Raw genomic sequence first — 56930 nt, forward strand, 5'->3', positions numbered from 1 at the left:
GGACTCCCAGTTCAGCACGACCTGGCCGATGGCCGAGGGCGCGCCGAGGTCGACCTGGATCCACTGCGGGTCGGTGTTGGCGCTCGACCACCGGGTGCCGGTGTTGCCGTCCACCGCGTTGGTGGCGGGCGTGCCGTAGTTCTCCTCCGAGGAAGCCGTCACCGGCTTGCCCTGGGACAGCAGAACGGGCGCGGCCTGGGCGCTGCTCGTCGGGACGAACAGCATCAGGGCCGCGACCAGGGCTGCCGCGAGGGTCGCGGCCACCGCTCGCCACCCGGGTGACGAACGTTCGGCGCCGACTGCTGACCGGGCGGGTGGTGCGAGCATGGGGGACTCTCCTGACGAGACGGTGGGGGGAGGACCGGAAACACCGGCCGTCGGCCTCAGCCGTTCCGGGAGGGGTGGTCGGAAGGCTGGGCCTGGGTCGGGCTCCCATCGCTGGGAGAGCGCTCTCGCAGTGGTTGAGATGGTTGCGCCCAGGTTTCGGTCATGTCAAGACCTGTGCGCGCATCGGAATGCAGCGCAGCCCTCGGGACAAAGGTGCAGCGTCCGGCCGGTGTTGAACGCGAACCCTTGACTTTGCCGATTCCAGGGGCCAGGCTCCAGCCCCATGGGAGAGCGCTCTCCGCTCTGCTCCACCCCCCACGGGCCTCCCCGCCCGGAACCACCCCGGACCGGAGCGCTCTCCCGCTCAGCCGCTCCCCCTCCGCCACCCGTCAGGCCCAGCGCCGTCCCCGCAAGGAGTCACCATGCCCACCACTCGTACCGGCCCGAGAACCCGGCTCCTCGGCACGGCCGCCGCCCTCACCGCGATCCTGGCCGTCGCCGGCTGTTCCAGCAGCGGCGGCGGCCAGGCGCAGGACGATCCCAACGAGAAGATCACCCTGACCGTCAACCTGTTCTCCGACTTCGGGTACGCGGACCTCTACAAGCAGTACGAGCAGCAGCACCCCAACATCACCATCAAGGAGAACCGCGCCGACATGGGCGCGCACCACCAGAACCTGCAGGCCCACCTGCTGGCCGGTTCCGGCACCGCCGACGTCGAGGCGATCGAGATCGGCCAGGTCGCCGGATTCCAGGCCCAGGCGGGCAAGTTCGTGAACTTCCTGGAGAACGGCGTGGACGCCGGCCAGTGGGTGCCGTCCAAGACCGCGCCCGCCTCCAGCGCCGACGGCAAGGTGCTGTTCGGTCTCGGCACCGACATGGGCGGCATGGCGCTCTGCTACCGCAGCGACCTCTTCAAGGCCGCCGGCCTGCCCACCGACCGCGACCAGGTCTCGGCACTGCTCGGCGACTGGAAGGCGTACACGACCGCCGGAAAGAAGTTCCTGACGGACAGCCCCAACAAGGACGTCCGCTGGTTCGACAGCGGCGGCAACCTGTTCAGCGCCATCATCGCGCAGGCCCCCACCGGCTTCTACGACGCCTCCGGCAAGACGGTGGTGACGGAGAACCCCGCCGTCCGGCAGTCCTTCGACCTGGTCGCCGGCGCGATCAAGGACGGCGAGTCGGCCGGCATCCAGGCCTTCACCCCGGCCTGGGACACCGGGTTCCAGAAGAGCCAGTTCGCCACCGTCGCCTGCCCGGCCTGGATGAGCTACGAGTTCAAGGCCAACCCGCCCACCGACGGCGGCACCTGGGACATGGCGCGGATCCCCGGCGGCGGCGGCAACTGGGGCGGCTCCTACCTGTCGGTGCCCAAGTCCGGCAAGCACACCAAGGCCGCCACCGAGCTGGCCAAGTGGCTCACCGCACCCGAGCAGGAGGCCAAGCTCTTCACCGAGAAGGGCTACTTCCCCTCCGACCAGGCCCTGTGGAGCCAGCCGGCCATCGCGAACCACACCGACCCGCTGTTCAACAACGCGCCCACCGGCAAGATCTTCTCCCAGTCCGCCAAGGACCTGAAGCCGCAGCCGCTCGGCGCGCACGGCGCCGAGATCGGCACCGCCCTCGGCAACGCGCTCACCTCGATCGAGCAGGGCAAGACGGACGCGGAGGGCGCCTGGAAGAAGGCCCTGGCCGACGTCGCCAACATCACCGGCTGAGCACCCGCCCCCGACCGCCGGCCCACCGGCCGGCGGTGAGGGGCGGCGCCGCCCCCGACCGGCACCGCCCCCGGGGGCGTGTCCGACGACCGCACCCGGCGGGAGTCGACGGACGCGCCCCGCCCGAACCCGCGGTACCGGCGCGGATCTGACACCGCGCCGGTACCGCGCCACCCTCCAAGGAGCTCACCCTCATGGCTGCGTCCGTCTCCGCCGACCGGCCCGCCCGGGCCGCCCGCGCGCCCGTGGCGGCCCCCCGTCGGCACCGGCTCGACCGCACCGTCTCGCCCTACCTCTACATCGCGCCGTTCTTCCTGGTCTTCGCGGTCTTCGGGCTGTTCCCGATGCTCTACACCGGGTACGTGTCGATGACCAACTGGCGGGTCGACGTGCCGGGCAGCCAGGGGCAGTGGGTCGGCCTGGAGAACTACCGGAAGCTGCTGGACGACCCGTTCTTCCTCAACGCGCTGAAGAACACCGTCGGGATCGGCGTGCTCTCCACCGTGCCGCAGCTGCTGATCGCGCTCGGCCTGGCCCACCTGCTGAACTACCGGATGCGCGGCCGGACGCTGCTGCGGCTCGGCGTGCTGCTGCCGAACGTCACCTCGGTCGCCGCCGTCACCCTGATCTTCGTCCAGCTCTTCGGCCGCGACTTCGGGCTGATCAACTGGACGCTCGGACTGTTCGGCGTCGACCACATCGACTGGCAGGCCGGCACGCTCTCCTCCTGGGCCGCCATCTCCGCCATCGTCACCTGGCGCTGGACGGGCTACAACGCGCTGATCTTCCTGGCCGCGATGCAGGCCGTCCCGTTCGAGCTCTACGAGGCGGCCGCCATCGACGGGGCCAGCCGCTGGCGGCAGTTCCGCTCCATCACCGTCCCGATGCTGCGCCCGACCATCCTGTTCTCGGTCATCGTCTCCACCATCGGAGCCCTCCAGCTGTTCGGCGAGCCGATGCTCTTCGGGCAGCAGCAGGACCCGACCACCGGCGGCTCCCAGCACCAGTTCCAGACGCTGGCGCTGTACTCGTACAACCAGTTCTGGGGCCGCTTCAAGTACGGCTACGGCGCGGCGGTCTCCTGGGCGATGTTCCTGCTGATCGTCCTGATCGTGGTCGCCAACCTGATCGCCGCCCGCCGTCTGAAGGGGCTGGACGCCTGATGAGCCGCAACCGCCAACTCGCCGCTGGGCGCGGCGTGTACATCGTCCTCGGGGTCGCCGTCCTGCTCTCGGTGTTCCCGCTCTACTGGACCCTGGTCGCCGCCTCGCGCACCAACACCGACATCCACAGCGTGCCGCCGATCCTGCTGCCCGGCGGCAACCTGTTCCACAACATCGGCCAGGCCTTCGCGCAGACCGACATGGGCCTGGCCCTGCTGAACTCGCTGATCGTCTCCTCGCTGGTCACCGCGAGCGTGGTGCTCACCTCGACGTTCGGCGGCTTCGCCTTCGCCAAGCTGCCGTTCCGCGGCAGCCGGCCGCTGCTGGCCGGCGTGGTGGCGACCATGATGGTCCCGACGCAGCTGGGCATCATCCCGCTCTACATCATGATGGCCAACTGGCTGCACTGGGCGGACCACCTGCAGGCCCTGATCGTGCCGGCCGCCGCCAACGCCTTCGGTCTGTTCTTCATGCGCCAGTACATCGTCAGCTCGCTGCCCGACGAACTCCTGGACGCCGGCCGGATCGACGGCTGCACCACCTGGGGCCTGGTCCGGCACATCGTGCTGCCCACCGCCCGCCCGGCGATGAGCGTGCTCGGCATGCTCACCTTCATGGCCACCTGGAACGACTTCTACTGGCCCAAGGTCGTGATGACCCAGCAGAACCCGACCATCCAGCTCACCCTCTCCGAACTGGCCAGCGGCTACATCAAGGACTACTCCCTCGTCCTCACCGGCGCGCTCGTCGCCAGCCTGCCCGTCATCGCGGTCTTCCTGCTGATGGGACGCCAGATCATCGACGGAATCATGCAGGGAGCAACCAAAGGATGACCGACATCCGCATCACCGCCGACACCACCGCCGCGCCCGCGCCGACGCGCCCGGCACCCGACCCGGCCCCCGGCCTGGACCTCGACCGCAAGGCCCGGCTCGTCTCCGGCGGCGGCGTCTTCCGCACCAGCGCCGAACCCGCCCTGGGGCTGCGGCCGATCATCACCTCCGACGGCCCGGTCGGCGTGCGCGGCGAGCGCTGGGACGAGTCCGACACCGCCCTGGCCCTGCCCTCGGTCACCGCGATGGCCGCCAGCTGGGACGAGGAGCTGGTCCGCGAACTCGGCGCCCTGCTCGCCTCCGAAGCCCGCCGCAAGGGCGTCGACATGCTGCTCGCCCCCACCCTCAACCTGCACCGGTCCCCGCTCGCCGGGCGGCACTTCGAGTGCTTCTCCGAGGACCCGCTGCTCACCGGCCGGGTCGGCGCCGCCTACATCGAGGGCGTGCAGAGCGGCGGCGTGGCGGCCACCGCCAAGCACTACGTCGCCAACGACTCCGAGACCGAACGCCTCACCCTGGACGCCCGGGTGGACGAGCGGACCCTGCGCGAGGTCTACCTGGCGCCCTTCGAGGCCGCCGTCCGGGCCGGGGTGTGGGCCGTGATGTCCGCCTACAACCGGGTCAACGGCGAAGCGATGAGCGAGAGTTCGCTGCTCGCCGAACCGCTGAAGGGCGAGTGGGGCTTCGACGGCCTGGTGGTCTCCGACTGGGGCGCCGTCCGCAACACCGCCCCCTCCGGGGCCGCCGCCCTCGACCTGGCCATGCCCGGCCCGAACGAGCACTGGGCCGCCGCCCTGGCCGAGGCCGTGCGGGCCGGGCAGGTCGACGGGGCCGCCCTCGACGACAAGGTGCGCCGGCTGCTCCGGCTGGCCGCCCGGGTGGGCGCGCTCGGCCACGGGCCCGAGCACCCCGTCGCACCGGCGCCCCCCGCGCCCACCCCGACCGACCCCGGCACCCGGGGGCTGCTGCGCCGGGCCGCCGCCGCGGGCGCCGTCCTGCTCAGCAACCGCGGCCGACTGCTGCCGCTGGACGCCGGCGCGCTGCGCCGGGTGGCGGTGATCGGCCCCAACGCGGCCGTCGCGCGCGTCCTGGGCGGCGGCAGCTCGGCGGTGTTCCCGGCGTCGGTGGTCTCGCCGCTGGACGGCATCCGCGCCGCGCTGCCGGCGGGCGTCCTGGTCGAGCACGCGGCCGGCGTCCGCACCGCGGTGCGTCCGACACCGCTGGAACGGGCCGACTGCCGGCACCCGGAGAGCGGTGAACCCGGGCTGCTGGCCCGGTACCTGGACGCCGAGGGCCGGGAGCTGCACGCCGAGCACCGGCCGAGCGGCCGGGTCCTCGAACCCTCGGAGGGCGCGGATCTCGACTCCTTCGCGGCGGTCGAGGTCGCCACCGTCTTCCGCGCACCCGGCGCCGGCCGCTGGCGGATCGGGGTCGTCGGGCTGGGCCGGATCCGGCTGGAGGCCGACGGCGCCGTCCTGCTCGACGAGTACGTGGCACCGGAGTCGGACGACCCGACGTACCTGCACGTGACGCCCTCGTTCCGGCAGGTCGAACTGGAGCTGGCGGCCGACCAGGAGGTCACGCTGCTGGCCCGCCGGACGGTCGAGGCCGAGCACGGCCGGGTGCTCGTGCTGGCGGCCGACCCGCCGCTGGCCACCGCGGCCGCCGAACTGGCCGAGGCGGTCGAACTCGCCCGCGGGGCCGACGCGGTGGTCGTGGTGGTCGGCACCACGGACGAGCACGAGAGCGAGGGCTTCGACCGCACCACGCTCCGGCTCCCCGGCGAGCAGGACGCCCTGGTCTCGGCGGTGGCCGCGGTCAACCCGGCCACGGTCGTGGTGGTCAACACCGGCGGCCCGGTGCTGATGCCCTGGCGAACGGAGGTGGCGGCGGTGCTGTTGGGCTGGTTCCCCGGCCAGGAGGGCGGCGACGGCCTGGCCGACGTCCTGTTCGGCCGGGCCGAGCCCGGCGGGCGGCTGCCCACCAGCTGGCCGGCCGAGGAGCGGGACGCGCCGGTGCTCGACACCCGGCCGCAGGACGGCGTGCTGGCCTACCGCGAGGGGCTGCACGTCGGCTACCGCGGCTGGCTGCGCGCCGGGGACCGTCCGGCGTTCTGGTTCGGGCACGGGCTCGGCTACGGCGCCTGGGAGTACCTCGCCCTGGAGGCGCCCGAACTCCTCCCGCGGGGCGCCGGGTTCGGCGTCCGGGTCACGCTGCGCAACACCGGCGAGCGGGCCTCGCGCGAGGTCGTGCAGGTCTACCTGGCCCGGCCCGACAGCGCGGTGGAGCGGCCGGTGCGCTGGCTGGCCGGCTTCGCCGCCGTCCACGCCGAGCCCGGGCAGCTGGTGGAGGTGGACGTGCCGGTGGACGTGCGGGCCCTGCAGCACTGGTCGGTGGCGGACGGCCGCTGGCTCGGCGAGCCCGGCGCCTTCACCGTCCTCGCGGGGCCGTCCTGCGGAGAGCTGCCGCTGACCGCCGCCGTCCGGGTGGCCGGGCCGGCCGACCGGTAGCGGCGGGCGGGACGGGTGGGGTGGGCCCCGCCAGGACGGCGGCCCACCCCATCCGCGTCCGGACGCCAGAACCCCGGTGCCCGAACAGCCCGGCGCCCGACCGTCCGCCGCCGGACGGTCGGGCGCCGCGTCAGTCGCGGGCCTGGTCCGCCGCGCGCTCGACCAGCTCCCGCCCGGGGCGGACCCCGGTGTAGCGGACGAACTGCTCCAGCCCCTGCCGGACCAGCACCTCGTGCCCGCTGACCACCTCGCGGCCGAGCTCGCGGGCGAGGCGCAGCAGCGGCGTCTCGACCGGCAGCGCGACCACGTCGAAGACCGTCCGGGCGGCCGCCACGGTGGCGGCGTCGAAGGCGAGTCCGGCCGCCTCCGGACCACCCGCCATGCCGATCGGCGTGGCGTTGACGACCAGGTCCGCGCGCAGGCCGCCCGGGTCCGACCGCCAGGAGTAGCCGTACTCCCCGGCCAGGGCGCGCCCGGCGGCCTCGTTGCGCGCGACCACCGTGCCCGAGCCGTACCCTGCGTCGCCGAGCGCGCCGACCACCGCCCTGGCCATCCCGCCGCTGCCGCGGACCGCGACCGTGGCGTCCGTCGGCACCCGGTGGGCGGCCAGCAGCTGGGCGACGGCCAGGTAGTCGGTGTTGTACGCGCGCAGGAACCCGTCGTCGTTGACGACGGTGTTGACGGACCGGAGGGCGGCCGCCGAGGCGTCGAGCTCGTCCACCAGGGCGATCACCTCCTCCTTGAACGGCATCGAGATCGCGCAGCCCCTGATGCCCAGCGCCCGCACTCCCCCGATGGCGGCGGGCAGGTCGGTGGTGGTGAAGGCCTTGTAGACGTAGTCGAGGCCGAGCTCCGCGAAGAGGAAGTTGTGGAACCTGGTGCCGAAGTCGCCCGGCCGGGCGGCCAGCGACATGCACAGCCGGGTGTCCTTGCCGATCCGGCCCCGCGGGTCGCCCCCGGGTCGCGTGGTCATCGTCCGCCGCCCTCCTCCCGTCGCCGCGCCGGGCCGGTCGCGGCCGTCCGCGCTCACCGCCCACCCTGCCCGAGCGGAGCGGGCACCGGCAACCCGCGCGCGGCGCCGGGGGGAGCGGCGGCTGCCGGCTCAGGGCCTGCGCAGCAGCCAGGGCAGCAGGAACCACAGCCCCGCGAACAGCAGGAGGGTGGCCGCGGTGATCGCGGCCGCCGGCCCGTGGCCGAGCACCAGGTCGGTGACGAGCAGGACGGCGCCGCTGAGCGCCAGCGCCAGGAAGAACAGGCCGCCCACCGCCACCCGGGAGGACAGCGCGACGATCCGGCGCTTGGCGCCCCGGTGGAACAGCCCGCGGTGCAGGGCGACCGGGGTCGCGAGCAGGGCCGAGGCGACCACCGTGAGCAGCAGGGTCGTGAGGTACACACCCGTCTGGTAGTCGCTGAGCTGCGGGAACCTGCTGGTGAACACCAGGCCGAGCAGGAAGGCGAAGACGATCTGCACGCCGGTCTGGACGACCCGCAGCTCCTGGAGGAGCTCGACCAGGTTCCGGTCGGCCCGCTCGTCGGCGGTCTCGTGGCGGTCCGCGGCGGGGCCCGGATCCCGGGCCGGGTCGGGGCCCGGCGCAGGGTCGGTCGTCATGGGGCCGGCTCCGTCGTCATGGGACGGGACCCTACCGGCCGGCGGGGGCCCTGACCGGGAGCGACGGCGGGAGCCGCGGTGACCGTCGCGGGAGCGGTCGTCGCGCGCCGCGCGGGCCGGGCGGGCCGGGCGGGCCGGGCGGGCCGGGGCAGCCACCGTCGCCCGAACGGCCCAGGGGCCGGCCGGCCCGACGGTACGGGCCGGACCGGGCCGGTGGCGAGGTGCCGGGGTGGCGAGGTGCCGGGGTGGCGAGGTGCCGGGGCTGCCGGTTCAGGGCGCGGTGGAGCGGCCCAGGTAGGTCAGCGGGCCCGGGTCGGGCACCGGGACGACGTGGAAGCCGAGGCGGTCGTAGAACGCCCGGGCGCCGGTGTTGACGCTGAGCATCCCGAGGTGGACCTGCCCGGCGCCGGCCCGATGCAGGGCGGCGAGCAGCCGGTCCATCAGCTGCCGGCCGAAGCCGCGCCCCTGGAACTCCGGCAGCAGGTCGATGTGCAGGTGCGCCGGGTACGCGGCGAGGGCGGGCACGATCATCCGCTCGGGGGTGTGCAGCAGCATCGCCATCAGCTCGTCGCCGTCCGCCGGCTCGCCCTCCGGCGCCGGGTAGCGGCGGCCGACCGCGGGCAGCCAGCGCTCGCGGAAGTCGGCGACGAAGCGGGACGTGTCGGAGGTGCCTATGACGTACCCGACGGCGGCGCCCCGGCCGTCGTCCAGGACGAAGGCGAGGTCGGGTTCGAGCTCCAGGTAGGGCCCGGCGAAGTTGTCCGGGAGCACCTGCTCGTCCCGGTACAGGCCGCGGGCGTCACCGCCGGCCTCGGCGGTGCGCACGCAGATGTCGTAGACCGCCGCGCGGTCGGTTGCGCGGTACGGGCGGATCGACGGTCTCGCGTGGTCCATCGGTCGTCCTCTCGATCGGTGCCTGGTCGTCCGTCGGTGCCGGTTCGTCCGTCGGTACCTGATTGTGCATCGGTGCCCGATCGACTGCGGCGGCGTCCGCCACCCGCCGGTGCCCGGGGGGCTGCACCGGCGGGTGGCGGACGCCGGAGAGCCGGACACGGCAGACCCTCGGCTGTCGTGCCCGGCCCGCGGCGGGAGCGGCGTCCCCAGCGCTCCCGCCGCCGTCCCGGTGGCGGCCCGTGTCAGGACAGGTCGTCCACCGGGGGGATCGAGTTGCTCCGCACGGACCGCGCGTACCAGCGGGCGCTGGCCTTGGGGATCCGGAGCTGGGTGGCGTAGTCGACGTAGACGGCGCCGAAGCGCCGGCTGTAGCCGTACGACCACTCGAAGTTGTCCAGCAGGGACCACAGGAAGTAGCCCCGGACGTCGGCGCCGTCGGCGATGGCCCGGTGCACGGCGGCCAGGTGGCGGTGGACGTAGTCGATCCGCCGGGGGTCGAGCACCTCGCCCTCGGGGGTGACGGTGTCCTCGAAGGCAGCGCCGTTCTCGGTGATCATCAGCGGCAGGCCGGGGTGGCGCCGGGAGACGTCGGTGATCAGGTCGTACAGCCCGCTCGGGTCGATCGCCCAGTTCATCGCGGTGAGCTCGCCGGGCGGCAGGTGGAAGACCACCTGCTCGGAGCCGGGCCAGGGCGAGTGGTCGCTGGCACCGTGGGCGTCGTTCTTCGCCGCCTCGCCGGGCGCGAGCTCCTCGCCCTCGGCCGGAGCCGAGACCAGCGTCGGGCTGTAGTAGTTGATGCCGAGGACGTCGATGGGCGCGGCGATCGCGGCCTCGTCGCCGGGGTGCACCAGGGTGTCCCAGTCGACCAGGTGGGCGGTGTCGGCGCGCAGGTCGGCCGGGTAACCGCCCTCCAGGATCGGGCCGGTGAAGACCCGGTTGCCGACGGCGTCGATCCGCCGGGCGGCGTCGACGTCCGCCGGGGAGCCGGTCAGGGCGCGGACCTGGTGCAGGTTCAGCGTGACGGACACCTTGGCGTCGGCGGGCAGCTCGGCGCGCAGGGCGGCCACCGCCCGGCCGTGGGCCAGGTTCAGGTGGTGGGCGGCGCGCAGGGCCTCGGCGGGGTCGGTCCGGCCGGGCGCGTGCACGCCGGAGCCGTAGCCGAGGAAGGCGCTGCACCAGGGCTCGTTGAGGGTGGTCCAGAACTTCACCTTGTCGCCCAGCGCGCGGGCGGCGATGGCGGCGTACTCGCCGAAGCGCTCGGCGGTCTCGCGGACCGTCCAGCCGCCCAGGTCCTCCAGGTCCTGCGGGAGGTCCCAGTGGTAGAGGGTGGCCACCGGCTCGATGCCGGCCGCCAGCAGCTCGTCCACCAGGGCGCGGTAGAAGTCCAGGCCGCGCTCCACCGCCGGGCCGCGGCCGGTCGGCTGCACCCGGGGCCAGGAGATCGAGAAGCGGTAGGCCTTGAGGCCCAACTCGGCCATCAGCGCGACGTCTTCACGGAACCGGTGGTAGTGGTCGGTGGCCACGTCGCCGGTGTCGCCCTGATGCGTCTTGCCGGGGGTGTGGCTGAAGGTGTCCCAGATGGACGGGGTGCGGCCATCCTCCGCGGCGGCGCCCTCGATCTGGTAGGCGGCCGTGGCGGAGCCCCACAGGAAGCCGCTGGGGAAGGTCAACCGGCTTTCCTGGGCCGGGGTTTCGATCGGGCGGTGCGGGGCGGATGAGGACACGGGGGTCATCGGGGGACGCTCCAGAGGTGCGAGGGAACAGACGGCGGGGAGGGTGGGACGGGCGGGCCGGTGGCGGAGGAGCCACCGGCCCCGCGCGGCCGCGGGCGCCGGGCTTCAGCCCTTGACGGCGCCCTGGGTGATCCCGCCGACGATGTGCTTGCCGAACAGGACGAAGACGAGGAGCAGGGGAAGCGTGCCGATGAGGGCGCCGGCCATGATGATCGACCAGTCGGTGGACCAGCCGGTGCCGAGGCCGGCGAGGGCTACCTGCACGGTCGGGTTGGAGGAGCCGTTCATCGCGATGATCGGCCACAGGAAGTCGTTCCAGGACTGGACGAACGTCAGCATACCGAGCACCGCCATCGCCGGGCGGGCGATCGGCACCACGACGTGCCACACCACCCGCAGCGAGTTGGCGCCGTCCATCCGGGCGGCCTCCAGCAGCTCCGAGGGGAGCGCCTGGACCAGGAACTGGCGCATGAAGAAGACACCGAAGGCGGTCACCAGCGAGGGCAGGATCAGCGCGCTCAGGTGGTTGCCCTGGCCCAGGTTCTTCATCAGGATGAACAGCGGCACCACGCTCAGCTGGGCCGGCACCGCGAGGGTGGCGATCACCAGGCCCATCATCGCGCCCCGGCCGGGGAACTGGAGCTTGGCGAAGGCGAAGCCGGCCAGCAGCGAGAAGCTGACCGTGCCGATCGTCACGGAGCCCGCCACCAGGGTGGAGTTGAGCAGCGCCACGCCCATGCCCCGGCCGCCGGCGTTGTGCCAGACGTAGGACAGGTTCTTGAACAGGTTGCCGCCCGGCACCAGCGGCGGCGGGGTGGAGACCACCGCGTGCGCGTCGGTGGAGGCCGCGACCAGCGTCCAGTACAGCGGGAACAGCGAGGCGAGCGCGACCAGGACGAGCACCGCGTAGGTGAGCGGGCCGGCGTGGTGCTGGCGGCCGGCGGCGGTCCGGATCGAGCGGAGGCGGCGCCGTGGCGCCTGGGCCTGGGCGTCCTTGTCCGCGGTGCGGACCGGAGCGGCCGGGTGTACGGCGGTCATGGTTCCTCCTCTCACTGCGACTTGCGCAGGCGGCGGGCGATCAGGGCGTTGACGAGGCCGATCAGCAGCAGCAGGGCGAACATCGTCCAGGCGATGGCGGAGGCCCGGCCGAGCATGCTGTTGCGGAATCCCTGGTCGTACATGAAGACCCCGAGGGTCTCGTACTGGTGCGCGGTGCCGCCCTGGTGGCCGCTCTGGCCGCCGAACAGGAAGGGCTCGCCGAAGAGTTGGGTGGCGCCGATGGTCGAGACGACCACCGTGAACAGGATGGTCGGCCGCAGCGCGGGCACCGTCACGTGCAGGAACTGCTTCCAGCGGCTGGCGCCGTCCAGCGCGGCGGCCTCGTACAGGTCGCCGGGGACCGCCTGCATGGCGGCGAGGTAGATCAGCGCGTTGTAGCCCGTCCAACGCCAGGTGACGATCAGTGAGATCGCGAGCTGGGAGGTCCAGTTGCCGGCCTCCCAGGCCACCGGGTCCATGCCGAACAGGCCGAGGAACCAGTTGGCCATCCCGCTCTCCGGGCTGAAGATCAGCGCGAACACCAGGGTGGCGGCGGCGACCGAGGTCGCGTAGGGCGCCAGCAGCGCGGTGCGGAAGAACGAGCTGCCGCGCAGCTTGTAGTTGAGCAGGTGGGCCAGGCCGATGGCGATCATCAGCTGCGGCACGGTCGACAGGACGCCGAGGGTGATCGTGTTGCCGAGCGCGTTCCAGAAGAAGTGGCTGGGCGGCCCGGTGAACAGGTCGGTGTAGTTCTTCAGCCCCACCCACTGCGCCTGGTCGACGTTGTAGAGGCTCACCTGGTGCAGCGACAGCCAGCCGGTGTAGAGCAGGGGGAAGAGCCCGAACGCCGCGAAGACCAGGAAGAACGGCGACACGAACGCGTAGGGCGAGCCCTTGGTGTCCCAGCGGTACAGGCGGCTGCGCCACACCTGGCGGCGATCGTCCTTCGGCGGTACGGGGTGGGGTCGGTCTGGCGTCGCGGAGCCCGGATCGCTCCCGCGGGCACTGATGGAGGTGGCCACGTGTGGCTTCCTTCCGTGGATTGCTGCCTTCGGCCCACTGGCGAGGGCCAGTGGGATTCCGCCGGTCTTCGGGGCCTCGGACGCCGTCACGGGTGTGCGGCGGCGCCGGCGCTCGGACGGGACGCCGATGGACGTCGGATGGGGCGGGCGGGGGCCGCCCGGTGCACTGACCGGGCGGCCCCCGCCGGCCGGCTACTGGATGGTGCTGTCGATCTGCTTGACGGTCTCGTTCCAGGCGTCGCCGGCGCTCTTGCCGTTCTGCTCGACCAGCAGGATGCCGTTGCTGAAGGCGTTCTGCAGGTCACCGGCCTTGACGCCGGTCTCGGCGGGCTTGATCGCCTTGGCCGCGGTGGAGAAGATCTGGCCGGTCGGCGCGTTCGGGCCGATGTAGGGGTTCTTGAAGTCGGTGACCCCGGGCAGGGAGTAGGCGTTCTGGTTGGACGGGATGTTGCCGACCTTCTGGAAGACCTTGGCCTGCTGCTCGGGGGCGCTCAGCCAGGCCACCAGGTCCTGGGCGGCGGCCACGTGCTTGCCGGAGCTCGGGACGGCCAGGAACGAGCCGCCCCAGTTGCCGGCGGCGGGCGCCTGGGCGACGTTCCACTTGCCGGCGTTGGCCGGGCCGGAGTACTTCTCGATGTTCGCCTGCTGCCAGGACGGGCAGATGGTGGTGGCGAAGGTGGACTGCGTGAACGCGGTCTGCCAGGTCGGGTCGAACTCCTTGAGGCCCTGCGAGGTGCCGGCGGCGTCGGCCTTCATGGCGAGGTCCCAGGCGGTCTTGACGCTCGCCGAGTCCTTGTAGTTGAGCTTGCCGTTCTTGTAGTACTGCTCGGTGCTGCTGGAGACCGTGGCGTTGAACAGGCCGGTGGCGGAGTCCATGAAGAAGGTGCCCTTGGCGGCCTTCGCCTGGAACTGCTTGCCGACCTCGACGTACTTCGCCCAGTCACCGGCCCACAGGGCGCTGACCGCGGCCGGGTCGGCGGGCAGGCCGGCGGCCTGGAAGAGGTCCTGGCGGTAGCAGACCGCCATCGGGCCGACGTCGGTGCCCAGGCCGATGGTCTTGCCGCTCGCGGTGGTGCCCTGCTGCCACTTCCAGGGGAGGTAGTCGTCCTTCTTGATCCCCGGCGCCTTGGAGAGGTCCTGGAAGGAGCCGCTCAGCGCGTCGGAGGTGGCCAGCGCGATGCGGCCGACCTCCAGCGCCTGGACGTCGTCGAGGCCGCTGCCCGCCGCGAGGTGGGTCTGGACGGCGGTCCAGTAGTCCGCCTCCTGGGTGGTGGTGTTCTCCTTGATGGTGATGTTCGGGTGCAGCGCGGTGTACGCGTCGAACAGGCCGGCCTCCTTGAAGCCGAACGTCCCGAAGTCGCCCACGGTGAGAGTGATCTTCTCGTTCGGGTCGGCAGCCTGGGAGCTGCTCGAACCGCTGCTGGAGCAGCCGGTGGCCAGCAGCGCCGTGGCACTCAGCACGGTGGTGACGAGCAGTGCGGCCCGACGCGAGCGGGTGGTGCGGGTGGCACGGGACGTGCGCATGTCCATCTCCTTGGTCCGAGAGGCGGCGGTGCGTCTCGGGAATGGGGCGGAAGCGATGTCGGGGGGAGCCGGGGACCGGCCGGGGAACAGCGACCTTGGGGTGGTACCGACGCCTGGCATTCGCTCCCTCGATGTGGGAGCGCTCCCATGCGTCTGCCGAAAGGTTGCTTCCCGTCCGGCAGGCGTGTCAAGACATGAAGTCCAACCCGTTACCGGAGCGTGTCCTGTCGATGTCCGGCCCGTCACCGGAGTCCGGCCGGCGGGGCGGACCGCACGGCGGATCGGGCTCCGGACATTCCCCCAGTTGGGAGCCGGTACGGGCGGCCGGGGCCGGCGTCCACCGGGCAACCGGGGCCGGGCCGGCGCACCCCGGCGCGGCCGGGTGGCGACAGCCGGGGCTCGACCCGACCGCGCGGCCCGGCCGACCGCCGGCGGGCAGCGGCCGGCAGCCGTGGGAGGACCGTGGGAGAGCGTGGGAGGCCCATGGGACGACCGTGGAACCTCCATGGGCGCCCGCCGGGCACCGATCCGGGCGGGCGGGGCGGACGGGCCCTCCGGCGGGCACCAGGGGGCCGCCGACCGGCCGCAGGCGGACCGCCGGACGTGACCGCGCACCGTCCGGGCGGGGCTCACGGCGACCGGTCGGCGAGCGGCGTCACCCGGGCGCCCATGACCGGGCCGGGCGGCGCCGGGCGCCCGAAAAGCGGGGTTCGGCCGGTCGCCGAACCCCGCCCGGGGCGCCGAATTGGCCTGCAACGGCTCCGACGACCCCGCCGAAGCGTCGAACTGTCGAACAATCCTTCAGAGATTTGAAACACTCGGGCCCTGGCGGCGCCTGGGCGGGCCTACCGGCCTGACGATGCTTCACAAGGTGAACCCGGTGAGAAGTCTTGACGCCCCCGGGGGGACTCTGACTTCATGTGTGGCGGTCCCCTGCCCCCACCCACCTCTGCGGGGACCGGCCGCCCCGGCATCTGGGAGCGCTCCCAGGCCGGGGCGATCCTCTCGTACGGCGCAGCAGTCACCGGCCGGCCACCCCGACCGGCAGGGCCTCTGAAGGCCCGCCCGACCCACCCGGGCCACCACGTGGCCCGGGCGCCGGCGGCACCGGATCGCGACCCCGCGTCCGCGGGCCCGGACCGGCACGGCCGCCCCCGGACCCGCCGTGCCCCGGGACCCGAGCCGGCACGGACCCGCCCCGGGCCGACCCACCCGACCAGAGGGAGTTCCCGCCATGCGCAACGCCCGCACCAGGCGAGCGGCACTCGCCGCGACCGCGACGCTCGCCGTGACCGCAACACTCGCGCTGTCCGCCGGGCCTTCGGTTGCGGCCCCCGCGCCGACCGCGACCCAGGCCGCCCCGGCCGGCGCCCGCACCCTCCCCGCCGACACGCACTTCTTCATCGAGCCGGCCAGCAAGGCCGCCCGCCAGGCGGTCACCGACCTCAAGGCCGGCGACGCCGCCGGGGCGGTGGCGATGGCGAAGCTGGCGAGCTGGCCGGTCGCCCAGTGGTTCACCGGCACCGCCGACCCCGCGCAGACCACCCGCGACATGGCCGCGCTCCAGGCGAAGGCCGCCCGGCAACGGCAGACCGCGGTGGCGGTGGCCTACAACGTCCCCGGCCGGGACTGCTCGCAGTACTCGGCCGGCGGCGCCGCCGACTCCGCCCAGTACGCGGCCTGGGTGGACGCCCTCGCCCGGGGCATCGGGCAGCGCCGGACGGTCGTCGTCCTGGAGCCCGACGGCCTCGCGCTGAGCCCCGCGTTCTGCGGCGGCACCGCGCAGCAGCAGGCCGACCGGCTGGCCGAGACCAACGCCGCGGTGGACCGGCTGGAGCAGCAGAGCGGAGCACTGGTCTACCTGGACGGTGGCCACAGCTCCTGGCAGAACGTCGGCACCATGGCCGAACTGCTCAACGCCGGCGGGGTCCAGCGGGCCCGGGGCTTCTTCCTGAACGTCTCCAACTACCAGCGGGACGCGGACCTGGTCCGGTACGGCAACCAGGTCGCCGGCTGCTCCTGGTACCTCGCCAACACGCCCGGCGCCGCCGCCGGCGACTGCGCCAACCAGTACTGGCCGCAGGCCGACGCGGACGCCTGGTACGCCGCGCACGTACCCGCCGGCGCGCGACTGCCGCACTTCGTCATCGACTCCAGCCGCAACGGCCAGGGCCCGTGGACGCCCACCGCCCAGTACCCGGACCCGCAGACCTGGTGCAACCCGCCCGCCCGCGGCCTCGGCACCCGCCCCACCGCCGACACCGGCGCGCCGCTGCTCGACGCCTACCTGTGGATCAAGGTGCCGGGCGAGTCCGACGGCAGTTGCACCCGCGGCACCGCGGGCGGCACCGACCCCGAGTACGGCGGCGTCGACCCGGCGGCCGGGGCCTGGTGGCCCGAGCAGGCCCACTCCCTGGCCGAGCAGGCCTCCCCCGCGCTCCGGTTCAACACCGACCCGTTCGCCCTCCGGGGCTGACCGGCACGGCGGCCCGCCGCACGACCCGTCCGTCCTGCCCCGCGCACACCACGCCCGCCACGCACCCCGCCCATCCGCACCACCGCGCGCTACCCGCAGCACTCGCCCCGCCCCGCGCCGGACACCCGGTGCGGGGCGGGGCGGCCAGACCGGCCCGGAGCCCCGGGCCGGTCTGGCTGCTTTCGAGCCATGATCGTCGCGTCCATGCCACTGACCTGCCCCGGGACGACGCTGCACCGACCGACCGGGCGGCCTGGATCCGACGCTATGGGAGCGCTCCCATGACTGTCCATGCCAAGCCGCCCCCTTCCCCTCAGGCCCCGCAGGCCCCACACCCCCACCCCACCCACCACCGACCCGACCCTCCCGGCCCGACGGCTTCCCCTGTCGGCCGCCGGCCCGCTCCCCTCCCCCGCCCGCGAGAGGCCCGCCACCCATGCCGCGTACGCCGCGCCACCCGTCCACGCCCCCGCTCCCGACCCCGGTGCTCCGCCCGGGCAGGGCACGGCCGCCCCGGGCCCACCGGCGGCGGCCGGCGGCCGCCCTCGCCGCCGGGGCGCTGCTGCTCACCGGCTGCGCCTTCGAAGGGGCCCCGACCGGCCCCGCGGCCGAGGCCGACCGGGCGACGGCGACCGCGGCCCAGGGGACGATCACTCTGACGGTCGGCGAGTTCGGCACCTTCGGCTACCACGAGGCCGGCCTCTACCACGAGTACATGGCGGCCCACCCGGAGATCAACATCCACACCCAGATCACCCAGGACGGACAGGCCTACTGGGACGCCCTCGCGCCCAAGCTCGCCCTGAGCACCGGTCTCGCGGACATCCAGGCCGTCGAGGTGGGCTACATCGCCCAGGCCACCAGTACCTACGCCGACGCGTTCACCGACCTCCTCGGCACGCCCGGGGTCGACCCGGCGGCCTGGCTGCCCTGGAAGGCGCAGCAGGGCACCACCGCCGACGGCAGGATGATCGGACTGGGCACCGACATCGGGCCGATGGCGGTCTGCTACCGCAAGGACCTCTTCCGCAAGGCCGGCCTGCCCACCGACCGGGAGGCGGTCGCCGACCTCTGGCGGGGCGACTGGAACCGGTTCGTCGACGTCGGACGGCGCTACCAGGCGGCCGCCCCCAAGGGGACGTTCTTCACCGACTCCGTCGGCGGGCTGTTCAACGCCGTCCTGTCCAGCGAGCCGCAGCAGTACTCGGACCCCTCGGGCCGGCTGGACCCGCAGGACAGCCCCGGGGTCAAGAAGGCCTGGGACGTCGCCGTGCGGGCCGCGCAGGGCGGGATGAGCGCCGGGCTCACCCAGTTCCAGGGCAGCTGGAACAGCGCCTTCTACCTGTCCAGGTTCGCCACCGTGGTCTGCCCGTCCTGGATGACCGGCCTGATCAGCAGCCAGTCCGACGACAGCGCCTCCGGGCAGTGGGACATCGCCCAGGCGCCGGTCGCCGGCAACTGGGGCGGCGCCTTCCTGACCGTCCCCAAGGCGGGCGGGCACCCGAAGGAGGCCGCGGCGCTGGCCGCCTGGCTGACCGCGCCCGAGCAGCAGGCCAAGGTCTTCGCCAAGGTCGGCAACCTGCCCTCCACCGTGGCCGCGCTCAAGCTGCCCGCCGTCCAGCAGACCAAGCTCGACTTCTTCGGCGACGCGCCGGTCGGCCGGACGTACGCCGCCGCCGCGCAGTACATCCGGCCGGCGCCGATCGGCAGGGACGACGGCACGGCGAAGACCGTGCTCACCGAGACCGGCCTGCAGGCCGTCGAGCGTGACGGCACCGACCCGAAGACGGCGTGGAACGACGCCCTGAAACTGATCCGGCAGAAGACCGGCGGCTGACCGACGGCCGGCGCGCCCGCCGGCTCAGGGCTCGTCCAGGGCCCGGCGGGCGCGCAGCAGGAACGCGCGCTCGGCGGCGTTCCCGGTGCCGGCGGCGGCCGCCTCGTACGCGACGGCCGCCTCGGCGGTGCGGCCCAGCCGGCGCAGCAGGTCCGCCCGGACGGCGTGGTAGACGTGGAAGCCGTCCAGCCCCAGCTCGTCGACCAGGGCCAGGGCCGCGCGCGGGCCCTCGACCTCGGCCACCGCGACCGCCCGGTTGAGGGCCGCGACCGGGGTCGGCTCCAGCGCCAGCAGCTGGTCGTAGAGCCGCAGGATCTGCGGCCAGTCGGTCGCCGCGGCGGTGGGCGCGTCGCTGTGCACGGCGTTGATCGCCGCCTGGATCTGGTAGGGACCGGGCCGGGCCCGCAGCAGGCACCGCCGCACCAGCGCCTGCCCCTCGGCGATCACGGCCCGGTCCCAGCGGCTCCGGTCCTGGTCGGCCAGCAGGACGAGGTCACCCGCCGCGGTGCTTCGGGCGGCCCGGCGTGAGTCGGTGAGCAGCATCAACGCCAGCAGGCCGGTGACCTCCGGCTCCTCGGGCATGAGCTCCGCCAGCAGCCGGCCCAGCCGGAGGGCCTCGGCACAGAGGTCCGCGCGGACCAGCCGGTCACCCGAGCTCGCCGTGTACCCCTCGTTGAAGACCAGGTAGACCACCGCGAGGACGGCGCGCAGCCGCTGCGGCAGCTCGGACCCGCCCGGGACGCGGTACGGGATCCCGGCGTCGCGGATCTTGGCCTTGGCGCGGACCAGCCGCTGCGCCATGGTCGGCTCGGGGACCAGGAAGGCGCGCGCGATCTCCGCCGTGCCGAGCCCGCCGAGCAGCCGCAGGGTCAGGGCGACCTGGGCGCCGGTGGCCAGCGCCGGGTGGCAGCAGGTGAAGATGAGGCGTAGCCGGTCGTCCCGCAGTCCGGCCGCCTCCGCGCCGGGATCCTCCGTGCCGGGATCCTGTCCCTCGGGCTGCTGTCCCGGGTCGCCGAGTGCCTCGCCGCTCGGGCCGGCGACGGGCGCGAGCAGCGCGGCACGCGCCTGGCGCTCGGCCCGGCCGGCCTCCCGGCGCAGGTGGTCGACGGCCCGGTTGCGGGCGGTGGTGATGATCCAGCCCGCCGGGCTCGGCGGTACCCCCTCGGTCGGCCAGCGCTCCACCGCCCGGGTGAAGGCGTGCTGGACCGCCTCCTCGGCGAGGTCGATGTCACCGAAGCGGCGGACCAGCACGGCCACCGCCCGGCCGTACTCCCGGCGGAAGACGCGCTCGACCTCGGCGACGGCGTCGGGGGCCGGGTCGGCGACGGCGTCGGCATCGGGGCCGGCGCCGGGCAGGCCGGGGCCGGGCGGTCGGGGACGGTCGGGGCCGGGCACGGCGGGGCTCAGGCCTCCGGCCCGTCCTGGAAGGGCCTGACCTCGATCGGGAGGGTGGTCGCGGTGGCCGCCTTCCGGGCCCAGGCGAGGGCCGCGTCGAGGTCGGGCGCCCGGATGACCCAGAACCCGCCGAGGTGCTCCTTGCCCTCGGCGTAGGGGCCGTCGGTGGTGAGCGTCGCGCCGTCCCGGACCCGTACGACGGTGGCCGTGTCGGCGGGGTGCAGTCCACCGGTGAAGACCCAGGACCCGGCGTCCTTGATCTCCTGGTTGAGGACGGCGAGGTCCCGCATCACCCGGTCGAGCAGTTCCGGCGCGGGCAGCTCGCCGTCGGGCTGGTAGATGCTGAGCAGGTACTGCTTCATGGCTCTTCCTCCTGGTGCTCGGAGCCCGGCGCCGTGCCGGTCCTCCACCCTCTACACGAACGGGCGCGGCCCGGATCGACATCCGCCGGGGGATCCCCCGGATCGACCCGGTCGGCCCAGCCCGCCGTGCGGTCCCGGCCCGCCCCGGCCGGCCCCGCACGGCGCCCCGGCGCCACTGGCCGGCCCCTGACGTCCCGGTGCCACCGGCCCGGGACGGGCCCCTGCGATCACCGGACCCCGCGCCTTCGCTACCTTGTTCGCTGCACCGGCCGCGAACGCGCCACCGGATCGAGCCCCCACCCGTACGGAGACCCGCGCTCTCATGGATGCCACGCACGTCACGGAGGGGTCGCAGACCCCCGAGACGCCGTCCGCCCCCACCTGCTACCGGCATCCCAAGCGGGAGTCGTACATCCGCTGCACCCGGTGCGAACGCTTCATCTGCCCGGACTGCATGCTGGACGCGCCGGTCGGCCACCAGTGCCCGGAGTGCGTGAAGGAGGGGCACCGGAGCGTCCGTCAGGCCCGCACGGTCTTCGGCGGGCAGCTGACCACCACACCGCTGCTGACGTACCTGCTGATCGCGGTCAACGCGCTGGTGTACCTGCTCGAACTCGTCCGGCCCGACACCGTCGACCGCTTCGACGGGCTCGGCCAGGGCGTGGTCGGGCCGGACGGGCTGCGGTACGTGGTGGAGGGCGACCTGCTGCCGCCGGGGTTCCACGAGGTCGGCGTCGCGTCCGGCGAGTGGTATCGGCTGATAACCTCCGCGTTCCTGCACCTGCCGCCCACCCAGGGGCAGTTCGGCGCGCTGCACATCCTGCTGAACATGTACGCGCTGTGGATGTTCGGGCGGGTGGTCGAGCAGCAGCTGGGCCGGGTCCGCTTCCTGGTGGTCTACCTGACGGCCGCGCTCGGCGGTGCGGTGCTCGGGTACCTGATCTCGCCGCAGGAGGAGGCCGTCGGCGCGTCGGGGGCGATCTTCGGGCTGGTGGCCACCTACTTCCTGATGAGCCGCCGGATGTGGCACGACCCGCTGGGCGGCGGGCGGCAGCTGGCGGCCTCGCTGGTCTGGCTGGTGGCCTCGGCCGGTTTCACCTTCTGGCAGGGCCACCTGGGCGGCCTGCTGGTGGGGGCGGCGGTCGGCGCGGCCTTCGTGTACGCCCCGCGCAAGGGCCGGCTCGCCGTGCAGGGCGCCGTGGTGGTGGCCACCCTCGCGGTCCTGGTGCTGCTGGTGCTGCTGAAGAGCACCGAGCTCGGCGCGGGCACTCCCCTGGGCTGACCGGCCGGTCGGCGGGCGTTGACATGAAGTCCGCTTGAAGTCCTACGGTCGGAGGGGTCGCCGCACGCGACCCGGCGATCCCGCCCCGCACCGAACGGAGCCCGACGGCATGACCTTCAAGGAATCGGAACTCGCCTACCTGGGTGGCCAGTCGCTCGGCCGACTCGCCACCATCGGCCCGACCGGCGTACCCCAGGTGCGGCCGGTCGGGTTCTGGCTCAACGAGGACGGCACCATCGACATCGGCGGCCCGGGTCTGAGCGCGAGCCAGAAGTACCGCAACCTCAAGGCGGACCCCCGGGTCGCCTTCGTCGTAGACGACATGACCCCCGACGAGCCGGGCGCGGTCAAGCCCGGCTGGGGCCGGGGCGTGGAGATCCGGGGCCGCGCCGAGCTGTTCACCGACCGGCGGCCGGCGGGCGCGCCGCCCTTCTTCAGCGAGGAGCTGATCCGGATCCACCCGGAGAAGGTCAACAGCTGGCACCTGGAACCGTAGCCGTACCCGGCCCGGACGGCGGGCGCCCGGCGGACGTCCAGCCCTGTCGCCGGAGCCGCTCGAAGCCGTCCAGCAGGACGTCCAGCGCGAACTCGAACTCGAACTGGTCGTCGCACCCCCGGCCCACGACGGAGTCCCCGTCGTGGGCCGCCGCCGTCGCCAGCTCCGCGACGTGGGGGTACCGGGCCGCCATCGCGGCCACGGCCTCCGCCCCCGGCTGCGGGCCGGGTGCGGGCGGGTCGTCGAACAGCTCCTGGGTGAAGCCCAGCACCCGGCTGCCCAGGGCGTGCATCGCGTGGTGGGTGAGGTCGACCGAGAAGCCGCCGGTCCGGAACATGCCGATCACCGAGTCCAGGTACGCCAGCACGGCCGGGGTCGGCCCGCTCCGGGAGCGGATCACCCGGGCCGCCCAGGGGTGCCCCAGCAGGGCGCGGCGCGCGGAGAGGATCCGCCCGCGGACGGCGCCGTGCCAGTCGGCGCCCGGGGCGGGACGGTCGATCGCGCCGACCACGGCGTCGACCATGCCGTCGAGCAGTTCCTCCTTGTTGGCGACGTGCTTGTAGAGCGCCATCGGCACCACGCCGAGCTCCTGGGCGAGCCGGCGCATGCTGAGCGCCTCGATCCCGGTCTCGTCGGCCAGTGCGACCGCGGCGCGCAGCACCCTGTCCCTGCTCAGCGGCGCCCGGCGGGCCGCCTCCGCCTGCTGCACCATCTCGACCAGCTCCCTCGCGATCACCCGGGGACCGGCGTCCCGCCTTGACGAGTGTACGGCGTACGCCTATGGTGACCCGCAGGTGTACGCCGTACACCTTTCGAGGGGAGTGCCGATGCGCCCGACCAGAGGGACCGCGACCGTCGCGGGAGTCTTCTTCCTTGTCACCGAGATCGCCGCGATCGGCGGGCTCGCGCTCTACCGGCCCGCGCTGCGGGACGCCGGCTACGTGCTCGGCGCCGGCGCCGACACCCGGGTGGCCCTGGGCGCGCTGTGCGAGATCGTGCTCGCCGCGGCGGTCGTCGGCACCGGGGTCACGCTGTTCCCGGTGCTCAGGCGCCGCAACGAGGCGGCCGCGCTCGGCTACGCCTGCGCCCGCCTGCTGGAGGCCGCCGTCATCCTGGTCGGACTGGTCAGCGTGCTGGCGGTCCTGACGCTGCGCCGGGACTTCGCGTCCGGCGCGGACACCGACGCCGGATCCCTCGCCACCGCGGCCCGGGCCCTGGTCGCCGTCCACGACTGGACGTTCCTGCTGGGCCCCAACATCGTGCTGGGGGCGAACACGCTCGTGCTGGCCTGCCTGCTGTACCGCGCGGGGCTGGTCCCGCGGTCCGTCGCCGTCCTGGGGCTGGTCGGCGGTCCGCTGATCTGCGCCTCGGCCGTCGCGGTGCTGTTCGGGCTCTACGAGCAGGTGTCGGTGGCCGGGTCGCTCGCGGCGCTCCCGGTGTTCGCCTGGGAGGTGTCGCTCGCCGTCCGGCTCATCGCCCGGGGGTTCGGCTCCGGCTCCGCCGCGACCGCCCGGGCCGCCGCTCCGCTGCCGGCCTGAGCAGTGTCGGCCGCCCGCGGCACCGCGCGGCACGCCACGGCACGGCGCCGCGCCGCGCCGCGCGCCCCGGGGAACGGTACGGGGGCGTGGGCAGCGGGCAGGGTACGGACCCCGCGCGGGCCGGCGCGCCGCTCAGCCCGCGTCGGCCACCGGCGTCCGGAAGCCCGCCAGCAGCTGCTCGGCGGCCAGCGTGGCGGTCAGCCTGCCCTCCCGGACCTGCTGCTCCAGCCCGGGGGTGAGGCGGCGGACCTCGGGGTGTTCGCGGAGCTGGGAGAGCAGCTGGTCGCGGACCATGGACCAGGTCCAGTCGACCTGCTGGTCGCGCCGCTTGGCCTCCAGCGAGCCGGTGGCACCGAGGATCTCGCGGTGCTGCCGCAGCCGCTCCCAGAGCTCGTCCAGCCCGGCGCCGTCGCGGCCGGAGCAGGTGAGCACCGGCGGGTTCCAGGCCGCGTCCGGGGCCTGGAGCAGCCGCAGCGCGCCGGCCAGCTCCCGGGCCGCGGCCTTGGCGTCGAGCTCGTGCGGGCCGTCCGCCTTGTTGACGGCGACGATGTCGGCGAGCTCCAGCACGCCCTTCTTGATGCCCTGGAGCTGGTCGCCGGTGCGGGCCAGGGTGAGCAGCAGGAAGGTGTCGACCATGCCGGCGACCGTGGTCTCGGACTGGCCGACGCCGACGGTCTCCACCAGCACGACGTCGTAGCCGGCCGCCTCCATCACGACCATGCTCTCGCGGGTCGCCCGGGCCACCCCGCCCAGGGTGCCCGAGGTGGGCGAGGGCCGGACGAACGCGGCCGGGTCCACCGCGAGCTTCTCCATCCTGGTCTTGTCGCCCAGGATGGAGCCGCCGGTCAGGCTGGAGGAGGGGTCGACGGCGAGCACCGCGACCCGGTGGCCGAGGCCGGTGAGCATGGTGCCCAGCGCCTCGATGAAGGTCGACTTGCCGACTCCGGGCACGCCGGTGATGCCGACCCGGACGGCCTTGCCCGAGTGCGGGAGCAGCTCGACCAGCAGGCGCTGCGCGAGCGCCCGGTGGTCGGGCCGGGTGGACTCCACCAGGGTGATGGCCCGCGCGATGTACGCGCGCGAGCCGTCCCGCACACCCTGGACGTAACTGTCGAGGTCGATCGCCCTGGCCATCGGCGTCAGCGGCCTACAGCTCGTGGCCGAGTTCGGCGGCCAGCGACTTCAGCAGGTCGTACGCGGCGTCGGGGATCACCGTGCCCGGCGGGAAGACGGCGGCGGCGCCGGCCTCGTACAGGGCCTCGAAGTCCTGCGGGGGGATGACCCCGCCGACCACGATGGTGATGTCGCCGCGTCCGGCCTCGGCCAGGGCGGCGCGCAGCGCGGGCACCAGGGTGAGGTGGCCGGCGGCCAGCGAGGAGACGCCGACGATGTGGACGTCCGCCTCGACGGCCTGGCGGGCCACCTCCTCCGGGGTCTGGAAGAGCGGGCCGACGTCGACCACGAAACCGAGGTCGGCGAACGCGGTGGCGATCACCTTCTGGCCGCGGTCGTGGCCGTCCTGGCCCATCTTGGCGACCAGGATGCGCGGGCGGCGGCCCTCGGCCTCCTCGAAGGCCGCGACCAGGCCGCGGGTGCGCTCGACCGCGGTGGAGGGCCCTGCTTCGTCTCGGTACACACCGGAGATGGTACGGATCTGGCCGGAGTGGCGGCCGTAGACCGCCTCCAGTGCGTCGGAGATCTCACCGACGGTGGCCTTGGCCCGGGCCGCGTCCACGGCGAGCGCCAGCAGGTTGCCCTCCAGGCCGCCGCCGCCCTGCGGCCCGGCCTCGGCGGAGGCGGTGAGCGCGCGCAGCGCGTCCTGGCAGGCGGCCTCGTCGCGCTCGGCGCGCAGCCGGCGCAGCTTCTCGATCTGCTGGGCGCGCACCGAGGAGTTGTCGACCTTGAGCACGTCGATCTGCTCGTCGGTGGCGACCCGGTACTTGTTGACGCCGATCACCGGCTGGCGGCCGGAGTCGATCCGGGCCTGGGTGCGGGCCGCGGCCTCCTCGACGCGCAGCTTGGGGATGCCCGCGTCGATGGCCTTGGCCATGCCGCCGGCGGCCTCGACCTCCTGGATGTGCTGCCAGGCGCGCCGGGCCAGGTCGTCGGTGAGCTTCTCGACGTAGGCGCTGCCGCCCCAGGGGTCGATCACCCGGCAGGTGCCGGACTCCTGCTGCAGCAGCAGCTGGGTGTTGCGGGCGATCCGGGCCGAGAAGTCGGTCGGCAGGGCCAGCGCCTCGTCCAGCGCGTTGGTGTGCAGCGACTGGGTGTGGCCCTGGGTGGCGGCCATCGCCTCCACGCAGGTGCGGGTGACGTTGTTGAACACGTCCTGGGCGGTCAGCGACCAGCCGGAGGTCTGCGAGTGCGTGCGCAGCGACAGCGACTTGGCGTTCTTCGGCTCGAACTGCTGCACCAGCTTGGCCCAGAGCAGGCGGGCCGCGCGCAGCTTGGCGACCTCCATGAAGAAGTTCATGCCGATCGCCCAGAAGAACGACAGCCGGGGCGCGAAGGCGTCCACGTCCATGCCGGCCGCGAGGCCCGCGCGCAGGTACTCCACGCCGTCGGCCAGGGTGTACGCCAGCTCCAGGTCGGCGGTGGCCCCGGCCTCCTGGATGTGGTACCCGGAGATGGAGATGGAGTTGTAGCGCGGCATCTTCTGCGAGGTGTACGCGAAGATGTCGGAGATGATCCGCATGGACGGCTGCGGCGGGTAGATGTAGGTGTTGCGGACCATGAACTCCTTGAGGATGTCGTTCTGGATGGTCCCCGCCAGCTTCTCGGGCGCCACCCCCTGCTCCTCGGCCGCCACGATGTAGAGCGCCAGGACGGGCAGCACCGCCCCGTTCATGGTCATCGACACCGACATCCTGTCCAGCGGGATGCCGTCGAACAGCTGGCGCATGTCGTAGATGGAGTCGATCGCCACGCCCGCCATGCCGACGTCGCCGGTCACCCGGGGGTGGTCGCTGTCGTAGCCGCGGTGGGTGGGCAGGTCGAAGGCGACCGAGAGGCCCTTCTGACCGGCCGCCAGGTTGCGGCGGTAGAACGCGTTGGACTCCTCCGCGGTGGAGAAGCCGGCGTACTGGCGCACCGTCCAGGGCTGGTTGACGTACATGGTGGGGTACGGCCCGCGCAGGTACGGCGCGATGCCCGGGTACGTGGCGAGGAAGTCCACCCCGGCCAGGTCCTCGCCGGTGTACAGCGGCTTCACGCCGATGCCCTCGGGGGTCTCCCAGACCAGTTCCTCGACGTCCTTGCCGGTGGCCTGCTCCCAGGCCTGCCGCCACTGCTCGCCGCCGGCGCCCGGGGCGCCCGGCGTGCCGGCCTCGTCGTCCAGGCCGATCTCGGTGAAGTCGGGGATCACCGTGCCGCTCCGATCTCGTCGAAGGTCGAGGTGAGGGCGGCGACGGCGTCGCAGCCCGCGAAGACGTATCCGTCGACCCCGGCCCTGTGGTACGCCTCGCCGTGCTCGCCCGGCTTGCCGGCCAGCAGCACCCGCCGGGCGCCGGCCGCCTTGAGCGCCGTCGCCACGGCCTCCGCCTGCTCGGCGTAGACCTTGTCGCCGGAGCAGAGGCAGGCGACGCTCGCGCCGCTCGCCGCGAAGGCCGCCGCCAGCTCGTCCGCCCCGGCCCCCTCGCCGGTCACGGTGGCGAGGCCGCCGGCCTGGAAGAGGTTGGCGGCGAAGGAGGAGCGGGCGGTGTGCACGGCCGCCGGGCCGATCGCCGCCAGGAACACCGTCGGGCGGGCGCCGGTGGCGGCCAGCCACTCGTCGGACCGGCCGCGCAGTGCCTCGAAGGCCTCCGCGCGCCGGACCTTCGGCAGCCCGCCGCCGGCCCGCGCCGCGGCCTTCTCCCGGGTCACGGGCTGCTCGCCGAGGTTGGGGAACTCGCTGACGCCGGTGACGGGTTCGCGTCGGTGCGCGAGGTCCGCGGAACGCCGGGCCCAGGTCGCGGCGATCCGCTCGCCGACCAGGCCCGAGCGCAGCGCGGCCCGCTGGCCGCCGGCCCGCTCGATCTCCTGGAACCAGGCCCAGGCGGCGCGGGCCAGCTCGTCGGTGAGCTGCTCCACGTACCAGGAGCCGCCGGCCGGGTCGATCACCTTGGCGAGGTGGGACTCCTCCAGCAGGACCGCCTGGGTGTTCCGGGCGATCCGGCGGGAGAACGCGTCGGGCAGGCCGAGCGCACTGTCGAAGGGCAGCACGCTGACGGCGTCGGCGCCGCCGACCCCGGCGCCCAGGCAGGCGACGGTGGTGCGCAGCATGTTCACCCACGGGTCGCGCTCGGTCATCATCACGTCGGAGGTGACGGCGTGCTGGCGCTGCGCGGCGGCCTCCGGCGCGGCGCCGCTCACCTGGGCCACCCGGGCCCAGAGCCGGCGCGCCGCACGGAACTTCGCGATCGTCAGGAACTGGTCGGCGGTGGCCGCGTAGCGGAACTCCAGCTGCCCGCAGGCCTCGTCGACCGGGAGTCCGGCCGCGGTCAGCTCGCGCAGGTAGGCGACGCCGGTGGCCAGCGAGCAGCCGAGCTCCTCGGCCGGCGAGGCGCCCGCGTCGTGGTAGCCGAGGGCGTCCACGGTGACGGTCCGCAGGTTCGGGTGCACCCGGACGGCCGCGGCCAGGTCCACGGTGTCGGCGAGGTGCCGCTCGGTGTCCCGGTCGTCGCCGGTGCGGGCGAGCAGGCCCAGCGGGTCGGCGCCGAGGTTGACCTGGGCGACCGAGGCCGGGGCGTCCGTCCCCTCGACGACCTCCAGCAGCTTCCGGGCCGCCTCGGCGAAGTCGGCGCCCGCGTCGAGGACCACGCCCGCCAGGTCGAGGTAGACGCCCCGGAGGACGTCCGCGACGGAGTCCACCGGCACGCCGCCCTCGCCGACCACCAGCCAGAGGCTGGTGACGCCGTTCTCCAGGTCCGCGAGCACCGCCTCGTTGGTGTGCCGGGGGTCCGGGTGCGCGTGGCGCTGACGCACGTCCCATCCGGTCAGCGCCGATCCCTGGGCCCGGCCCCCGCGCACGAACGGCGGGAAGCCCGGATAGCCGGGGTCGGCCGCCGTGTCGTCGGCGGTGTACAGCGGGCGGGCGCGGAGCCCGTCCTGAAGCTCGGTGGTGAGGGCGTCCTCGGCCTGTGCACCTTCGACGTTCTGCGCACCTGACTTACGCAGGACGCCTTCGACGAGGAGCTGCCATTGCTCACGGGTTGCGTCCGGGAACTCGGCGGCCAGCGGGAGCCCTTCGGGTGGGACCGTCATGAGGGAAGGTTAAGGTCCGCCGGCGCCCGCCAGCAGGGCATCCCGATGTGACGTTGCCCTCCATGCACCCTGGGCTGCGGAAAGTGCCATCCGGGCGCTCGGAAGACAGGGGTCGGAATAGGGGTTCGTCGGGGTCCGGCCCCGGGCGTGGCGGGGCGCTGCGGATCGGGCCGGCGGCGACGGCGGGGCCGTCCGGAGCCTCCGTCAGACCGTACCGCCGGGGCCGGCGGCGGCCGGGGCCCGGGCCCGGGGCGGCGCCGCCGTCCGGGTGTTCCTCGGCGGTGGGCGGCGGCCTTTGATAGCACTGGGCTATCAGCTGACTACTCTGCGAACACGGCCGCCCGCTCGGTGGCCGCGGTGGAGCGGAGGAGGCCACGGATGCGGATCGCGGTATGTCAGAACAAGGGCGGGTCGGGGAAGTCGGCGATGGTGGTGAACCTGGCCGCCGCGCTGGCCGAGGCGGGCGAGCTGGTCGACGTCGCCGACGTGGACCCGCAGGGGAACGCCTCCCGGCGGCTGGGCGCCCGGCCGGACCCGGACCAGATGACGATCAGTGAGGCGATCAAGTGCGACGCGCTCGGCGCGGCCCGGGACGCCTACGTGCCCTGCGGCTGGGGCGGGGTCTACGGCGAGCGGATCAGGGTGCTGCCGGCCAGGTTCGAGCTGGAGAACCGGATCTCCGAGGCCGGCACGGTGGGCGCGGTCAAGCGCCTCAAGCGGGCCCTCGCCGGCTGCGACGACCGGCGGATCACCCTGCTGGACTGCCCGCCCTCGCTGGGGCACCTGACCCAGCTGGCGATGGTCGCGGCCGACGTGGTGCTGATCGTGGCCGAGCCCGAGTTCGACGGGATCGAGGGCGCGGTACGGGTGCTCAACTTCGTCCGGGACCACGCAGAGGACCTCAGCAACCCGCGGCTGCGGGTGGCCGGGGTCGTCCCGTCCCGGGTGCGCTCCGGCCTCGGCGTCCACGACTTCCAGATCGCGGGGCTCGACGAGTGCTTCCCCGGCCTGGTGTGGGCGCCGCACATCCGGGAGCGGGCGGTCGTGAAGGCCGCCGCCGACTCCGTCGCCCCGCTCCGCTCCCTTCGCACCACCCCCGCCCGGGAGGTCGCGGAGGACTTCGACCGGCTGGCCGTCCAGGTCAGGCAGCTCAAGGAGGTCGCCGCATGACCGCACGCCCACGGCTCCAGCGCCCCGACAGCGGCGCGAAACTGGCCGGCCCCGAGACCCTGCTGATCGGCAACCGGCCCGGGCGCCGCCCCGAGGCCGCACCGGCCGCCGGCGCCGCGACGCCCGGCGCCGGCGGTTCGCTCGCGGACTGCACGCTGGCCGAGCTGGAGGCGCGGGTGGCCGCCGCGCAGGAGCAGGGTGTCACCGCGATCCGGCAGGCGCAGCAGCAGTTCGAGGCCGACAAGGAGGCGGCCCACACCCGGTTCGCGGCGGACGCCGGCCCCGCCCTGTGGGAGATCCACGACCGGCGGCTCTACCGGGCGAGCCACGCCACCTGGGAGGAGTACCTGACGGAGCGTTGGAGCCTGTCCCGCTCGTACGCGCACCGGCTGCTGGAGATGATCCCGGTCCAGGCCGCGCTGTTGCCAAATCCGGTGTTTGGCAACATCGTGCTCCGCGAGTCCCAGGCCCGGGTGCTCGTCCCCGTCCTGCGGGAGCGGGGCCCCGAGCAGGTGCGCGAGGTGGTGGAGAAGGCGCTGGCCGGCGGCGGGCGGCCGACCGCCAAGGCGCTCACGGCGGCCCGCGCCGAGCTCGGCTACGCACCGGCCGCCGCGACCCCGTGGGAGCAGGAGCCGCCGGCGCCCCCGGTCGGGGAGCCGGTCGCCGACCAGGAGGAGAGCAGGCTCGCGCTCGGCGACCTGGAGCGGCTGGCCGGTGTCCTGCGGGCCGCCCTGCGGGACCTCCCGGACACGCTGCCGGAGACGGCGGCGCGCTGCTTCCCGGCCGAGACCGAGACCGCGCTGGCCGATCTGCGCCGGCAGGTCCGCCGGGCGGCCCGGATCCTCGGGGCCGACCTGGTGGAGCGCGGCGGCCCCGCGGACGCCCACCGCCGCTGACGGCCCGGGGCGCGGCCACCCGTCGGTTGCCGCGCCCCGCCGCCTGACGGACCGTCCGCGCGGTACGGTCGTGCCATGGCACGTGCAGGCTCCGGCCCGACCCCCGACGGCCCGATCCCCGACGACCCGACCGGTAGCGCCCCGATCCCCGACGACCCGACCGGTGGCGCCCCCGGAACCGTCCCGACTCCCCCGGCACCCCCCGCGCCCGTCACGGCGGACGACGTCGACCTCGCCGTCCGGCTGGCCGTGGACGCCCTGCGCGGTGCGCCCGGGGCCGAGGCCTGGGACGGCCGGGCCGGCGCCCTGGAGTGGGACTGCTGGGAGACCGCCGAGCACCTGAGCGACGACCTCTTCGCCTACGCGGCCCAGCTGGGCCCCCGGCGGCCCCCGCTGACCGGCGAGGTGCCCTTCCTCTGGGAGAGCCGGCGGCCCGGCGGCCCGGCGAACGCCGTGCACGCCGACCGGACGGCCGGCCCCGAAGGGGTCCTGCAGGTCCTGGAGGCGAGCGGCGCGCTGCTGGTCGCCATGGTGCGCACCAGCCCCGCCGAGGTCCGCGCCTACCACGCCTACGGGATCTCCGACCCGGAGGGCTTCGCCGCGATGGGCGTGGTGGAGACCCTGGTCCACGCGTACGACCTGACGCAGGGCCTCGGACTGCCCTGGAGCCCGCCGGCCGACCTGTGCTCGCGCGCGCTCGCCCGGCTGTTCCCGGACGTGCCCGGGGACACCGCCCCCTGGCCGACCCTGCTCTGGGCCACCGGCCGCGGCGAGCTCCCAGGGCGCTCGCGCCGCACCAGCTGGCGCTGGTACGCCGGCCCCCGCCCCTCGTAGCGCTGCGCCGGGCGGTCCGATCGGGCGGCCCGCCCCGGGGGCGGCGCGGTTTGGCGGGGCTACCGCCGGTCCGGGGGCGACGAGGTGTCGGCCGAGACCCGGGGTACCGCGCTCGGCCCGGCGTCCGACCCCCGACGCACCCGGCCGTCCCCCTATCGTCCGACCATCGACATATTGCGATCGTCGTCCTATGCTCGCCGCATGACCGATCGTCAGTTACAGGAGCCCACCAGGCTCGTGCTCACCGCACTGGCCGACGCCCCCCGGCACGGCTACGCCATCATCCAGGAGGTGCTCGCCATCTCCGGCGGCCACAGCCGCCTGAGCACCGGCACCCTCTACACCGCGCTCGACCGGCTCCTCCAGCAGGGCCTGGTACGGATCGAGAGCGAGCAGGTGGTCAGCGGGCGGCTGCGCCGCACCTTCGCCCTCACCGACCAGGGGCAGGACGTGCTGGCAGAGGAGGCCGGGCGCCTCAGGGCCGCCGCCGCCGAAGCCGAACGCCGACTGGCCGCCTTCCGACTGCGACCGAACGGGGCGACCGCGTGAACGACGTCACGACCGACCACGCCGACCCGCGGACGGTCCGCCTGCTGGTCGCCCTCTACCCCGCCCGTTACCGGGCCGCCCACGGCGAGGACATCTGCGCCACCTTCGCCGAGGCCACCGCGGGCCGACCCCGGAGTGCGGTGCTCCGGGAGTGCCGCGACCTCGCCACCCACGCCCTGCGGCTACGACTGCGGATCGGCCCCACCGACCCGGCCGGCCGCGTGCTGGCCGGCGCGGCGCCGGTCGCGCTCGCGCTGGCGGCCGGCTGCGCCGGGTACTTCCTGCTGCCCCAGCTGCGCGAGCTGGTCCACCGGATCCGGTACCCGTACCCCGGCCTCGGCCTCGGCCACGCCGTGCTGGACGCCACCCTCCAGACGGCCTACACCGTGCCGTGGCTGCTCGCCCTCGGGATCGCCGCGCTCGGCCGTTGGCGGTCCGCCCGGATCGCGGGCGGGGCGGCCGCCCTCCTGAGCGTCGGCGTGCTGGCCCTGACCGGGCTGTACCCGTACACGGCGGGTCAGATGGCGACCATGGCCCTGGTCGGCGCACTGGTGCTGCTCGCACCGGCCGGCCTGGTGGACGTCACGCGGCGGGGCCGGTGGGAGATGGTCGGCCTCGCGCTCGCGGTCGCGCTCCCGATGATCGCGGTCGACCGGTACGGGGCCCAGCACCTCCTGCTGCCCGTGCTGGCCCTGCTGCCGATCTGGCTCAGCGCGGTGGCGGCGCCGGCCCTGCTGGGCCGGCTGTCCGGTGGACGACCCGACCGGCTGCGGGCAGCCGGCGTCGGGCTCGGGGCGCTGCCCTGGCTGATGCCCCTCGCGGCCGTCGCCGCCTTCGACCGGCCGGCGCGTCTGCACACGCTGCTCCAGTACGCCGGAGCCTGCGTGGCCCCGCTCGGCGCGGCCGTGGCGGTGGCCGGGGCGGTCCACCTCGCCCGCCGGGTCCGGACGACCGACCCGGCCGACCCGGCCTGACCAGGACGACCCGGGCCGGCCCGCACCGGCCCGGGCGCCTGCGCGGCACCACCCGACGGGGCACCACCGGCGCGTCCGCGCGGGGCACCTCCCGCCGCCGCGTCAGTCGCGCAGGAAGGCCTCCAGTGCGCTCGCGAAGGCGACCGGCACCTCGTACATCGGGTAGTGGCCCGAGCCCGGCAGCGTCTCCAGTGCGGCGTCCGGGTAGTGGGCCAGCCAGGTCGCCCGCATCACCGCCTCGCTCAGGGCCGGGTCGTGCTCGCCGACGAAGACCCGCACCGGCAGCCGGCTGCCGGTCACCTTCGCGGCGAAGTCCAGCGTGGTCCAGTCGACGAGGTAGGCGGCGAAGGCCTCCGGGCGGGAGAGCGCGAGGGACTGCGCGGTCATCCGGTCCAGCCAGACCGCCCCGGCCCGGTGGCCCGTCACCAGGTCGAGGATCGCCCGCCGGTTGGCCGGCCGCTCGGCCGCGCCGTGGAAGAGGTCGTACGCGTCGCCCTCCAGCGGGTAGGCGGAGGCGGGCACCGGCGCGACGCCCACCAGCTTGCGCACCCGGTGCGGCGCCTCGGCCAGCACCCGCTGCGCCGCCTTGCCGCCCATCGAGTGCCCGACCAGCGAGAAGCTCTCCCAGCCGAGCTGGTCCGCCAGGGCGAGCACGTCCCCGGCGATCTCCGCGAGGGTGTACTCGCCGGGGACGTCCGCCCGCTCCCCGTAGCCCCGGTAGTCGAGGAAGGCGTACGAGAAGGCGGCGCCGTCCAGGTACTCCGGGAACGGACCCCAGCCCGCGCTGGTGCCGAACCAGTCGTGCAGCACGACGACGCGGTCGGCGCCGGTGCCGACGAGGCGGTGAGGGATGGTCATGAGGGTGTCCTCCGGTGGTGGTGGAGACGCGTTGACGGCAGGACACCTCCCCCGCTCGCGGCCCCACCGAACCTCCGGCCGTCGCCGAACGTACCGTCCCGCCTACCCAGCGCGACACCGCGCGGCGCCGGCCGGTGGACCCGCGGCGCGACCGGCGGCCGGCGACCGGCCGCCCACGGCGTCAGGCCGTGGCCGCGAGGACCGCCTGACGTGAACCGAGGCGGGCCGCCAGCTGGGCCAGGGTGACCAGGATCGCCCCGAGGACGCCCGCGACCGCGAAGGCCGTGAAGCCCAGGTCCTGCCGGCCGCCCGCGACCAGGCTGCCGGCCAGCGAGGGGCCCAGCACCGCGCCGAAGCGTCCGACCCCGGTGACCCAGCCGAGGCCGGTGGCCCGCTTGTCGGAGCTGTAGATGGCGTTGGCCGCGGCGTAGACCATCGTCTGGGCGCTGAACAGCCAGACACCGGTGACACCGACCATCAGGTAGGTGGCGGGCAGCGGCAGGTGGGAGTTGAGCAGCACCACGCCGACGGCGGTGAAGGCGAAGAACAGGCCCGAGATCCTGGCCGGGCCGAAGCGGTCGGCGATCCGCCCCGCGAACAGCATCCCGACGATGCCACCCGCGTTGATGACCAGCAGGAAGGTCACCGAGTCGGTCAGGCCGTAGCCCGAGGCCCGCATCAGCTGCGGGAGCCAGGTGCTGACGCCGTACACCAGCAGCAGGCCGCAGAAGGACGCGGCCCACAGCAGCGGCGTCGCCCAGCGCACCCCGGGCGCGAACAGCGCGAGGATCGACTGCCACCGGCCGCGGGCGCCGGTCGCCCGGGCCGGCACCGCCACCGGGCGGGCCAGCCCGTACCGGTCCGCCACCGCGTGGGCCTGCTCCCGCCGGCCGCCGGCCAGCAGGGCGGCCGGGGACTCCGGCAGGAAGCGCAGCAGCAGCGGAACCGCCACCAGCGCCGGGACGGCCCCGGCCGCGAACACCCAGCGCCAGCCCTGCGAGGGGGCGATGGACAGCCCCAGCCCGGTGGCCGCCATGCCGCCCGAGTGGTAGGAGGTCATCAGCATGCCGGTCGCCAGGGCGACCCTCCCCCGGGGCGCGAACTCCATCACCATGGCCAGGCAGAGCGGCATCAGCCCGCCCAGCCCGAGACCGGCCAGGAACCGGCCCGCACCGAACATCGCGACGCCGTTCGCCAGCGCGCAGACCGCGGATCCGGCCGAGAAGAGCAGCACGCTGACGGTCAGCAGCGGCCGGCGGCCGAGCCAGTCCGTCACGCTGCCCGCGACGAGGGCGCCGATCAGCATCCCGAAGGTGGTCCAGCTCCCGATCGTCCCGGCGCTGACCGTGGTCAGGCCGAGGCCGTGGTCCTTGAGCATGTACGGCATCACCGCGCCGTAGATGTTGACGTCCATGCCGTCGAAGAAGACCGACAGCCAGCACAGCGCGAGCACGGGCGCCACCACGCGGAACCTGCCCGCCGCCGTGGCGTCGGCTCTCGCAGGGGCCTTGAGCTGGGAAGATGCCACTCGGCACGACCTCTCTGGGTACTCGGCCGCCCGCTGCCCGCGGCGCGCCGTCGCAGCGCGGGCACTCCGAGTGCCCGCTCGTCCCCCGAAGATGCCAACGGCCGATATCGTCCGCGTTTCGCGGGGATTCCCCCACCCCGGACGGGGCGCCGGACCCACCCTCACCGAGCGCGTCACCGAGCGCGCCGCCCGGCCACCGCCCGCCCGCCCCGCGGGCGCCGCCGGGCGCCCGGGGCGACGATGGACGTATGGCGGCGCGGCTCGACGGGGTGAGCACACCCGCCCGGGTGGCCGGGCCGGGCGAGGGCGTCAGCGCGCAGGAACTGGCACTGGCGGCCCGCAACCACGGGCTCCCGCTGGAGGCGCTGCGCTACGACGTCACGCCGCCCGGGCTGCACTACGTACTGACGCACTACGACATCCCCGCCACCGAGGCCGACGGATGGCGGCTGACGATCCGCGGCGAGGTGGACGAACCGCTCGCCCTCGGCCTCGGCGCCCTGCGGGCGTTCCCCGCCGTCACCCGGCGGGTCACCATGGAGTGCGCCGGCAACGGCCGGGCCCTGCTGTCCCCGAGGCCGGTGAGCCAGCCCTGGCTGGTCGAGGCGGTCGGCACCGCGGAGTGGACGGGCGTGCCGCTGCGGACCCTGCTCGCCGCGGCGGGCGTGCGACCGACCGCCGTCGAGGCGGTCTTCACCGGGGCCGACCACGGGGTGGAGCGCGGCGTGGAGCAGGACTACCGGCGGAGCCTCCCGCTGGCGGTCGCCACCGGCGACGACCCCGAGGTGCTGGTCGCGTACGCGATGAACGGGGCGCCGCTGCCGCCGCAGCACGGCCACCCGCTGCGCCTGGTCGTCCCGGGCTGGTACGGGATGGCGCACGTGAAGTGGCTGCGGGAGGTCGTGCTGGTCGACGCCCCCTTCACCGGCTTCCAGCAGGCGGTGGCGTACCGCCTCCGGCAGTCGCCGGACGACGTCGGCGAGCCCGTCACCCGGATCGTCCCGCGCGCCCTGCTCGTCCCGCCGGGGTACCCCGACTTCATGTCCCGGATCCGCGTGGTGCGGCCCGGCGCGGTGCCGCTGGAGGGCCGGGCCTGGTCGGGCCACGGCCCGGTCACGCGGGTCGAGGTGAGCACGGACGGCGCCCGCACCTGGTCGCGCGCCGAGCTGGACCCGCCGGACCCCTCGAACCCCTGGGCCTGGCGCCGCTGGCGGCACCGCTGGACGGCGGCCCCGGGCCGGTACGTGCTGAGCGCCCGCGCCACCGACGCGGCGGGCCGTACCCAGCCGCTGGAGCAGCCCTGGAACCGGGGCGGATTCGCCAACAACCTGGTGCAGCGGGTGGAGGTGCTCTGCCCGGCCGAACCGGGGGCCGGTGACGGACCCGGGACCGAGGAGCCCGGCCACGACTCGGACGGCGGCCCCGCCCGCCCCTGACCGCCGCACCGAGGCCGATCCGTCGCGGCCGATCCGCCGGGGCCCGCTCAACAGTGCGCCGGCAGCAGGGCGGGCGGCATCCTGCTGCCAGGCGGAGATCTGACACCGTCGGCCCCGGGTCGCCCGGCCGGCCATCCGTCAGTCTTGTCGACATGTATGCGATTCGCGCCCACCTGGAGCGGACGGGCGGCGCCCTGCCGCCCCGCCCGCCGGGGGCGCCCGCCGTACGGGACGGGCTGGAGCGGGGGATCCGCGGCCCGGCCCGGCTCAGCCACGCCCGGATCCGGGTGACGCCGGGGGCGGTCGACGCGATGGTGTTCATGGCCGCCGGCACCCTGCTGGAGGCGGAGGACGGGCTGCGCCGGGCCTGGGGTGCGCTCACCGACCCGGACGGCGCGCTCAACGGGTGGCAGCTCGTGCACTGCGAGGCCGACTCCTGGCTGATGCTGGGCCTGCACGAGCCGCCCGGCCAGCCCTGACCCGGCATCCGGGCAGGTCACGGCGGTCGTGGACGATCGCACGCCGGCGGCGGTCGAACCGGCCCGACGCCACGGCTGACCGCAGGGCGGGCCCCGGTCCCCGGGGTGTCCACCCGGCCGCTCGACCGGGCCGGTGGACGCCTCGGGGACCGGGGCCGCGCGCCTCCCGGCCCGCCGCTCAGCCCAGGGTGCGGGCCGCCAGGTGCTGCTGGGGCAGCTGCCAGCAGTCGAGTTCGGGCAGCGCGAGCAGGATCGGCAGGTCGAACGGACAGAACCCGCGGGTCTCCAGGTCGACCTCGATCGGCTCGCCGGCCCGGACGGTCACCGGGCGGCTCGCCCCGATGAACAGCGGCCGGCGGTTCCAGGGCAGCGGTTCGACGTCCCGCATCGCCACCACCGCCGCCCGCAGGTGCCAGACCCCCTCCGCCATGCCGGACAACCGGAACTCCCCCGGCCCGTCCAGGATGTCGCAGGCGGCCGGCTCCCCCTGGACGATCGGGTCGCTGAACGCCGCCACGTAGATCCGGGTGGGCAGGTCCAGGTCGGGGACGCCGACGGTGCCGCGCACCGCGCACGGCCGGGAGGCCGCCACCGAGCGGAAGGCCCGGGTGGAGCCCGGCATGCCCACCCGGGCCAGGGTGCGGTACCGGCCGGGCGAGAGCCCGACGCTGCGGGTGAAGCGGCTGGTGAAGGTGCCGAGGCTGTTGTAACCCACCTGGTAGGAGATGTCCGTGACGCTCAGCGGCGTCTTGAGCAACAGGTTCTTGGCATTGTGCAACCGGATCGCGGAGAGGAAGCGCCCCGGCGAGGTGCCGGTGAGTGTCCGGAACACCCTGGAGAAGTAGAACTTGCTCAGAATCGCGGTGTCGGCGATGTCGTCCAACGAGAGCGGTTCCTCGTAGCGCTCCCACATCGTCGCGATGGCACGCTCGACTGCGGCTTGCAAGACGTCTCTTCCTTCCGTGGGAGTCCGGGGCCCATCCGTTCGAAGAAGCTGGTGCCTGGGCCTGCCCGGCGGTCCGCGTCGGCTCAGCGCGCGGCGGGAACCGTCGGTCGGGCCCAGCTCCTGTGCGTCATCCGGATTGCTGCATCCACGCCCCCACCCGGCGGGCCGCCGTCAGGCTGGCCCAGGCCGTCATCCCGACCAGCACCCGGTCGGCGTCCTGGTCCGGTGTGCCGGCCCCCGCGCGCGCGGGGGCGATCACGCTCTCGTCGACCGTGTACGAGGCGAGCGCGGTGAGCAGCACCAGCCGCCCGGCCGCCCGCTCCTCGGCGGGCAGCGCGGCGACCGCGTCGTCGGCCCAGCCCCGGCCGAGCCCGGGCGGCCGGCCGTCCCAGCGGTCCAGGGTCTCGTGCAGCAGGTCCCGCACCCGCTTCGGGACGGCCGTGCTCCCGGCCTCGTCGACGGCGGCGGCCGCCCGGGCGAACGCCCCCGCGATGACGGGGTTGCTCCCGGCCCAGGCGAGGTCCTCGGGCAGCGGCGCCGCCGGCAGCAGGTCCAGGGAGACGCCGGCGACCGGCCCGGTGCGGGCCGAGGTGCGGATCAGCCAGGTGAGCACCCGCAGCACCGGGCGCAGCGAGCTCTCCGGCGCGCCCGGGGGCAGCGGCACGGCGCCCAGGAAGACGTTCACCATCCGGTTGAGGTACTGCATGATCACGACGGTGCCGAGCAGCTCGGGCAGCTGCCCGGGCGGGAAGGGCCGCGGGTTGGCAGCCGCGGTGTCCCGCGCGGCGCCGAGCCGCACCCACTCGGTCACCTCCTCGAACCCGCCCCCCGCGCACCCGGCGTCCCGCCCCGGGATCAGGCTGTGCAGGACGGCCGTGTGCATCCGCTCGCAGAACGGGCACTCGTTGCCGGCCGAGACGGCGCAGGCCACCGCCTCCTTCGCCGGACGCGAGGCTCCCCCCGCCACCAGCATGGTCTCGCGCAACATCAGCCAGCTCGCCGCCAGCGGGCCGGCGGCGGGCGAGTGCAGCGCGATCGGTGGCGCGAGGACGCCGAAGTCCCGTTCCAACTCCCGGTACACCTGGGCCACATCGCCGCGTGCCCGGTCGAACGCGACCGGCTTCACATGGCGGACCTGAAGCAACGACAGTCCCCGCAAGGTGGACTGGACGAGCCTTTTGCGCACGGTACTCTCCCCGGTTCGGACGGTCAGCACTCGATTCACGGCTTGCGCGCCACGGCACACCACATCGCCGAAGCCCCGGCCGGTACGGCCGACGGCTCCGGACGCCAGTCCCCCGGCGCCGCCACTCCCGGCGGCACCAGTTCAAGATCCTCACCCAGCAGCGCCGCCACCCCGGCCCGGTCCCGGCGCACCACCCGTGCACCCCAGCCGGGCACGATCAGCTCCAGCGCCGCGTCCATCGGCCCCTCCAGTTCGTGCTCGGCCAGGTGCCCGAGGGCCACCCAGCTGCCCGAGGGCACCGCGTCCACCAGCAGCCGCACCAGGCCCGCCGGATCGTCCGCGGGCTCCAGCTCGTGCAGCGCGCCGAAGAGCAGCAGGCCGACCGGACGCGACAGGTCGAGGGTCCCCGTGGCGTCCCGCAGGACCTGGTCCGGATCGTCCAACTCCCCCTGGACGTACGCCGTGGGGCTTCTCGGCTGCTGCCTGAGCAGCCGCCGCGCGTGATCCACCACGGCCGGGTCCCGGTCGACGTAGACCACGCGGGTGGCCGGGGCCGCCCGCTGGGCGACCTCGTGGGTGCTGCCCATCGTCGGCAGTCCCGCACCGATGTGCAGCAGCTGCCCGAGGCCCGCGTCGCCGACCAGATGACCCACCATCCGGCCGAGCGCGGACCTGGCGGCCCGCAGCTCGACCCGCAGGTCACCGGACGGCCAGGCCGCGCAGGCCCGTTCGGCCGCCTGCCGGTCGGCCGGCCCGTTGGCCGCGCCACCCAGCAGGTAGTCCACCGCGCGCGGCAGACTGGGGATGTCGAACTCTTCGGTCACACCTGTCCTCAGAAGAACTGTCAGGGAATCGGGAAGAAGAAGCGCACGAACTTCTCGAAGAGGCGGTCCCCGATCGTCCAGCGCATCCGGGGGAGCAGCCGCGAGGGCACTCCGATCCGGTAGCGGATCCTCGGGTTGTCGCTGCTCACGGCCTGCTCGATGACCTTGGCCACGGTCTCCGCGCGGACGGCCATCCGGCCCCGCCCGGTCGGGCGGTCGGTCTCCCGGTAGGCGCCGTGCCAGTCGACGAAGTACTGCCAGAACTCGTCGTACAGGCCGTCGCGCTCCTGGCCGGTCATCCCGAGGTCGGCGACCGACATCGGCACGAACCCGCCGAGCACGGGTGAGGGCTCGATCAGCACGACCTTGATGCCGAACCCCGCCACCTCGTGCCGGAGCGAGTCGCCGATCGCCTCCAGGGCGTGCTTGGTCGCCTGGTAGTAGCCGCGGCCCGGGGTGGCGAACTGGCCGAAGATCGAGGACATGATGACCACCCGGCCGCTGCCCTGGGCCCGCATCCCCGGGAGCACCAGCTGGGTGAGCCGGGAGAGCCCGAAGACGTTGGTCTCGAACTGCCGGCGCACCTCCTCGACGGGCGTCTCGCCGATGGTGCCGTTGAGGCTGTACGCCGCGTTGTTGATGAGCGTGCCGACCGCGCCGTGCTCGGCGGTGATCTTGTCCACCGCGTCGACCATCGACTGCTCGTCCGTGACGTCCAGGTGGAGCACCTGGATGCCCTCGGCCGCCAGGGGCGCGAGCGCGTCCATGTTGCGCCCGGTCGCGTAGACCGGCCATCCCGCCCGGTGCAGGCGCAGCGCCGCGGCCTGGCCGGTGCCGGAGGACATCCCGGTGCCCGAGGAGGCGCCGGTCAGCAGGATCGCCCGGGACGGTGCCATCAGGCGGCCGTTCCGGAGCCGGCTTCGGCTCCGGGCTGCTCGGCGTCGGACTGGCGGGAGATCCGGCTGCGGGTCATCGAGGTGCCCAGACCGAAGCCGTCCACCAGCCGGTTGATGAAGGCGAACAGCCCGGCGGTGAAGACGGCCTCCAGCATCTCGGCGTTGCTCCAGCCGGCCGCCTCGACCCGGTCCCAGTCCTCGTCGGTGATCCGGTAGGCGCCGGTGCAGACCTGGGTGACCAGCTCCATCAGGGCCAGCGTCCGCTCGTCGAGCGGGAGTTCGCCGGGCTTGTCGGCGGTGGCGATCGCCGTGGTCAGTTCCTCGCTGCCGCCGAACTGCGACAGGAACCAGTTGTGGGTGCCCACGCAGTAGGGGCAGCCGTTGACCTTGGAACTCCAGGCCGAGATCATCTCGCGGGTGGCCCGCGGGAGCACGCCGTCGTTGAAGACGCCGGTGTACCCCGTGATCAGGACCTCCATGAGGTCCGGCCGGCTGGAGACCAGCCGGAACATGTCGGGAACGAAGGGCAGGCCGGTCCTGCTCTTGATCAGGTCGTAGAGTTCGGCGGTCCTGCCGGTCGCCTCGGACTCCTCGATCAGCGGGACGCGCGCCGCCGGACCCTGGTGCTCACCCATGGTAGTGACTCCTTCGCCGTGGACGGACATTCACGAGCAACCCGATGCTGTCAGCAGCGCCGACCTCGGTTGTCTCCTAAATTGCCCTCTTCGGTGAACCCTCCGGTCGCCAGAAGTCTTGCGTTCCAGGCGAATTGACACCGGTGGGACGGACCAGGGCAGCACAGGACACGGCAGGTCGGGGAAGAACAGGTCGGCAGGGCGGGACGGGCCGGCCCGACCGTGCGGGCAGGGCGCAGCGACCCCCCGACCGGGGACGGCGACGACTCGGCCCCGGGCACGTGCGGCGCCCGGGGTCGTCACCGGTGGAACGGGGTGGGGCGGCCGCCGCGGGTCAGGCGCGGTGGCCGGGGAGCGTGGCCCGGGGGCCGACTACGGGAGCTCGTCCCGGGACGGATCGGTGCGCGCGGCGCGCTCGGCGGCCTCGGCCGCCTCGGCGACGCGTTTGACGGTCGCCAGCCGCCGGTCCCAGTCGTTCGCGAGCGCGGCCATCCAGCGCGCCGTCGCGTCGAGCGCGGCGGGCTGCACGGCGTACCGCACCTCGCGTCCGACCCGTGTGCCGGTCACCAGTCCGGCGGCCTCCAGGACGGAGAGGTGCTTGACCACCGCCTGCCGGGTGACGGGCAGCCGGCCGGCGAGGGTGGTCGCGGTGACCTCGCTCTGCGCGGCGAGCATGTCGAGCAGAGCGCGTCGGGTCGGGTCGGCCAGGGCGGCGAGCACGCCGTCCACCGCCCCGGCGGCGGCACGGGGTTCCTCGGTCACACGGACGGCTCTTCCACGCGCGCTCGGAGGGGGTCGAACACGTACCCGGACTTGCTGGCCACCTTCGACTCTCCTTCTCCGGCCACGGTGCCCGCCGTGGTCACCTCTTCGGCCACCCGGGGGCCGGACTCGGCCACCGACGACCGGACCGGCTCCAGCGGTGCTGCGATCAGCGTCTCACGTTCGATCAGTGCACCGCTCACCAGGGGACTCCTTGAGGTCGCCATTGAATGCAACTCCATAGTTGCAGATAGCGGTTTAAGATGCAACCGATGAGTTGCACTCGAACGGGAGCCCCCACGAGCCCCAGGGGGCGCACGCGAACGCCAGGACGCGTGCGAAACGCAACGAGCGCCGGGGCCCGGGCGCCCGACCGCGGACGGTCGGACGAACGGGCCCCGGCGCTCGGGGCGACGCTGAGCGGATGGACGGGGCCGATCGCCCGAGGGCTGCCGGCCGCTCCCGGCGGTCGGGCGGGCCCACCCGGTCAGCGCCTCAGCCGAGCTCCACCAGCGCGGCCAGCGCGGCCGCGACCAGCAGACCGACCAGCACACCCACGCCCGCGCCCGGGAGGCGTTGCACCCACCAGCCGATCCAGCCGCCGGCGAGCGGCAGCAGGAGTGCTCCGGCCACCGCCGGGTGCTCGGCCAGCCAGCCCGGGCCGCGCATCAGCTGGCGAACTTGTCCGTGCCGTTCCACCAGTTCTGGCCGGCGGTGCTGGCACTCTCGTTGTCGTACATGTCGTGGTGACGCCACCAGTCCCAGGGCTGGTCCAGCTCCTTCTCCTGGCGCCCGAGCGGCGTCAGGTCCAGGTAGTTGTAGAAGTTCTTGAAGATGTCCCCACCCCGGTCGTAGATCGAGTAGGTGTGGAAGACGTCCGTCCCGTCGGTCATGAAGACGCTCACGCCCGGCAGTTCACCCTGGTCGGTGGTGACGTGGTAGTCGACGTTGAAGTCGGAGCCGAAGGAGGAGACCCAGGGGATCGTCCAGCCCATCCGCGCCTTGAACGCCTCCAGCTTGGGCAGCTGGCCCCGCGAGACCATCACGAACGTGGTGTCCCGGGCGTTGATGTGGGACAGGTGCCCCACCGAGTCGGCCTGCATCGAGCAGCCGATGCAGCCCTCCTCCTGGTCCGGGCCGAACATGAAGTGGCGCACGATCAGCTGCCGGCGCCCCTCGAACAGGTCGAGCAGCGTCACCTCGCCCTGCGGGCCGGTGAACACGTACTCCTTCTCGACCTTCACCATGGGCAGCTCCGGTCGGGCCGCCACCACCTCGTCGTGCAGCCGGGTGAGCTGCTTCTCCTTCTCCAGAAGCTCCTTGCGGGCCTGGAGCCACTCCTCGCGCGTTGCCACCTTGGGCAGGTTCATCGGGCTCTCTCCTGTTCCTGGTTTCGTTTCGTCCCGCGGAACGCGGCTCAGCCGGCGCGCAGCCAGTCGGCCAGCCGCTCGCCGATCATGGTCGACGTCAGGTTGGTGTTGCAGTTGACGATGGCCGGCATCACGGACGCGTCGGCCACGTAGAGGCCCTCGGTGCCGTGCACCCGCAGGTGCCCGTCCACGACCGCGCCCTCGTCCCCGGCCAGGCCCATCCGGGCCGTGCCGACCGGGTGGTAGGCGCTGTCCAGGCTCACCCGGGTGTACTGGCGGACCATCTCCTCGTTCTCGATCAGCTGCTCGTTGAGGACGATGAAGTCCTCGCCGCGGCTGCGGATGCCCGGGTGGTTGACCAGCTCCCAGCAGGTGCGGACGGCGTCCGAGAGCTTCTCCAGGTCCCGCTCGGTGGAGAGGAAGTTCAGGTCGATGTCCGGCGCGGCGGACGGGTCCGCGGAGTTCAGCCGCAGGCTTCCGCGCGACTGGGGCTTCTGGTCGACGACCATCACGCCGAGGATCACGTTGCCGCCGGACAGCATCTGCAGGTCGGGGAACATGGTCAGGTCGAAGTGGTTGACCATGTAGTACTGCAGGTCGTTGAAGTCGGTCGAGCCCTTCGCGGTGGTCCGCACGATGGTCTGCAGGAAGGGCTCGGTGCGGTCGATCGCGCCGGGGGCCGGCTTCAGGAAGATGCCGGTCCGCGGGTGGTCGATCAGGTTGGCGCCGACGCCGGGCCGGTCGAGCCGGACGTCGATGCCCAGCCGGCGCAGGTCGTCCGCCGGACCGATCCCCGAACGCATCAGGATCGTCGGCGAGTTGACCGCTCCCGCGGACAGGACGACGCGCCGGGAGCGGACCTCCTCGGCCACTCCCCCGCCGGCGGAGAGCTCGACGCCCACCGCGCGGACGCCCTCGAACAGCACCCGGTGGACGAGCACGCCCGCCCGCACGGTCAGGTTCTCCCGCCGGCGCACCTCGGGGGTGAGGTAGCCCAGCGCCGCGTTGGCCCGGACGTCGCCGTCCCGCCGGTTCGACGGGATCGGCCCGACCCCGCTGGCCTCCGGGTGGTTGTGGTCCGCCACCTCGGCGAATCCGGCCGAACGGCTCGCCTCCACGAAGGCCTGCTGGACGGGGGTCAGCTCCTCGTCGCGCCAGCGCCGGACGGGGATGGGACCGCCCTTTCCGTGGATTTCGTCCGCACCGTAGTCCTGGTCGTCCTCCAGCTTCCGGTAATAGGGCAGGACCTCGGACCAGGTCCACTCCTCGTTTCCCGCGGCGGCCCATTCCTCGAAATTCTCGGGGACTCCGCGGAGGGCAATGGTCGCCCCCACCGAGGACGATCCGCCGGACGCCTTCCCGCGGGGGAAGATAATCCTGCGGCCGTCGGCGATCTCGGCCCTGAACTTCCAGTCGTGGGCGCTCAGGGACATTTCGTTGCCGTTGCGGATGTCCTCGGGAAGATCGGCGGTCGCCGGGAAGTCCGGGCCCGCTTCGAGCAGGAGCACCTTACGCGAAGGGTCTTCGCTGAGCCGTGCGGCGAGCGCCGCGCCGGCCGAGCCCGATCCGACAACGATGTCGTCATAAGTCTGCGCCATGGAACGTCCTCGGGGTCGCGGAATCCGATTGGAACAACACCTTCTGTCCACGAGCTTCACAGCCGGCCCGGTCGACTGTCTTCTCCGAACGTGCTCTCCCTCCCGACGGTGCAGCCCGGCCGGTGGGCAAGATGAGAGAAGCGGTATGGCAATGGGTGACTCATGCTCAAAAACCATGACGGCCAGCAATCGGAGTCGAAAGCAATCCGGCCGCGTTTCCATCACATTGTTATTCCTGCACGGAACACCTGCGTGAGAGGGGAATGTGTTGTATCAGGAGCGAATTCGTAGAATGATTCCGGGAGTGGCGACGGTGGTCGTGGCCGCCTCGCTGTTCTTCGCCGTCAGGGACTCGGTCGCGGTGGCCGGGGGCGACGAGGTCGCCACCCAGTACAAGTTCCAGGAGATGCCCATCGCCCTGCCGCCCGGGTACGACCAGCAACCGATGAACACGGTCCGGGTGGTGAACCCGGCGTATCACAAGATCCGCTCCTGGATCTCGTCCGTCGGCGCCAGCATCGCGATCAACGACCTCACCGGGCACGGCCTGGCCGACGGCATGTGCATCGTCGACACCAGGACCGACCAGATGGTGGTGACCTACACGCCCACCGCCCGCCCGGCCGACCGGTTCACCCCGTTCGTCCTCGACGCCGCGCCGCTGCCGATGGACAAGACCATGGCGCCCACCGGATGCACCCCCGGGGACTTCAACGGCGACGGGCGGATGGACCTGCTGGCCACCTACTGGGGCCGCACCCCGATCGTGTTCCTCGCCAACTCCAACGCCGGCACCCTCTCGGCGGCGAGCTACACCCCGCGCGAGGTGGTGGCCTCGCAGTCCCTCGACGGCAAGTACCACGGACCGCGCTGGAACACCGACGCGGCCTACGTCGGCGACCTGGACGGCAGCGGCCACCCGTCGATCGTGATCGGCAACTACTTCCCCGACTCGGACGTGCTCGCCGCCGACGGCCTGAACAACGTGGAGATGAACGAGTCGCTGTCCAGCGCGAAGAACGCCGGCGGCGACCACGTGCTGCGCTGGGCGAAGGCCAGCACCGGCCCCGAGCCGGACGTCGCCTTCGTCGAGGAGCGGGACGCCATCCCGTTCGACGCCTCCACCGGCTGGACGCTGGCCATCGCGGGCGCCGACCTCACCGGCCAGGGCCGCCCGGACCTCTACATCGCCAACGACTTCGGCCACGCGCACCTGCTGCACAACCAGTCCACGCCGGGCCACATCAAGTTCATCGAGGCCACCGGCCGCCGGGACGCGACCACCCCCAAGTCCTTCGTGCTCGGCAAGGGCTCGTTCAAGGGCATGGGCGTCGACTTCGCCGACATCGACAACAACGGCAGCTTCGACATGATGGTCAGCAACATCACCGCCGCCTGGGGCCTGGAGGAGTCCAACTTCCTCTGGGTGAACCAGGCCAAGGACAACGCCGACATGAAGCGGCAGCTGGAGAACGGCGTCGCGCCCTTCACCCAGGAGGCCCGGGAGCACGGCGTGGCCTGGACCGGCTGGGGCTGGGACACCAAGATGGCCGACTTCCGCAACGACGGCGATCTCGCCATCCTCCAGGCCGACGGCTTCGTCAAGGGCGAGATCGACCGGTGGCCGTGGCTGCAGGAGATGGCCATGACCAACGACGACCTGCTCTCCAACCCGGCGATGTGGCCCAACGTCCAGCCCGGAGACGACCTGGCCGGCGACGACGCGCTCGCCTTCTACGCCCGGACGCCGAGCGGCGCCTTCGCCAACATCAGCAAGCAGCTGGGGCTCGCGGTGCCCACCCCGACCCGCGCCATCGCCACCGGTGACACCACCGGCAGCGGCCTGCTGGACTTCGCGGTCGCCCGCCAGTGGGGGCCGCCGGCCTTCTACGCCAACCAGGCCCCCGCCCCCGGGCACTACCTCGACCTGCGGCTGTACCGCCCCTCCGGCGAGAGCGACGCCGGCACGGGCATCACCAACACCGGCACCCCGGCCTACGGCGCCACCGTCAAGATCACCACTCCGAACGGCACCCAGGTGTCGCAGCTGGACGGCGGCAGCGGCCACGGCGGGTTCCGCAGCTTCGACGTGCACTTCGGCCTGGCCGACTACGACGGCCCGGTGACGGTGGACCTCTGCTGGCGCGACAACGCCGGTGTGATGCACGAGAAGACCGAGCAGCTGAAGCCCGGCACCCACTCGCTCGTACTGACCAGCGACGTCCAGGAGGTTCCGAGCCGATGAGCACCGTCGCCGCCCGCAAGGCCCCCGCACCCGCACCCGCACCGGCCCCCGCGCCGGCCAAGGACCCGCGCTACCTGGCCCTGCGCAACTTCGCGATCTCCATCTCGATCTTCAACGCCTTCGGCTACACCCTGCTCGGCTTCGAGCAGCCGTGGCTCTGGCCGATCATCGCGGTGCTGACCGCGTACACCACCGAGATCGTCTTCGAGGTCCTCAGCGCCTGGGCGCAGCGCCGCACCTCGCGGTTCCGCGGCAACGGGATGCGCGGGCTGTACGAGTTCCTGCTGCCGTCCCACATCACCGCGCTGGCCGCGAACATGCTGCTCTACGCGAACGACCAGATCCTCCCGGTGCTCTTCGCGACCTTCGTCGGCGTGGCCGGCAAGCACGCCCTCCAGGCGCCGGTCGCCGGCCGGATGCGGCACTTCATGAACCCGTCCAACTTCGGGATCACCGTCACCCTGGTCTGCTACGGCTCCTGGGTGAGCATCGCCCCGCCGTACGAGTTCACCGAGAACGCCAACACGTTCTTCCGGGTGGCCATCCCGCTGATCATCGTCACCTCGGGCACCGTGATCAACGCCCTGCTCACCAAGAAGGTCGCCCTCATCGTCGGCTGGCTGGGCGGCTTCGTCATCCAGGCCCTGATCCGGCACTGGGTCTGGGACGTGGCCATCTTCTCGGCCCTCGGCCCGATGAGCGGCGTGGCCTTCGTGCTGTTCACCAACTACATGATCAGTGACCCGGGCACCACGCCGTCGAAGGCGCGCAACCAGTTCATGTTCGGCTCCTGGGTCGCCATGGTCTACGGCGTCCTGATGCTCTTCAACGTCGTCTACACGCTGTTCTTCGCCGTCACCGTCGTCTGCGGGCTCCGCGGGGCCGGCTGGTGGGTGGCCCATCTGATCAAGCGCTCCCGCACCCCGGAGTCCTCCGGGGCGACCGGCATCGGCGACAGCATCGCCGCCGAGCTGGGCAAGAAATCCGGATCCGAGGCGGTGGCCGCATGACCTCACACAGCTCTTCGCCCGCGATCGCGGTGGTCGGCATCGCGTGCCGCTACCCCGACGCGGACTCGCCGGACCAGCTCTGGCAGAACGTCCTCACCGGTCGGCGCGCCTTCCGGCGCCTGCCGGACGAGCGGATGCGCGCCGAGGACTACTACGACCCGGACCCGTCCGCGCCCGACAAGTTCTACTCGGCCAAGGCCGCCGTCATCGAGGGCTTCGAGTTCGACCGGGTCAAGCACCGGGTCGCCGGCTCCACCTACCGCGCCACCGACATGACGCACTGGCTGGCCCTGGACACGGCCGCCCGGGCGCTGGAGGACGCCGGGTTCCCGCTCGGCGCCGGTCTCGCCGACGCCAACACCGGCGTCATCATCGGCAACACCCTCACCGGCGAGTTCAGCCGGGCCAACCTGATGCGGCTGCGCTGGCCGTACGTGCGGCGCACGGTCGGCGCGGCCCTGCGCGAACAGGGCTGGGACGACGCCTCGCTGGCCGGCTTCCTGGAGGGGCTGGAGGAGCGCTACAAGAGCCCGTTCCCGCCGATCGGCGAGGACACCCTGGCCGGCGGGCTCGCCAACACCATCGCCGGCCGGATCTGCAACCACTTCGACTTCAAGGGCGGCGGGTTCACCGTCGACGGCGCCTGCTCCTCCTCGCTGCTGTCGGTCGCCACCGCCTGCGACGCGCTGGTCGACGGACGCCTGGACGTCGCGGTCGTCGGCGGCGTGGACCTCAGCATCGACCCCTTCGAGGTGATCGGCTTCGCCAAGACCGGCGCGCTGGCCACCGGCGAGATGAAGGTCTACGACAAGGGATCCAACGGCTTCTGGCCGGGCGAGGGCTGCGGCATGCTCGTCCTGATGCGCGACCGGGACGCCCGGGCCGAGGGGCGGTTCCGCTACGCCTCCATCGCCGGCTGGGGCTACTCCTCGGACGGCAAGGGCGGCATCACCCGTCCCGAGGCCAGCGGGCACCGGCTCGCCCTCCAGCGGGCCTACGCCACGGCCGGGTTCGGCATCGAGACGGTGTCGTACTTCGAGGGCCACGGCACCGGCACCGCGGTCGGCGACGCCACCGAGCTGCGCGCCTTCACCGAGGCCCGCCGCGCGGCCGACCCGGACGCGGCGCCCGCCGCGATCAGCACGGTCAAGGGCAACTTCGGCCACACCAAGGCCGCGGCCGGGGTCGCCGGGCTGCTCAAGGCCATCCTCGCGGTGCGCCACCAGATCATCCCGCCGGCCACCAGCCACCACGACCCGCACCCGGAGCTGACCGGCGAACGCCCGGCCCTGCGGGTACCGGACGAGGCCGAACTGTGGCCGCAGGACGCGCCGGTCCGCGCCGGCGTCTCCTCGATGGGCTTCGGCGGCATCAACGCCCACGTGGTGGTCGAGCACGCCGACGGCGTCCGCAAGACCGGCGTCGGCAGCACCACCCGCCGCCTGGTCGCCTCCCGCCAGGACGTGGAGCTGCTGCTCCTCGACGCCGACGGCATGGCCGAACTGCGCGGCAAGGTCGCCCACCTGGCCGCGCTCACCCCCCGGCTCTCGTTCGCCGAACTCGGCGACCTGGCCGCCACCCTGCAGGGCGACCTGGCCGACCGCCGGATGCGCGCCGCGGTGGTCGTGGCCAACCCGGAGCAGGCCGAGCAGCGCTTCACCAAGCTGCTCACCCTGCTGGACTCCGGCGCCCGGTCGGTGCTGGACCCGAACGGCGGGGTGTACCTCGGCAACGCGGGGCTCAACCCCCGGATCGGCTTCCTCTTCCCCGGCCAGGGCGCCGGGCGGCGCGGCGACGGCGGCGCGATCCGGCGGCGCTTCGCCACCGTGGACGAGCTGTACCGCACCCACGCCCAGCCCGCCGACGGCGACCTGGTCGCCACCGCCGTGGCCCAGCCGCGGATCGTCACCGCGTCCGTCGCCGGCCTGCGGGTGCTCTCCGCCCTCGGCATCGACGCCGTCGGCGCCGCCGGCCACAGCCTCGGCGAGGTGACCGCGCTGCACTGGGCCGGGGCCATGGACGAGAGCGCGCTGCTGCGCATCGCCGGGGCCCGCGGGCGGATCATGGCCGACGCCAGCGACGGCGGCGGCACGATGGCCGGCATCGCGGCGGAGGCCGCGCTGGTCGAACCGCTGCTGGACGGCGAGCCGGTGGTGATCGCGGGCTACAACAGCCCGGCGCAGACGGTGGTCTCCGGTCCGGTGGACGCGGTGGAGCGGGTCTGTGCCCGCGCCGCGGCCGCCGGGATCGGCACCGCCCGGATCAACGTCTCGCACGCCTTCCACTCCGAGGCGGTCGCCCCGGCCGCCGAGGGCCTGCGGGCGCACCTGGAGACCGAGACCTTCGCGCCGCTGTCGGGCCGGATGCTCTCCACCGTCACGGCGGGCGAACTGCCGTCCGACGTGGACGTGGTGGAGCTGCTGACCCGCCAGGTGCTCGACCCGGTGCGGTTCGACGAGGCCGTCCGGGCGCTGGCCTCCGACGTCGACCTGCTGGTGGAGGTCGGGCCCGGCCGGGTGCTGCGCGGACTGGCGGCGGAGATCGCGCCGTCGGTGCCGACCGTCTCGCTGGAGTCGGACAGCGCCTCGCTGGCCGGCCTGTTCGGCGCCGTGGCGGCGGCGTTCGCGCTCGGCGCGCCGGTGCGGCACGCGGAGCTCTTCCGCGACCGCTTCACCCGGCCGCTGCCGCTGGACAAGGAGTTCCGGTTCTTCGCCAGCCCCGCGGAGTCGGCCCCCGAGGGCGACTTCACCTTCTCCGGTGTGCACCGGCAGGCGCAGTCCGTGGTGGTGCCCGCCGCACCGGCCGCCACCGCCTCCGCCACGTCGGCCGTCTCGGCCGCCCCGACCGATTCGGCCGGGAGCGGCGCCAGCAGCCTGGAGGTGCTGCTGCAGCTGGCCGCCGAGCGGGCCGAACTGCCGATCGAGGCGGTCAGGCCCGACGTCAACCCGCTGGACGAACTGCACCTGAGCTCCATCACGGTCGGCCAGATCATGAACCAGGCCGCCCAGGAGCTCGGCATCTCCGCCCCGATGGTCACCTCGGCCTTCGCCACCTCCACCCTCGGCGAGCTCGCCGGGCTGCTGGACGAGCTGGCGCAGACCTCGGACGGCCGCGCGGAGCAGCCGGGGATCGCGGCGGGCGTCGCCCCCTGGGTGCGCGCCTTCGCCGTCGACCTCGTCGAGGCGTCCGCTCCGGCGGCGCCGGCCGGGCTCCCGTCCGGCGACTGGCAGGTGTTCGCGACGGACCGGCACCCGCTGGCCGACGCGCTGCGACAGGAGCTGACGGCGGCGGGGCTCGGCGGCGGCGTGCTGCTGTGCCTGCCGCGCGACTGCGGGCAGGAGCACGCGGCGCTGATGCTGGCCGCGGCCCGGGCCGCACTGGGCGCCGGCGGCGGTGGCCGGTTCGTCGCGGTCGGCGACCGGCGCGGGGCCGCCGGCCTCGCCAAGACCCTCCACCTGGAGGCGCCGGGTGTCACCACCACCCTGGTCACCCTGCCGCTGCCGGAGGACCTGCCGGCGGACGCGGCCCGGGAGTTCGGCGCCAGGATCGCCGCGGACGTCGCCGGGACGGCGGGATTCGCCGAGGTCCACTACGACCGGGAGGGCGTGCGCCGGGTGCCGGTGCTGCGCCCGCTCGCACCGGTCGGCGCCGAGGCCGGACGGCCCGCCCTGGACGGCGCCGACGTCCTGCTGGTGACCGGCGGCGGCAAGGGCATCACCGCCGAGTGCGCGCTGGAGCTGGCCCTGGACACCGGTGCCTCGATCGGCCTGCTGGGCCGCTCGGACCCGGCGCAGGACCCGGAGCTCGCGGCGAACCTGGACCGGATGGCGGCCGCGGGGGTGGCCTTCCACTACGCACGGGCGGACGTGACCTCGGCCGACGAGGTCAAGGACGCGGTCAACGAGATCCGGACGGCGCTCGGGCCGGTGACCGCCGTGCTGCACGGCGCCGGCCGCAACGAGCCGAACGCCCTCACGAACCTGGACGAGTCCTCGTTCCGGCGCACCCTGGCCACCAAGATCACCGGCCTGGAGAACGTGCTCGCCGCCACCGACCCCGGCGCACTGCGCCTGCTGGTCACCTTCGGCTCCATCATCGGCCGGGCCGGGCTGCGCGGTGAGGCGGACTACGCCACCGCCAACGACTGGCTGACCGACCTGACGCTGCGCGTCCGGGAGGACTACCCGAACTGCCGCTGCCTGGCGCTGGAGTGGTCGGTGTGGTCGGGGGCCGGGATGGGCGAGCGGCTCGGCGTGCTGGAGGCACTGATCCGCGAGGGCATCGAGCCGATCCCGACCGAGCAGGGCGTGGCGCTGCTCAAGCAGCTGCTCGCCGACCCCGCCGCACCCACCGCGATGGTCGTGATGGGCCGGGCGGGCGGCCTGCCGACGATCGACCTCGGCCGGCGCGAACTGCCGCTGCTGCGCTTCCTGGAGCGGCCGCAGGCCTACTACCCGGGCATCGAGCTGGTGACCGACGCGGACCTCTCCGCGGCGGGCGACCCCTACCTCGCCGACCACCTGCTCGACGGGGACCTGCTCTTCCCCGCCGTACTGGGCATGGAGGCGATGGTGCAGGCGGCGTCCGCGCTGGCGGAGCGGCCCGAGGTGCCGACGCTGGAGAACCTGGAGTTCCTGCGGCCGATCGTCGTCCCGGTGGCCGGCACCACCACGGTGCGGGTCGCGGTGCTCGCCAAGGACGCCGACACCGTCCAGGCGGTGATCCGCAGCAGCGAGACCGGCTTCCAGGCGGACCACTTCCGGGCCACCCTGCGCTTCGGGGGCCCGGCCCCCGAGGACACCGGGCCCCGGCCGGTCGCCGAGGACGCCCCGCGGGTGCCGCTGGACCCGGCCCGCGACATGTACGGCCCGGTGCTCTTCCAGGGCGCGCGGTTCCAACGCCTGCTCGGCTACCGGGAACTGGCGGCCAAGGGTTGCGTCGCGGAGATCTCCACCGTGGCCACGGCGCCCTGGTTCGCCGGCTACCTGCCCGACGGCCTGGTGCTGGCCGACCCCGGGGCCCGGGACGCGCTGATGCACTCCATCCAGGCCTGCGTCCCGGACGCCACCCTGCTCCCGGTGAGCGTCGCACGGCTGCACCTGGCCGCGCCGGCGGCCGGCGGGGCGGCCAAGCAGATCACCCTGCACGCCGTGGAGCGCTCCCGCGACGGCGACACCTACCTGTACGACCTCGACGTGCGCGACCAGGAGGGCGTGCTGGTCGAGCGCTGGGAGGGGCTGGAACTGCGGGCGGTGCGCAAGCTGGACGGCGCCGGCCCGTGGAACCCCGCCCTGCTCGGCGGCTACCTGGAGCGGCGCGCCGAGGCGGTGCTGGGCTCCCCGGTGCGCAGCGTCGTCCTGCCGGACGGCCTGCGGCCCGCGGAGGGGGTCGCCGCCCGGCGGGAGCGGACCGCGACGGCGGTGGCCTGGGCGCTCGGCGGGCGGACGCCCGTCCGCTACCGCCCCGACGGCCGGCCGGAGATCGACGGGGGCCGCAGGGTCTCGTCCTCGCACGGCGCCGGGGTCACCTTCACGGTGCTCGGCGAGCGCGCGGTGGGCTGCGACGTGGAGCCCGTGACGGACCGCTCCGCGGCCGACTGGGCCGGGCTGCTCGGTCCGGACGGCTTCGCGCTGGCCGAGCTGCTCGCCGCCGAGCAGGCCGAGGACCTCTCCTCGGCGGCCGCCCGGGTCTGGGGTGCGACCGAGTGCCTGCGCAAGAACGGCCGGGCGCTGGCGGGTCTGACGGTCGCGGACTCGCCGGACGCCCCGGCGCGCTGGGTCGTCCTGCGGTCCGGCGGCGCACTGATCGCGACCTTCCCGACGGCCCTGCACGGGGTCGACGTGCCGGTGATGTTCGCCCTGATGTCGGAAAGCGAGGACTGAGCATGCAGCCGTTCTACGAGTACCGCCACCTCGTCGGGTTCGAGGAGACCAACCTGGTCGGCAATGTGTACTACGTCAACTACCTGCGCTGGCAGGGTCGTTGCCGGGAGATGTTCCTGCGCGAGCTGGCCCCGGAGGTGCTGGCGGACATCCGCGAGGACCTGAAGCTCTTCACCCTCAAGGTGGACTGCGAGTTCTTCGCGGAGATCACCGCCTTCGACGAGCTGTCGATCCGGATGCGGCTGCAGGACCTCACCCAGACCCAGATCGGCTTCGGCTTCGACTACGTCCGGCTGACCGAGACCGGCGGCGAGGAGCTGGTGGCCCGGGGTCAGCAGCGGGTCGCGTGCATGCGCGGGCCGAACAACGACACCCGGCCGACCAGGGTGCCGGAGGAGCTGCGCAAGGCCCTGGAGCCGTTCGCGGTCTCCTCCGGGGCCGCCGGGCGGCCCACCGCACCGGCCGCGCCCGTGCCGGTGCCCGTCCCGAGCGAGGCGTAGCCGATGACCTCCACGGACAGACTGCCCGTCGGCCGGCCCGGCCACGACCTCCCGACCCACGACCGCGGCGAACTGCGCGGCGTCCTGGGGCGGTTCGCCACCGGGGTCACCGTGCTCACGGCCGGCCGGACGGCCCCCAGGGGCATGACAGCGAACTCCTTCACCTCGGTCTCGCTCGACCCGGCGGTGATCCTGGTGTGCGTGCTGCGGACGGCGGCCGTGCACGAGACGATCCTGGCCGAGCAGGCCTTCGCCGTCTCGGTCCTCTCCGGCGGCCAGGAGAAGGCGGCCCGGCACTTCGCGGACCACCACCGGCCGCGCGGCACGGAGGAGTTCGAGGCCGTCGACACCGTGCCGGGCCGGTTCACCGGGGCTCCCGTCCTGGTGGGCGCACAGGCCTGGCTGGAGTGCGAGCTGACCGCCGAGTACGACGGCGGCGACCACTCGATCTTCCTCGGGTCGGTGCTGGACATCGGCCGCGGTGCGGCCGACGACCCGCTGCTCTACTTCGCCGGCGGCTTCCACCGGCTGGACGACTGACCGCACGCCCCGTTCAGTCGACCGGGTGGACGGTCATCGGCAGTCCGCCCTGGACCCGCAGGGTCAGCATCGGCTCCGGCCGCACCACGTGGCCCGGGGCCTTCGCCAGCTTGAGCTCCCGGACCACCGCGGCGACCACCACGGTGGCCTCCAGCAGACCCAGGCTGCTGCCCACGCAGTACCGCGGGCCGGCACCGAACGGGATGTAGCTGTAGCGGTGCCGCCCGGACGCCCGGCCCGGGGCGAAGCGCTCCGGGTCGAAGCGGTCCGGCGCCTCCCAGAACTCCGGGTGGCGGTGCAGCGTGTACGGGCAGATCAGCACCTCGGCGCCGGCCGGCACGTGGAAGCCGCCGATCTCGTCCTCCTGCAGCGCCTTGCGGGGCAGGATCCAGACCGGCGGGTGCAGCCGCATCACCTCCTCGATCACCATCGAGGTGTAGGTCAGCCGGTGCAGGTCCTCGGTGGTCGGCTGGCGGTCCCCGAGCACCTCCACCACCTCGGCGTGCACCTTCTCCCACACCAGCGGGTGCTGGTCGAGCAGGGTGAAGGTCCAGCTCAGCGTGGAGGCGGTGGTCTCGTGCCCGGCGAGCAGCAGGGTGACCAGCTCGTCGCGCATCCGCTGGCGCCGCACCGTCTCGTCCGGCTCGGCGGCGGTCGCCTCGACCAGGCGGGAGAGCACGTCGTCGCCGTGCTCGGTGGGGTGGGCGACGCGCTCGGCGGCCAGCGCCGCGGTGATCCGCTCCAGGTCGGCCCGGGCCCGGCGGAACCGGCGCTGTTGGGGCAGCGGCAGCCAGGACGGGACGGCGCTGAG

Annotated in this window: 48 protein-coding genes (1 of these 48 only partly in view); 21 read left to right on the forward strand and 27 right to left on the reverse strand. The window is 73.9% G+C overall.

All coding sequences use genetic code 11. The features are described from left to right. On the reverse strand, positions 1 to 327 hold a 327-nt coding region (locus ACFTWP_RS02955), incomplete at its 3' end, for a discoidin domain-containing protein (RefSeq protein WP_380261988.1). A 422-nt stretch (positions 328 to 749) separates the two neighbouring features. Between ACFTWP_RS02955 and ACFTWP_RS02960 the strand changes: the two genes are divergently transcribed. From ACFTWP_RS02960 to ACFTWP_RS02975, 4 genes are all read left to right on the forward strand, one after another. Beyond that, positions 750 to 2048 (forward strand): extracellular solute-binding protein, encoded by a 1299-nt coding sequence (locus tag ACFTWP_RS02960; RefSeq protein WP_380261990.1) that lies wholly within the window; start codon positions 750 to 752, stop codon positions 2046 to 2048. A 194-nt stretch (positions 2049 to 2242) separates the two neighbouring features. Further along, positions 2243 to 3211: a carbohydrate ABC transporter permease gene (locus ACFTWP_RS02965; RefSeq protein WP_380261992.1), complete on the forward strand. Its 969-nt coding sequence runs from the start codon at positions 2243 to 2245 to the stop codon at positions 3209 to 3211. After that, positions 3211 to 4044, forward strand: coding sequence for a carbohydrate ABC transporter permease (locus tag ACFTWP_RS02970; protein ID WP_380261994.1), 834 nt, complete (start codon positions 3211 to 3213; stop codon positions 4042 to 4044). The genes ACFTWP_RS02965 and ACFTWP_RS02970 overlap by 1 nt, the downstream gene beginning before the upstream one ends. Further along, a complete protein-coding gene (locus tag ACFTWP_RS02975) occupies positions 4041 to 6554 on the forward strand; it encodes a glycoside hydrolase family 3 C-terminal domain-containing protein (protein ID WP_380261996.1) in 2514 nt (837 codons plus the stop codon). Before ACFTWP_RS02970 ends, ACFTWP_RS02975 begins: the two co-directional genes overlap by 4 nt. A gap of 130 nt (positions 6555 to 6684) precedes the next feature. Here ACFTWP_RS02975 and ACFTWP_RS02980 read toward each other — a convergent pair whose 3' ends face one another. From ACFTWP_RS02980 to ACFTWP_RS03010, 7 genes are all read right to left on the reverse strand, one after another. After that, positions 6685 to 7527 (reverse strand): shikimate 5-dehydrogenase, encoded by an 843-nt coding sequence (locus ACFTWP_RS02980; protein ID WP_380261998.1) that lies wholly within the window; start codon positions 7525 to 7527, stop codon positions 6685 to 6687. 129 nt (positions 7528 to 7656) lie between these two features. Then, positions 7657 to 8163, reverse strand: coding sequence for a DUF6328 family protein (locus ACFTWP_RS02985; protein WP_380262000.1), 507 nt, complete (start codon positions 8161 to 8163; stop codon positions 7657 to 7659). A gap of 270 nt (positions 8164 to 8433) precedes the next feature. Next, complete coding sequence (locus ACFTWP_RS02990; protein WP_380262002.1) at positions 8434 to 9057, reverse strand: GNAT family N-acetyltransferase; 624 nt, start codon at positions 9055 to 9057, stop codon at positions 8434 to 8436. Between the two features lie 242 nt (positions 9058 to 9299). Beyond that, entirely contained in the window at positions 9300 to 10790 is a 1491-nt protein-coding gene (locus tag ACFTWP_RS02995) for a glycoside hydrolase family 1 protein (RefSeq protein ID WP_380262004.1), read from the reverse strand. Positions 10791 to 10895: 105 nt separating this feature from the next. Then, positions 10896 to 11828: a carbohydrate ABC transporter permease gene (locus tag ACFTWP_RS03000; RefSeq protein WP_380262006.1), complete on the reverse strand. Its 933-nt coding sequence runs from the start codon at positions 11826 to 11828 to the stop codon at positions 10896 to 10898. An 11-nt stretch (positions 11829 to 11839) separates the two neighbouring features. After that, the gene (locus ACFTWP_RS03005) at positions 11840 to 12838 is read right to left on the reverse strand and encodes a carbohydrate ABC transporter permease (RefSeq protein ID WP_380262150.1); all 999 of its coding nucleotides are present in this window, start codon (positions 12836 to 12838) and stop codon (positions 11840 to 11842) included. Positions 12839 to 13042: 204 nt separating this feature from the next. Further along, on the reverse strand, positions 13043 to 14374 hold the full coding sequence (locus tag ACFTWP_RS03010; protein ID WP_380262008.1) for an extracellular solute-binding protein: 1332 nt from the start codon (positions 14372 to 14374) through the stop codon (positions 13043 to 13045). Positions 14375 to 15608: 1234 nt separating this feature from the next. On the opposite strand from ACFTWP_RS03010, the gene ACFTWP_RS03015 reads away from it, so the two are divergent. Continuing rightward, positions 15609 to 16850, forward strand: a complete 1242-nt coding sequence (locus ACFTWP_RS03015) for a glycoside hydrolase family 6 protein (protein WP_380262010.1) — start codon at positions 15609 to 15611, stop codon at positions 16848 to 16850. 436 nt (positions 16851 to 17286) lie between these two features. Next, positions 17287 to 18687 carry an ABC transporter substrate-binding protein gene (locus ACFTWP_RS03020; RefSeq protein ID WP_380262012.1) on the forward strand — a complete coding sequence of 467 codons (1401 nt, stop codon included), beginning with the start codon at positions 17287 to 17289 and terminating at the stop codon, positions 18685 to 18687. A gap of 24 nt (positions 18688 to 18711) precedes the next feature. Here ACFTWP_RS03020 and ACFTWP_RS03025 read toward each other — a convergent pair whose 3' ends face one another. Both ACFTWP_RS03025 and ACFTWP_RS03030 read right to left on the reverse strand, forming a co-directional pair. Then, the gene (locus tag ACFTWP_RS03025; RefSeq protein WP_380262152.1) at positions 18712 to 20043 is read right to left on the reverse strand and encodes an RNA polymerase sigma factor; all 1332 of its coding nucleotides are present in this window, start codon (positions 20041 to 20043) and stop codon (positions 18712 to 18714) included. 47 nt (positions 20044 to 20090) lie between these two features. Continuing rightward, complete coding sequence (locus ACFTWP_RS03030) at positions 20091 to 20444, reverse strand: YciI family protein (protein ID WP_380262014.1); 354 nt, start codon at positions 20442 to 20444, stop codon at positions 20091 to 20093. A gap of 322 nt (positions 20445 to 20766) precedes the next feature. On the opposite strand from ACFTWP_RS03030, the gene ACFTWP_RS03035 reads away from it, so the two are divergent. Then, positions 20767 to 21726: a rhomboid family intramembrane serine protease gene (locus ACFTWP_RS03035; RefSeq protein ID WP_380262016.1), complete on the forward strand. Its 960-nt coding sequence runs from the start codon at positions 20767 to 20769 to the stop codon at positions 21724 to 21726. A gap of 109 nt (positions 21727 to 21835) precedes the next feature. Next, complete coding sequence (locus tag ACFTWP_RS03040; RefSeq protein WP_380262018.1) at positions 21836 to 22222, forward strand: PPOX class F420-dependent oxidoreductase; 387 nt, start codon at positions 21836 to 21838, stop codon at positions 22220 to 22222. Here the strand turns inward: ACFTWP_RS03040 and ACFTWP_RS03045 are convergent. After that, positions 22197 to 22934: a TetR/AcrR family transcriptional regulator C-terminal domain-containing protein gene (locus ACFTWP_RS03045; protein ID WP_380262154.1), complete on the reverse strand. Its 738-nt coding sequence runs from the start codon at positions 22932 to 22934 to the stop codon at positions 22197 to 22199. The genes ACFTWP_RS03040 and ACFTWP_RS03045 overlap by 26 nt on opposite strands. 115 nt (positions 22935 to 23049) lie before the next feature. Here ACFTWP_RS03045 and ACFTWP_RS03050 point away from each other — a divergent pair, with 115 nt between their 5' ends. Continuing rightward, positions 23050 to 23760 (forward strand): DUF4386 domain-containing protein, encoded by a 711-nt coding sequence (locus tag ACFTWP_RS03050; RefSeq protein ID WP_380262020.1) that lies wholly within the window; start codon positions 23050 to 23052, stop codon positions 23758 to 23760. 132 nt (positions 23761 to 23892) lie between these two features. Here ACFTWP_RS03050 and meaB read toward each other — a convergent pair whose 3' ends face one another. Genes meaB through mutA form a run of 3 tightly spaced genes read right to left on the reverse strand, consistent with a single transcriptional unit; the run spans position 23893 to position 29001 of the window. Then, positions 23893 to 24894, reverse strand: a complete 1002-nt coding sequence (gene meaB, locus ACFTWP_RS03055) for a methylmalonyl Co-A mutase-associated GTPase MeaB (protein WP_380262022.1) — start codon at positions 24892 to 24894, stop codon at positions 23893 to 23895. A gap of 13 nt (positions 24895 to 24907) precedes the next feature. Beyond that, positions 24908 to 27124 carry a methylmalonyl-CoA mutase gene (gene scpA, locus ACFTWP_RS03060; protein WP_380262024.1) on the reverse strand — a complete coding sequence of 739 codons (2217 nt, stop codon included), beginning with the start codon at positions 27122 to 27124 and terminating at the stop codon, positions 24908 to 24910. Continuing rightward, a complete protein-coding gene (mutA, locus tag ACFTWP_RS03065; protein WP_380262026.1) occupies positions 27121 to 29001 on the reverse strand; it encodes a methylmalonyl-CoA mutase small subunit in 1881 nt (626 codons plus the stop codon). Before mutA ends, scpA begins: the two co-directional genes overlap by 4 nt. Before the next feature lie 378 nt (positions 29002 to 29379). On the opposite strand from mutA, the gene ACFTWP_RS03070 reads away from it, so the two are divergent. The 5 genes from ACFTWP_RS03070 to ACFTWP_RS03090 all read left to right on the forward strand — a co-directional run bounded on the left by ACFTWP_RS03070 (position 29380) and on the right by ACFTWP_RS03090 (position 33424). Next, positions 29380 to 30171 carry a ParA family protein gene (locus ACFTWP_RS03070; protein ID WP_380262028.1) on the forward strand — a complete coding sequence of 264 codons (792 nt, stop codon included), beginning with the start codon at positions 29380 to 29382 and terminating at the stop codon, positions 30169 to 30171. Beyond that, positions 30168 to 31067, forward strand: a complete 900-nt coding sequence (locus ACFTWP_RS03075; protein WP_380262030.1) for a hypothetical protein — start codon at positions 30168 to 30170, stop codon at positions 31065 to 31067. Before ACFTWP_RS03070 ends, ACFTWP_RS03075 begins: the two co-directional genes overlap by 4 nt. 75 nt (positions 31068 to 31142) lie before the next feature. Continuing rightward, positions 31143 to 31901 (forward strand): hypothetical protein, encoded by a 759-nt coding sequence (locus tag ACFTWP_RS03080; RefSeq protein ID WP_380262032.1) that lies wholly within the window; start codon positions 31143 to 31145, stop codon positions 31899 to 31901. Positions 31902 to 32102: 201 nt separating this feature from the next. After that, positions 32103 to 32450, forward strand: a complete 348-nt coding sequence (locus ACFTWP_RS03085) for a PadR family transcriptional regulator (protein ID WP_380262033.1) — start codon at positions 32103 to 32105, stop codon at positions 32448 to 32450. After that, complete coding sequence (locus ACFTWP_RS03090) at positions 32447 to 33424, forward strand: hypothetical protein (RefSeq protein ID WP_380262034.1); 978 nt, start codon at positions 32447 to 32449, stop codon at positions 33422 to 33424. The genes ACFTWP_RS03085 and ACFTWP_RS03090 overlap by 4 nt, the downstream gene beginning before the upstream one ends. A 102-nt stretch (positions 33425 to 33526) precedes the next feature. Here the strand turns inward: ACFTWP_RS03090 and ACFTWP_RS03095 are convergent, their stop codons facing one another. Both ACFTWP_RS03095 and ACFTWP_RS03100 read right to left on the reverse strand, forming a co-directional pair. Then, positions 33527 to 34282 (reverse strand): alpha/beta fold hydrolase, encoded by a 756-nt coding sequence (locus ACFTWP_RS03095; protein ID WP_380262035.1) that lies wholly within the window; start codon positions 34280 to 34282, stop codon positions 33527 to 33529. Between the two features lie 181 nt (positions 34283 to 34463). Further along, positions 34464 to 35810: an MFS transporter gene (locus ACFTWP_RS03100; RefSeq protein ID WP_380262036.1), complete on the reverse strand. Its 1347-nt coding sequence runs from the start codon at positions 35808 to 35810 to the stop codon at positions 34464 to 34466. A 248-nt stretch (positions 35811 to 36058) separates the two neighbouring features. Here ACFTWP_RS03100 and ACFTWP_RS03105 point away from each other — a divergent pair, with 248 nt between their 5' ends. Both ACFTWP_RS03105 and ACFTWP_RS03110 read left to right on the forward strand, forming a co-directional pair. Then, a complete protein-coding gene (locus ACFTWP_RS03105; protein ID WP_380262038.1) occupies positions 36059 to 37246 on the forward strand; it encodes a sulfite oxidase in 1188 nt (395 codons plus the stop codon). Between the two features lie 152 nt (positions 37247 to 37398). Further along, a complete protein-coding gene (locus ACFTWP_RS03110; protein ID WP_380262040.1) occupies positions 37399 to 37725 on the forward strand; it encodes a hypothetical protein in 327 nt (108 codons plus the stop codon). A 178-nt stretch (positions 37726 to 37903) separates the two neighbouring features. On the opposite strand, the gene ACFTWP_RS03115 is transcribed toward ACFTWP_RS03110, so the two are convergent. The 10 genes from ACFTWP_RS03115 to ACFTWP_RS03160 form a co-directional block, all read right to left on the reverse strand. Further along, entirely contained in the window at positions 37904 to 38671 is a 768-nt protein-coding gene (locus tag ACFTWP_RS03115) for a helix-turn-helix transcriptional regulator (protein WP_380262042.1), read from the reverse strand. Positions 38672 to 38798: 127 nt separating this feature from the next. Then, positions 38799 to 39797: a hypothetical protein gene (locus ACFTWP_RS03120; protein WP_380262044.1), complete on the reverse strand. Its 999-nt coding sequence runs from the start codon at positions 39795 to 39797 to the stop codon at positions 38799 to 38801. Positions 39798 to 39892: 95 nt separating this feature from the next. Continuing rightward, complete coding sequence (locus ACFTWP_RS03125) at positions 39893 to 40681, reverse strand: SAM-dependent methyltransferase (RefSeq protein ID WP_380262046.1); 789 nt, start codon at positions 40679 to 40681, stop codon at positions 39893 to 39895. A 20-nt stretch (positions 40682 to 40701) separates the two neighbouring features. Next, positions 40702 to 41577 (reverse strand): SDR family NAD(P)-dependent oxidoreductase, encoded by an 876-nt coding sequence (locus ACFTWP_RS03130; RefSeq protein ID WP_380262048.1) that lies wholly within the window; start codon positions 41575 to 41577, stop codon positions 40702 to 40704. Further along, on the reverse strand, positions 41577 to 42212 hold the full coding sequence (locus ACFTWP_RS03135; RefSeq protein WP_380262050.1) for a carboxymuconolactone decarboxylase family protein: 636 nt from the start codon (positions 42210 to 42212) through the stop codon (positions 41577 to 41579). Before ACFTWP_RS03135 ends, ACFTWP_RS03130 begins: the two co-directional genes overlap by 1 nt. Positions 42213 to 42584: 372 nt before the next feature. Further along, positions 42585 to 42974: an ArsR/SmtB family transcription factor gene (locus ACFTWP_RS03140; RefSeq protein ID WP_380262052.1), complete on the reverse strand. Its 390-nt coding sequence runs from the start codon at positions 42972 to 42974 to the stop codon at positions 42585 to 42587. Further along, entirely contained in the window at positions 42971 to 43177 is a 207-nt protein-coding gene (locus ACFTWP_RS03145; protein WP_380262054.1) for a hypothetical protein, read from the reverse strand. Before ACFTWP_RS03145 ends, ACFTWP_RS03140 begins: the two co-directional genes overlap by 4 nt. Before the next feature lie 292 nt (positions 43178 to 43469). After that, entirely contained in the window at positions 43470 to 43643 is a 174-nt protein-coding gene (locus ACFTWP_RS03150; RefSeq protein WP_380262056.1) for a hypothetical protein, read from the reverse strand. After that, positions 43643 to 44344 carry a DUF899 domain-containing protein gene (locus ACFTWP_RS03155; protein ID WP_380262058.1) on the reverse strand — a complete coding sequence of 234 codons (702 nt, stop codon included), beginning with the start codon at positions 44342 to 44344 and terminating at the stop codon, positions 43643 to 43645. The genes ACFTWP_RS03150 and ACFTWP_RS03155 overlap by 1 nt, the downstream gene beginning before the upstream one ends. A gap of 47 nt (positions 44345 to 44391) precedes the next feature. Then, positions 44392 to 45942: a GMC family oxidoreductase gene (locus ACFTWP_RS03160; RefSeq protein WP_380262060.1), complete on the reverse strand. Its 1551-nt coding sequence runs from the start codon at positions 45940 to 45942 to the stop codon at positions 44392 to 44394. A gap of 292 nt (positions 45943 to 46234) precedes the next feature. Here ACFTWP_RS03160 and ACFTWP_RS03165 point away from each other — a divergent pair, with 292 nt between their 5' ends. From ACFTWP_RS03165 to ACFTWP_RS03185, 5 genes are read left to right on the forward strand one after another with little or no spacing between them, the layout of a single operon-like run. After that, positions 46235 to 48187, forward strand: coding sequence for a CRTAC1 family protein (locus ACFTWP_RS03165; protein ID WP_380262062.1), 1953 nt, complete (start codon positions 46235 to 46237; stop codon positions 48185 to 48187). Then, positions 48184 to 49197, forward strand: coding sequence for an enediyne biosynthesis protein (locus tag ACFTWP_RS03170; protein ID WP_380262064.1), 1014 nt, complete (start codon positions 48184 to 48186; stop codon positions 49195 to 49197). The genes ACFTWP_RS03165 and ACFTWP_RS03170 overlap by 4 nt, the downstream gene beginning before the upstream one ends. Beyond that, positions 49194 to 55079: an SDR family NAD(P)-dependent oxidoreductase gene (locus ACFTWP_RS03175; RefSeq protein WP_380262066.1), complete on the forward strand. Its 5886-nt coding sequence runs from the start codon at positions 49194 to 49196 to the stop codon at positions 55077 to 55079. Before ACFTWP_RS03170 ends, ACFTWP_RS03175 begins: the two co-directional genes overlap by 4 nt. 2 nt (positions 55080 to 55081) lie before the next feature. Beyond that, complete coding sequence (locus ACFTWP_RS03180) at positions 55082 to 55579, forward strand: acyl-CoA thioesterase (protein ID WP_380262068.1); 498 nt, start codon at positions 55082 to 55084, stop codon at positions 55577 to 55579. A gap of 3 nt (positions 55580 to 55582) precedes the next feature. Further along, the gene (locus ACFTWP_RS03185; RefSeq protein WP_380262070.1) at positions 55583 to 56119 is read left to right on the forward strand and encodes a flavin reductase family protein; all 537 of its coding nucleotides are present in this window, start codon (positions 55583 to 55585) and stop codon (positions 56117 to 56119) included. Positions 56120 to 56132: 13 nt separating this feature from the next. Here the strand turns inward: ACFTWP_RS03185 and ACFTWP_RS03190 are convergent, their stop codons facing one another. Next, a protein-coding gene (locus ACFTWP_RS03190) for a cytochrome P450 (protein ID WP_380262072.1) crosses the window boundary here: on the reverse strand, positions 56133 to 56930 show its 3' portion. The gene runs 576 nt beyond the window's last position; 798 of the gene's 1374 nt are visible here — the last part of the coding sequence; the start codon falls outside the window, past its right edge; it ends in the stop codon at positions 56133 to 56135.

Source organism: Kitasatospora sp. NPDC057015, assembly GCF_042673745.1.
Classification (GTDB): Bacteria; Actinomycetota; Actinomycetes; order Streptomycetales; family Streptomycetaceae; genus Kitasatospora.

Bases quoted from the DNA above. Each gene is read 5' to 3' on its own strand.
- ACFTWP_RS02960 (WP_380261990.1), top strand. From the start codon at position 750: ATGCCCACCACTCGTACCGGCCCGAGAACCCGGCTCCTCGGCACGGCC.
- ACFTWP_RS02965 (WP_380261992.1), top strand. From the start codon at position 2,243: ATGGCTGCGTCCGTCTCCGCCGACCGGCCCGCCCGGGCCGCCCGCGCG.
- ACFTWP_RS02970 (WP_380261994.1), top strand. From the start codon at position 3,211: ATGAGCCGCAACCGCCAACTCGCCGCTGGGCGCGGCGTGTACATCGTC.
- ACFTWP_RS02975 (WP_380261996.1), top strand. From the start codon at position 4,041: ATGACCGACATCCGCATCACCGCCGACACCACCGCCGCGCCCGCGCCG.
- ACFTWP_RS02980 (WP_380261998.1), bottom strand. From the start codon at position 7,527: ATGACCACGCGACCCGGGGGCGACCCGCGGGGCCGGATCGGCAAGGAC.
- ACFTWP_RS02985 (WP_380262000.1), bottom strand. From the start codon at position 8,163: ATGACGACCGACCCTGCGCCGGGCCCCGACCCGGCCCGGGATCCGGGC.
- ACFTWP_RS02990 (WP_380262002.1), bottom strand. From the start codon at position 9,057: ATGGACCACGCGAGACCGTCGATCCGCCCGTACCGCGCAACCGACCGC.
- ACFTWP_RS02995 (WP_380262004.1), bottom strand. From the start codon at position 10,790: ATGACCCCCGTGTCCTCATCCGCCCCGCACCGCCCGATCGAAACCCCG.
- ACFTWP_RS03000 (WP_380262006.1), bottom strand. From the start codon at position 11,828: ATGACCGCCGTACACCCGGCCGCTCCGGTCCGCACCGCGGACAAGGAC.
- ACFTWP_RS03010 (WP_380262008.1), bottom strand. From the start codon at position 14,374: ATGCGCACGTCCCGTGCCACCCGCACCACCCGCTCGCGTCGGGCCGCA.
- ACFTWP_RS03015 (WP_380262010.1), top strand. From the start codon at position 15,609: ATGCGCAACGCCCGCACCAGGCGAGCGGCACTCGCCGCGACCGCGACG.
- ACFTWP_RS03020 (WP_380262012.1), top strand. From the start codon at position 17,287: ATGCCGCGTACGCCGCGCCACCCGTCCACGCCCCCGCTCCCGACCCCG.
- ACFTWP_RS03030 (WP_380262014.1), bottom strand. From the start codon at position 20,444: ATGAAGCAGTACCTGCTCAGCATCTACCAGCCCGACGGCGAGCTGCCC.
- ACFTWP_RS03035 (WP_380262016.1), top strand. From the start codon at position 20,767: ATGGATGCCACGCACGTCACGGAGGGGTCGCAGACCCCCGAGACGCCG.
- ACFTWP_RS03040 (WP_380262018.1), top strand. From the start codon at position 21,836: ATGACCTTCAAGGAATCGGAACTCGCCTACCTGGGTGGCCAGTCGCTC.
- ACFTWP_RS03045 (WP_380262154.1), bottom strand. From the start codon at position 22,934: ATGGTGCAGCAGGCGGAGGCGGCCCGCCGGGCGCCGCTGAGCAGGGAC.
- ACFTWP_RS03050 (WP_380262020.1), top strand. From the start codon at position 23,050: ATGCGCCCGACCAGAGGGACCGCGACCGTCGCGGGAGTCTTCTTCCTT.
- meaB (WP_380262022.1), bottom strand. From the start codon at position 24,894: ATGGCCAGGGCGATCGACCTCGACAGTTACGTCCAGGGTGTGCGGGAC.
- mutA (WP_380262026.1), bottom strand. From the start codon at position 29,001: ATGACGGTCCCACCCGAAGGGCTCCCGCTGGCCGCCGAGTTCCCGGAC.
- ACFTWP_RS03070 (WP_380262028.1), top strand. From the start codon at position 29,380: ATGCGGATCGCGGTATGTCAGAACAAGGGCGGGTCGGGGAAGTCGGCG.
- ACFTWP_RS03075 (WP_380262030.1), top strand. From the start codon at position 30,168: ATGACCGCACGCCCACGGCTCCAGCGCCCCGACAGCGGCGCGAAACTG.
- ACFTWP_RS03080 (WP_380262032.1), top strand. From the start codon at position 31,143: ATGGCACGTGCAGGCTCCGGCCCGACCCCCGACGGCCCGATCCCCGAC.
- ACFTWP_RS03085 (WP_380262033.1), top strand. From the start codon at position 32,103: ATGACCGATCGTCAGTTACAGGAGCCCACCAGGCTCGTGCTCACCGCA.
- ACFTWP_RS03095 (WP_380262035.1), bottom strand. From the start codon at position 34,282: ATGACCATCCCTCACCGCCTCGTCGGCACCGGCGCCGACCGCGTCGTC.
- ACFTWP_RS03105 (WP_380262038.1), top strand. From the start codon at position 36,059: ATGGCGGCGCGGCTCGACGGGGTGAGCACACCCGCCCGGGTGGCCGGG.
- ACFTWP_RS03110 (WP_380262040.1), top strand. From the start codon at position 37,399: ATGTATGCGATTCGCGCCCACCTGGAGCGGACGGGCGGCGCCCTGCCG.
- ACFTWP_RS03130 (WP_380262048.1), bottom strand. From the start codon at position 41,577: ATGGCACCGTCCCGGGCGATCCTGCTGACCGGCGCCTCCTCGGGCACC.
- ACFTWP_RS03135 (WP_380262050.1), bottom strand. From the start codon at position 42,212: ATGGGTGAGCACCAGGGTCCGGCGGCGCGCGTCCCGCTGATCGAGGAG.
- ACFTWP_RS03150 (WP_380262056.1), bottom strand. From the start codon at position 43,643: ATGCGCGGCCCGGGCTGGCTGGCCGAGCACCCGGCGGTGGCCGGAGCA.
- ACFTWP_RS03155 (WP_380262058.1), bottom strand. From the start codon at position 44,344: ATGAACCTGCCCAAGGTGGCAACGCGCGAGGAGTGGCTCCAGGCCCGC.
- ACFTWP_RS03160 (WP_380262060.1), bottom strand. From the start codon at position 45,942: ATGGCGCAGACTTATGACGACATCGTTGTCGGATCGGGCTCGGCCGGC.
- ACFTWP_RS03165 (WP_380262062.1), top strand. From the start codon at position 46,235: ATGATTCCGGGAGTGGCGACGGTGGTCGTGGCCGCCTCGCTGTTCTTC.
- ACFTWP_RS03170 (WP_380262064.1), top strand. From the start codon at position 48,184: ATGAGCACCGTCGCCGCCCGCAAGGCCCCCGCACCCGCACCCGCACCG.
- ACFTWP_RS03175 (WP_380262066.1), top strand. From the start codon at position 49,194: ATGACCTCACACAGCTCTTCGCCCGCGATCGCGGTGGTCGGCATCGCG.
- ACFTWP_RS03180 (WP_380262068.1), top strand. From the start codon at position 55,082: ATGCAGCCGTTCTACGAGTACCGCCACCTCGTCGGGTTCGAGGAGACC.
- ACFTWP_RS03185 (WP_380262070.1), top strand. From the start codon at position 55,583: ATGACCTCCACGGACAGACTGCCCGTCGGCCGGCCCGGCCACGACCTC.